Below are 56,884 nucleotides of genomic sequence, written 5' to 3' on the forward strand. Positions count from 1 at the left end.
AGACCTCCATCGAGGAGGAGGGCAACCGGACGGTCATCGTCATCACGGAGCTGCCCTACGAGGTCAACCCGGACAACATGATCCTGTCGATCGCCGAACAGCTGCGTGACGGCAAGATCGCCGGCATCTCGAAGATCGACGACGAGTCCTCGGACCGGGTCGGCCTGCGCATCGTGGTCACACTCAAGCGTGACGCAGTGGCCAAGGTCGTGCTCAACAACCTCTACAAGCACTCGCAGCTGCAGACGTCGTTCGGCGCGAACATGTTGTCGATCGTGGACGGTGTTCCCCGGACCCTGGCCATCAACCACCTCGTGCGGTTGTACGTCACGCACCAGATCGAGGTCATCGTCCGGCGGACCCAGTACCTGCTGGACGAGGCGGAGAAGCGCGCCCACATCCTGCGCGGCCTGGTCAAGGCGCTGGACGCCCTCGACGAGGTCATCGCCCTCATCCGCCGTTCGGAGACCGTCGAGGTCGCGCGCGAGGGTCTCAAGGACCTGCTCGACATCGACGACGACCAGGCGCAGGCCATCCTGGACATGCAGCTACGCCGCCTCGCGGCCCTCGAGCGGCAGAAGATCGTCGACCAGCTCGCTTCGATCGAGCTCGAGATCGCCGACTACAAGGACATCCTCGCCAAGCCCGATCGGCAGCGCGCGATCGTCGCCGACGAACTCCGCGAGATCGTCGAGAAGTACGGGGACGACCGCCGGACCAGGATCATCCCGGCGGACGGGGACGTCACGGACGAGGATCTGATCGCCCGCGAGGACGTCGTCGTCACCATCACGGAGACCGGTTACGCCAAGCGGACCCGCACCGACCTGTACCGCGCCCAGAAGCGCGGGGGCAAGGGTGTGCGCGGCGCGGAGCTCAAGCAGGACGACATCGTCCGGCACTTCTTCGTCTCCTCCACCCACGACTGGCTGCTGTTCTTCACCACCAAGGGCCGCGTCTACCGGATCAAGGCCTATGAGCTGCCCGAGGCGAACCGCACCGCCCGCGGTCAGCACGTGGCCAACCTCCTGGCGTTCCAGCCGGAGGAGCGCATCGCCGGCGTCATCCGGATCAAGGGCTACCAGGACGCGCCGTACCTGGTGCTGGCCACCCGCAACGGGCTGGTCAAGAAGTCCCGGCTCGAGGACTACGACTCGCCGCGCTCCGGCGGTCTGATCGCCGTGAACCTGCGCGACGGCGACGAGCTGGTCGGGGCGGCGCTGGCCGGACCCGACGACGACCTGCTGCTGGTCTCGGAGAAGGGCCAGTCGATCCGGTTCCACGCCAACGACGACACGCTCCGCCCGATGGGCCGAGCGACCTCCGGCGTGATGGGCATGCGGTTCAACGACGGCGACGCCCTGCTGAGCATGTCCGTCGTGCGAGCCGAGTCGTCCGACCAGGAGAAGTACTTCCTCCTGGTGGCCACCGAACGCGGCTACTCCAAGCGCACCGCCCTGAGCGAGTACACGGCCCAGGGCCGGGGCGGCAAGGGCGTGCTCACGCTCATGTTCGACCCCAAGCGCGGGAAGCTCGTCGGTGCGACGATCGTGGAGCTGCAGGACGAGCTCTACGCCATCACCTCCAGCGGCGGTGTCATCCGCACGTTCGCCAAGCAGGTCCGCAAGGCGGGCCGACAGACCAAGGGCGTGCGGCTGATGAACCTCGCCGAGGGCGACTCGCTACTGGCCATCGCCCGCAACGCCGACGAGCCCGACGACGAGGACCGGTCCGCGGCCGAGTCCGCCAAGGAGGAGTAGGCGATGACCGAGCCGACCGATCCAGCCGACCGGACCGACCCGACCGAGACGTCCGACGCGGTCACAGACGGCCCAGCGCACGGGGGGTCGTCCCCGGCGCCCGGTTACGGCGGGTCGGGGGCCGGCACCGGCGACGCCGGCACGTCGGCCACCACCGCCTTCCCGGTGGCCACCCAGCATCGCGCCGAGGGCGCGAACGGGGGCGTCTCCAAGGCGCACTCGGGGGGCGCGGCCGGGCGAGCCGCACCGATCGTCCCGCCCACCGAGCGCCGGGGCCCCATGGAGTCGGTCCTGGTGCTGCGCCGGATCGACCCGTGGTCGGCCTTCACCACCGTGCTGGGGCTGATGTTCGCCCTCTACCTGGTGTGGATGGTGGCCATCGGGGTCACGTACCTGCTGCTGTCCGGGATGGGCGTGTGGGACCGGCTCGGGGGCCTGTTGTCCGGCGTGGCGGGCGACGAGTCGGCAGCCGTGATCGGGCCGTCGACGATCTTCCTCTACAGCGGCGGAGTGGGACTGCTGAACGTGCTCCTGCTGTCGATCCTGGCCACGCTCGCGGTGTTCATCTACAACCTCGCGGCCGGCCTGACCAGCGGCGGCGTGCAGGTCACGCTCGCCGATCCCCGGTACTGACGGTGCCCCCGGCGCCCGGCCGAGGGTGCCGATTTGGGCGGTGGCGCGGACGTCGGGTAGATTGACCTCTCGGTACGAGGGCCTATAGCTCAGGTGGTTAGAGCGCCAAACTGATAATTTGGAGGTCGGAGGTTCAAGTCCTCCTAGGCCCACTCCGCCAGGCAGACGCCGGATCCGCTCGATGCGGTCCGGCGTTTATGCTTGGAGGTACGGGGCCTTAGCTCAGTTGGTAGAGCGCTGCCTTTGCAAGGCAGATGTCAGGGGTTCGAATCCCCTAGGCTCCACTCACCCGCCGCCCGGCGCGCCCGCCCGGCAGGCGCCCTCCCCGGCGGATAGGGAGACCGTGCACCCCACCCCTCGCGCGTCGTGGCCCCCGTTCGTGCTCATGGCCCTCGTAGTGACCGTGGCCCTCGCGTCCAGCGCCACCCCGTCACCGCTGTACGTCGACTACCAGCAGGACTGGGGCGTCGGTGGCACCGCCATCACCGTGGTCTACGCCGTGTACGCCCTCGCGGTCCTCGTCCCCCTGCTGTTCCTCGGGAGGGTCTCCGACGCGATCGGGCGTCGCCCGGTCATCCTGGCGGGCCTGACGCTGCTCGCGGTGAGCATGGGCATGCTCGCCGCCGCCGGATCCGTGGCCTGGCTGATCGCGGCCCGCGTCATCCAGGGTCTGGCGGTGGGTCTCATCACCGGGTCGGCGACCGCCGCACTGATCGAGCTCCATCCGACCCGGGATTCGCGGGTGGGCGCCCTGACCAGCAGCTCCACCACCAACTTCGGCATCGCGGCCGGAGTGCTCCTCGCCGGGGTGGTGGCCACCTCGTCGTCGTCACCCCTCGTCCACCCCTACCTCGTGATCGGGGCCGCCACGGTCGCGTTGCTCATCGGTGTGGCCACGATCGTTCCCGAGACCGCCGGTGGATCGGGGACCCTGCGCGACGCGCTGCGGGTGCGTCCGCCGTCGGTGCCGCCCCAGGTCCGGTCCGTCTTCGCGCTGGCCGCGGTGTGCGTGATCGTCTCGTGGTCCGTCGGCGGGGTGTTCCTCGGTCTCGGCGGCGCGATCGCCCGTGACCTCATGGGTGCGTCCGATTACCTCGTGACCGGCCTGGTGGTGGCGGCCCTGCAGGCGGCGGCCGGGGTCGCGCAGTTGGTGTGGAACCTGCGGTCCGGGCCGTCGCGGTGGCGGCGAGGGGTGGTCCTGGGCGTGCTCGCGCTCGTCGCGGGGCTCGTCTTCGCCTCGGTCTCCCTGGAGGCCCGCACGGTCGTCGGCTTCATCGCCGCCGCGGGGCTCACCGGCCTCGGGATGGGCCTGCTGTTCCTCATGGGCAACACCCTGGTCGCGCAGAGCGCGCCGCAGGCGGTGCGGGGACAGGTGTTCTCGGCCCTGTTCGTGGTGGCCTACATCTCGCTCGGCGTGCCGGCGGTGATCGCGGCGGTCATCGCCGAGGGCATCGGACTGATCCCGGCGTACCACGTGCTGGCGCTCGCGGTCGGCGTGATCGCGGTGGGTGCACTTGTCGCGGTGGCGCGGCCGGGAGCGGGCGGACGGGCCCGGCGGTCGGGGTCCCGCGACTAGTCGCGACTGCTCAGCGCCTGCGCGGCCGCCGCCAGCCCCAGTGCCGCCAGTCCCGTGCGGAGCCGGTCCGTGGCCATCAGCGCCCTGATGCGCGGCCCGGTGACCTGCTCCCGGGCGATCCCCACGTGCAGCGGGACCACTCCGGCGGTGATGGCCGGGACGGCGACGCCCGTGGCGCACGCGAGGAGGGTGGCCCCCAGACCGCTGCGCTCGGCCGAGCGGACCGACCCGTAGGCCGCCCAGGCCGCCGCCCCGAGGCCCGTCGCGTACAGCGTGAGGGCGACGGGGGCGATGCGGCGGGCGTGATCGGCCTGGCGCTCGGCGATGCCGTGGGTGGAACCGTCGAACAGCTGGGGATAGACCACCGAGGTGACCATCGACTGGAACCCCAGGTGGACCGCGGACGTGGTCAGCAGCGCGAGGCGGCCCGCGCGCAGGATCGGGTCCGGTGTGGGGCCCGCGGCCGCGGGGCGTCGGCGGTACATGGCTGCCACGCTACCTCTCGCGGGACCGTCCCAGGAGGGCCCGACCCTCGCCGTCGTCGGTCACGGCGCGCGCGGTGCGCAGCACGACCCGCCACCCGCGGTCCGGCGCGTCCACCCGACCGCGCCGCTCCAGCTCCCACCGACTCGCCGTCACCCGCATCACCGTGTAGCGCCCGGGGCGCGACGAGCGCACCACGAGCTGGGTGTAGCCGGTCGCCACCGCGCGGTCCCCGTCCAGGAGCACCACCGGCAGGCCGGGGACGTGCCCGCACCCGTGCGCGATGAGCCCCTGGTGCGCGTCCCCGTGCACCATCTCCCGCAGACCCTCGTGCCCCTCGAGTACGCCGGTGTCCACGTCGTAGACGCCGTCGTCGGTCCACAGTTCGGCCACGCCGTCGGCGTCGCCGGAGTCGACGCGGGGGGAGTAGGAGGCCAGTAGGCGCAGTACGGCCAGCTCATCGGCCGCGCGGGCCAGCTCGGCCCGTGCGGTGGCGAGACCGGTCTCGGTCGAGGTGAGCCTCGCCTCGAGCGCGTCCAGACGGGCGGTGTCGGAACCATCAATCATGAACCCGACATTAATGCACTAACTGAAACACGTTACAAGTAGTGTGCACACCATGACGGACAAGAGTGCAGACAACCGTCCCGCCGTGATGACGGCGGACGTCATCGTGGTGGGGATGGGAATCGCCGGCGCCTGCGCGGCGATCGAGGCCGCCGAGGCCGGGTCGACGGTCATCGCGCTGGAGGGCGCCTCCGGACCGGGCGGCTCCTCGGCGCAGTCGGGCGGCGAGGTCTACCTGGGGGGCGGCACGGCCACCCAGCAGGCCCTGGGCATCGCCGACACCGAGGAGGACATGCGCGCGTTCCTCCTGGCCGCGCTCGGGCCCAACGCCGACGAGGCGAAGATCGCCGACTACTGCGCGGGGGCCGTCGAGCACCACGACTGGCTGGTCTCGCACGGAGCGGTGTTCAACCGGAAGTTGTGGGACACCCCCACCTGGATGCCGGGCGACGACTCGGGCCTGATGTGGATGGGGGAGCGGGCGGAGCCCTATGCGTCCCTGGCCACCCCGGCAGCGCGCGGTCACCGGCCGCCCGCCCCGAACTTCGCCGGGAACGTGCTCATGGACTCCCTCGTGGCCACGGCGCAGAAGGCCGGCGTCGACCTGCAGTGCGACGTCAAGGCGCGTTCGCTCATCGTCGAGGACGGACGCGTGGTGGGCGTCCGGGCCACGCAGTTCTCCGAGGAACGCGAGTACCGCGCCACCGGCGGCGTCGTGCTGGCGACGGGCGGGTTCGTGGACAACGACCGGATGCTCGAACAGTGGGCGCCGCAGCAGCTGGGCAAGGACAAGGTCTCCGACGGCCGCGACGACGGCTCCGGCATCGAGATGGGCATCGAGGCCGGCGCGGCCGTGCGCCGCATGCACCAGACCGAGACCGCGATGCTCGTCATCCCCCGCCTGGTGGTGGGCGCGATGCTCGTCGACGGCGACGGGCAGCGCTTCATCAACGAGGAGGTCTACCCGGGCCTGTACTGCCACGCGGCCGTGTATCACCGCCGCCCGCCGGTGTGGGTGATCATCGACGAGAAGGGCATCGAGGACGTCCCGGAGTCCGAGCTGTGGGGTATGCAGCCCATGCACGCCGCCGAGATCATCGAGGAGCTCGCCGCCGACTGCGGGTTGCCCGCCGATGCGCTGGCCGACCAGTTGCGCCGCTACAACGCCGGCGCCGAGCGTGGCGAGGACCCGCAGTTCGGCAAGAACGCCCGGTGGGTGCGCCCGCTCGAGCCGCCGTTCGGTGCCTACCCGACGGGTGCCGGGGGGCCGGACACCTTCAACGGCCTGCCCCTCAAGGCGCAGGGGTTCACGCTCGGGGGACTCCACACGGACCTGCAGTCGCGCGTGCTGGACCGCGCGGGCGAGCCCATCGCGGGCCTGTTTGCGGCCGGGCGGTGCACGCACGGTCTGCACGGCGACGGCTACATCTCGGGGACCTCTCTGGGCGACGGCTCGTTCTTCGGCCGGCGCGCGGGCCGCGGTGCGGCCGGGGTCACCGACACGGTGGCGGCCGGCGATGTGACCGGGTCGGCGCCGGCATGAACGACCCGGTGACCGTCGAGCCGGGGACTGTCGAGCCGGTGACCGTCGTGCGGCGCGACCGGCCGACGGTGGATCTGGGGCCGTTGGACCCGGCGCGCGGTACTGGCCGTCCGGTCGACAGGGACGACGACGACGAGGCCGGCCTCTACGCCCTGGTGGAGCAGGTGCGCCGGATCCGCGCGCTCACCACCGGCGGCATGTTCGACACCGACCTGGGCCCGCTGACCGATCGGATCCGCAGGGTGGCCGACGAGCTGGAGGCCGCGTCGGCGAGCCCCGAGCAGCGGCAGGAGGTCAACTGGCGGGAGCGTCGGTACGCCTCCAACTGCCCGATCATCGGCCGGTCCAACGTCCTCGCCCCGCCGGCCGAGTTCGAGTTGCTGGACGACGGGACGCTCAGGGCCGAGATGACGCTCGGGCTGGAGTACCAGGGCCCCCGGGGTGTGTTCACGGCGGTGTCGTGGCCCTGCTGTTCGACGCGGCGCTGGGCCGGGTCAACCACCACGCGGGGACCACCGGGATGACGATGTACCTGGACCTGGACTACCGCAGCCCCACGCCCATCCTCGAGCCGATCGTGGTGACCGCCCGTCAGGTCCGGGTGGACGGCCGGAAGGTGTGGTCGCAGGGCGCGGTCCACGCGGGAGATCGCCTCTGCGCCACCGCCGAGGGGCTGTTCGTCATGCCCGCGGAGTGGGTGGCGGCGTACCGGCAGCACCGGGATGAGGGCGCGGGCGAGGGCTGACGCCGGGGCGCAGAGTAGATTCTGTTGCCGTGACGACCGACTCCGGCCCTTCCGACCCCACCGCCCCGGGCGACCGCCCCCTCGGCACCGCGGACCCCGCCGGTGCGAGCGATGAGGGCACTCCCTTCCTGCGCCAGGACCCCGATGCGTCCGGCGCGACCGAGCTGGCCCGCGAGCTGCGCCGACTCCGCGGCCTGGTCGCCGGGTCCGTCTACGAGGACGTCCACGACGCCGTGGCCACCGTGCGCGGGTTGGTCGAGCACCTCGAGACCGTGGGCACCGTGGTGCGGCCGTCGGAGTACGCCACCTGGGGTGTGCCGGAGCACCTGGCGGCCAACCCGGCGACCGGCAGCCGGAACCCGGTGTCCCCGCCGCTGGAGCCGGTGGTGTTCCCCGATGCGACCGTGCGGGCCGACCTCACCCTGGGTATCGAGTACCAGGGGCCTCCCGGCTGCGTCCACGGCGGGATCGTCGCGCTGATCTTCGACGAGATGCTGGGGCTGGCGAACGCCGCGTCGGAGAGTGTCGGCATGACCGCGGACCTGCGCATCTCGTATAAGTCGCCGACGCCACTGTTCGCCCCGCTGCGGTTCGAGGCGCGGCAGGAACGGGTGGAGGGCCGCAAGATCTGGGCGACCGCGACCCTCCACACCGGCGAGACCCTCTGCGCGACGGCTGAGGCGTTGTTCATCGAGCCGAGGGGTATCCGGGACGCCGACCGCGGCCGGCCCATCGAGGGCTGACAGTGATGATGTGTGTAGTGGTTCTTCGGGCGGGTCTGACTCACGGGCTGACCGTCGCGGTGGCTGACTAGAAGCGGATTTGTCGGCCCGCTCGGGGGATCGCTACGCACGCGACCGGACGGGCGTTTGTGACCTCATAGAAGCTTGGTTCAGAAGCCCCGCCACTGTCTTGTCCGCCCGCCTGGCCGGCGCGTGCTGCCCCACCGGGATCAACGAGAAAGGCAGCAGTGACCATGATGTCCGATCAGCACGTGCATGTCATCGCCGGAGTGGATACGCATGGCCAGACCCATCACGCGGCGGTGATCGACTCCCTCGGGCGGCATCTGGCCGACCGAGAGTTCCCGGCCACGGGTTCCGGGTACCGGCAGCTACTTTCATGGCTCGGCGGCCACGGCACCGTGCAGGCCGTTGGGGTCGAGGGCACCGGAGCCTACGGCGCCGAGCTGTCTCGGGTGCTGGCCCGGGCCGGACTACCGGTGGTCGAAGTCGACCGACCCGACCGCAAGACCCGGCGGATGAAGGGCAAGTCCGACCCGATAGACGCCTATGCCGCTGCTACCGCGGTCGCCTCCGGGCGTGCCACTGGCGTGCCGAAGACCCGCGACGGGATCGTGGAGGCCGTCCGGGCCTTGCGTGTGCCTCGGCGCTCCGCGGTCAAGGCCCGCACCCAAGCGATCAACCAGGCCAGGCAGCTGGTGATCACCGCTCCGGAGGAATTGCGAGCCCAGTTGCGTGGCCTGCCCGCCCGCGAGCTGGCCGTAGTCTGCGCCCGGTTCCGTCCCAGCGACCTCGCTAGTCCCCTCGGCGCGACCAAGGCGGCACTACGCATTCTGAGCCGCCGGATCCTGGCACTGAGTGAGGAGATCGCCGACCTCGACGTCGAGCTAAAAGCCCTGACCGCGCAGACGGCTCCGACCCTGATGAACCGCATGGGCGTGGGACCTGACGTCGCCGGGCAGCTTCTGGCCACCGCGGGCGACAACCCAGACAGGCTGCGCTCCGAAGCGGCGTTCGCGCACCTGTGCGGCGTGGCCCCGATCCCTGCCTCTTCAGGACGACGAGACCGACACCGACTCAACCGCGGTGGCGACCGGGCCGCGAACCACGCCCTGCATACCATCGCACTGAGCCGCATGCGATGGGACGAACGCACCCGCTCATACGTTGACCGACGAACCGCGCAAGGCCTGTCCAAGAAAGACATCATGCGCTGCCTCAAACGCCACATCGCGCGCGAGATCTACCATGCCCTGATCAACGACCTACAGGCTCGCGACCCCGCCACCAAAGCACCGACCACCGCCGACCTCGCCAAAGCCGCTTGACATCCATAGGAGCATCCGCGGCCGGGCACCGACGCGTGCGTCGCGTCGGACTTCAGTTCCCGCGCAGCGCCGTCATCCGCTTGTGGGATCCGGCCACGATCCGTCCCCGGTCGACGCCGGAGGAGAACTCGACGCCCTTGCGGTTGTTCTCGCCGCCGCAGACGTGGATCGGGCCGTTGCCGATGGACGCCAGGACCTCCTCGGCGACCTCGGTGGGCTCACTGACGGTGAAGCCGGGCAGGTCCATGTCCAGGCCGGCGCGGATCATCGCGGGGGTGCGGACGACGCCGAGGATGACCTCGACGACGTCGACGCCGTGCTCCCGCATCTCGAGCCACAGGCCCTCGACGAAGACCCGGCTGAACGCCTTGGCCGCGGAGTACACGCTCATGTCGGCGTGGCCGAGGTAGCCGGCCATCGAGCCCATCACCACGATGCCGCCGCGGCCGCGGGCCTTGAGGGCGGGGCCGAACTGCCGGATGATCTGCATCGGCGAGGTGATGTTGAGGTCGATGACCTTCTGAACCTGGGTCATGTCGGACTCGACGAACTCGGAGCCGTACGTGTTGGCGCCGGCGTTGAGGACGAGCAGCCCCAGGTCGAGGCCCTCGCAGGCCGCGGCGATGCCCTCGGTGGCGCCGGGCTCGGTGAGGTCGACGGACACGACCCGGCACTCGACGCCCTTGGCGCGGACGGCCTCGGCGGTCTCCTCGAGGGGCCCGGCCTTGCGGGCGACGAGCACGGAGGACACGCCCTGATCGGCGAGGCGGAACGCGATCTCGGCGCCCACGCCCTCACTTCCGCCCACGACGAGGGCCCACGGGCCATAGGTAACGGGATCGAACGGCTTCGGATTGACAGGTGTCGACATACTCTAAGAGTATGACCAAACAGAGCGATCGTCCCGGATTCGGTGGAGTACCCCTCCCGGGGTTGGATCCGGACCAGTTCTCCCTCGACGCCGCGCGGAGCCGGTTCGGGGACTCCTTCGACCCGATCCCCGTCCCCGAGCTGCCGCCGGCGGACCCGGAGTTGGACCGCGCGGTGGCCGAACTGCGCAGGTTGCGGGAGGCGACGGCGGCGTTGGCGCACTCCGAGGTCGAGCTCGGGGACATCGCCGACCGCCTGGCCGAAGTCGCTGATCTGCTGGAGCCGCGAGTCCCATCGCCCTCACGTCGGCTGGAGAACATGTGGACGGGTGCCGGGACCCGTCGCTCGAACCCGGTCGGCGGGCAAGAGAACCCGATCGCCCCGCCGGTGCAGTTCCACGGCTGTGACGACGGGTCGGTGATGGCGGAGGTGACCCTCGGTCCCGTCTACCAGGGCCCGCCGGCGTGTGTCCACGGGGGGATCAGCGCGCTCGTCATCGACCACATGATGGGCTTCGCCAACCACTGGGGTGGCCGCTTCGGGATGACGGCGCACTACGAGATCGACTATCGCTCGCCCACGCCGCTGCTCCAGCCGCTGACGTTCCGGGCCTGGGTGCACGAGGTCGACGGCCGCAAGACGTGGACGCACGCCACCATCCACGCCGGCGACCGGCTGTGCGTGGAGGCGCGGGGACTGTTCCTCGAGGCGAGCGTCCCGGTGCCGGGACAGCCGGGTGCGCGGTCGACCATCGCCGACGGCGCGTAGAGCGCCCCGGCCCCGCGGGGCCGGGGGCTCACCCCTGGACGTCGACCTGAATGACCTTCTGGAGGTACGGGGCGATGACCTCGGTGAGGCCCGACGCCAGCTGGTCGGGGTCGTTGGGCGGCAGTGAGATGAAGCTGATGCCGATCCGGGCGATGATCGACGCCGCGAGCCGTGCCTGGGCTTCCTCGATGCGCATCCAGCTGTCGGACAGGGCGGGGGTGAGCACCTCGGTGGCCCGTTCGATGAGCGGCCCGGCCTCGGTCGTGATGAGGCGCAGGAGGTCCGGTTTGATGTCGCCGGTGAGCAGGGCGCGGACCAGCGGGTCGTTCCGGCTCGACAGGAGGAACCCGTTGATCCCCTCGTTCAGCGCGGTGTCGATCTGCCCCGGGTGGCGGATGATCGAGTCGCGGATCTCCCCGGCGAAGGTCTCCGACAGCTGGAGTGCGTACGCCTGGGCCAGTCCCTGACGGTTGCCGAAGGTGCTGTACAGGGTCTGCCGGCTGAGACCGGCGGCCTGGGCCACGTCGGACATGGTCACCGAGGACCAGTCGTGCGAGCCCAGCAGCTCGTGCATGGCCTCGAACACGGTGGAGCGCAGTGACCGACGCTCCCCGCGGGGGTCGCCGGGGGAGCGTCGGTCACTTGTGGGGCGGTGACGGGGCATGGTGTCCATTGTTCCTGATCCCGTGGGCCGGGCGGCGGAGGGCCGATCGGAGCCCCGCACGCGGGGGTCACTTCACGGGCAGGAAGTCCACCTTGTCGCGGACGCCGCAGTCCGAGCACCGCCAGCTGTCGGGGATGGCCGACCACGGGGTCCCGGCGGGGAAACCCTCGCGCGGCAGCCCGGCGGCCTCCGAGTAGTGGTTCCCGCAGTTGGGGCACACGTACTCACCGGTCGGTGAGGTCTGATCGGTCGCGATGTCGGTGTCCGCGACGATCTGCTCGGCGACCGCCGTCGACCCGGCGCCGTGCCGGGCGAGGATCCTCTCGCGCTTGGACGGCTGGATGTTGGCGCGGGTGATGTCGCCGTCGTAGTGGGCCAGGACGCGCTTGTCCATGACCTTGCGCCACAGCGGCGGCACGTAGGCCAGGACCATCATCGTGGCGTAGCCCGAGGGCAGCTGCGGGGCCTGCTCGAAGCTGCGCAGTACCTGGTAGCGACGCATGGGGTTGGCGTGGTGGTCGGAGTGACGCTGCAGGTGGTAGAGGAAGATGTTGGTCACCAGGTGGTCGGAGTTCCACGAGTGCTCCGGGCGGCAGCGCTGATAGCGGCCGGCGGAGGTCTTCTGGCGGAGCAGGCCGTAGTGCTCGAGGTAGTTGACGACCTCCAGCAGCGAGAAGCCGAAGACGGCCTGCACGATGAGCCACGGCGCGATCTCCCAGCCGAACACGGCGATGAGTCCGCCGAAGAGCACGACCGTCATGAGCCAGGCGTTGAGGTTGTCGTTGCGCAGGGTCCACGGGCTCTTGCCCAGCCGCCGGAGCCGCTCGGACTCCAGGTGCCAGGCCGACGTCAGCGACCCGAACACGCTGCGCGGGAGGAAGGCCCAGAACGACTCACCGAAGCGCGAGCTGGCCGGATCCTCCGGAGTGGCGACACGCGCGTGGTGTCCGCGGTTGTGCTCGATGAAGAAGTGTCCGTAGCCGGTGGTGGCCAGGGCGACCTTGGACAGCCACTTCTCGCTGCCGGCGATCTTGTGCCCGAGCTCGTGGGCGGTGTTGATCCCGATCCCGCCGGTGATCGCGACGGTCCAGGCGACGCCGATCGAGGCGGCGATCCCGAGTCCCCCGTCGTAGCCCAGCCACGACAGGTCGTCGGCGGACCAGAGGTAGGCGGCCGCGATGAGGGACGCGTACTGGAAGGGGATGTACAGGTACGTGCACCACCGGTAGAACGGGTCGGCCTCGAGCTTGTCCATGACCTCGTCGGGCGGGTTCTCACCGTCGGCGCCGACGGCGAGGTCCCCGAGGGGGATCGCGACGTAGACGAGGAAGGGGAGGAGGAACCAGGCGACGGTGGCCGCCACGCCCCAGCCGAGGGCGTTGAAGCCGGCGACGATCGGCATCGACACGAACAGACCCATCGCGGGGATGAGTCCGAGCAGCCACAGGTACCGCTTGGCGTCGGTCCACGCGTAGGGCTCGACGGCGGCGTCCGCCTCGTGGTGGGTGTGCGGTGCCCCGTCGGTGGGGCTGATGTACTCGGTGCTGGACATCGCAGACGACCTCCGGGTCAACAGGATGTGGCGTATGCCACTGTGTTGCCCCTGACATTAGACAAATGCCCCCGCCGTGTCTAGACATCACCCCAGATTTTGTCCAAAGACCGGATCGGGACGACGACGACGAGGAACGCCACCGCGGTCGCGGGCCGGAATACGTGGGCCCCGTGCCGGGTTGTACCGAACGGTCGTCGGGGCCCCTCTCCGGCGCGGGAGGAGTACCGCTACGTGACGATGCAGCAGGCCGCCATGCGCACGCTGATGCGGGCCGAGAACAACAACATCGCGTTGGACCGCAGTGTGTTCACCCGCGAGAACTTCCGCAGGATCGGACAGTTCGCCCGCCCGCACACCCGGCGCATCGTCTTCTTCCTGGTGCTCTCCGTCTTCGGGGCCACCCTCGCCGTGGCGACACCGCTGCTCGCCGGCCGCGTGGTCACCGCGATCGTCGAGGCCTCGCCGGTCCGGGTCGTGATCGGCCTCGCGCTCGCCATCGCCGCGATCGGGATCATCGAGGCGATCGTCGCGGTCGTCACCCGGTTGTGGTCCGCACGGATCGGGGAGGGGCTCATCCTCGACCTGCGCCGCGCGGTGTTCGACCACGTCCAGACGATGCCGGTCGCCTTTTTCATGCGCACCCGCACCGGCGCGCTGGTCAGTCGCCTCAACAACGACGTGATGGGTGCCCAGCGGGCGTTCTCGGACACGCTGTCCGGGGTCGTGTCGAACCTGGTGCAGCTCGTACTCACGTTGGCCGTGATGGCCGGTATCAACTGGCAGCTCACCGTCCTGTCCGTCCTGCTGCTGCCGATCTTCCTGTTCCCGGCCCGCTACGTGGGCAAGCGGCTCGCGCGGCTCCGCCGCGAGGCCTCGGATCTCAACGCGTCGATGAACGACCAGATGACCGAGCGGTTCAACGCCGGCGGCGCGACCCTGGTCAAGCTCTTCGGACGTCCGGAGACGGAGTCGGCGGAGTTCTCCGCCCGCGCGGGCCGGGTCCGCGGCATCGGCGTGCGGACCGCGCTGCTCATGAGTGTGTTCATGAATTCGCTGACCCTGGTGTCCACGCTGGCGCTGGCGCTCGTCTACGGGCTCGGCGGGTGGTTCGCACTCAACGGCGCCCTCGACGCGGGGTCCGTCGTGGCCCTCGCGCTGCTTCTCACCCGCCTGTACGGCCCGTTGACCTCCCTGGCCAACGCGCCGATGGACGTCGTCACGGCCATCGTCAGCTTCGAGCGGGTCTTCGAGGTCCTCGACCTGGAACCGCTCATCTCCGACGCCCCCGACGCCGTCGCCATCCCGAAGGGCCCGGCGACCATCGAGTTCGACGACGTCACGTTCTCCTATCCCTCGGCGGACAAGGTCTCCCTCGCCTCGCTCGAGGAGGTCGCGGTCCTCGACACCCGCGGCGGCCAGGAGGTCCTGCACGGGATCTCCTTCCGCGCCGAACCGGGACAGATGATCGCCCTGGTCGGGTCGTCCGGCGCGGGCAAGTCCACGATCGCCTCCCTGCTGCCGCGTCTGTACGACGTCGACTCGGGTGCGGTGCGGGTGTCGGGACTCGACGTGCGTCGGGTCACCTCGTCGTCGCTGCGGCGCACGGTGGGCATGGTCACCCAGGACGGCCACCTCTTCCACGACACGATCCGCTCCAACCTCACCTTCGCGCGGCCGGAGGTCTCCGATGACCTCGTCTGGGACGCGCTGCGCCGGGCCCGGCTCGAGGATCTCGTGCGGTCGCTGCCGGACGGTCTCGACACCGTCATCGGCGATCGCGGCTACCGGCTGTCGGGAGGTGAGCGTCAGCGACTGACCATCGCGCGGCTGCTGATCGCCGCCCCGTCGGTGGTGGTGCTGGACGAGGCCACCAGTGCGTTGGACTCCACCAACGAGTCCGCCGTCCAGGAGGCGCTGAGCGAGGCGATGGCCGATCGCACGTCGTTGGTGATCGCCCACCGGCTGTCGACGGTGCGCGCCGCCGACACGATCCTCGTCCTCGAGGCCGGCCGGGTGGTCGAGTCGGGCACGCACGCCGAGCTCCTCGCCGCCGGCGGTCGCTACGCGGAGCTCTACGAGACGCAGTTCGCCGACCAGGAGTGACCCCCGCCCGCCCCGCCCGCGCTGGCCGCGCCGCCCAGCCCGCCCCGCCCGCGCTGGCCGCGCCGCCCAGCGCTCTTCTCGACGGCGGGGGCTCCGGCGGGTGCCGGGGTGACGGGGTGTCGCGGCGGCGGCCCTTCCTCAGCTCTCCAGGTGCAGGCCCAGCTCGCGGGCGGCGAGCGCGGCGTACTTGGAGGTCTGCTCGAAAGCCGACTCCAGGGGGTTGGCGTCGGTGACGTCCGCGATCTCGTTCCAGCGCTCGGCGACGACCTCGGGGGTGCGCGCGTCGTCGGGGAGGTACACGCCACGAGACTCGACCATCTGGGACACGGCGAACACGCCGGCGCCGGCACCGAGGATGGTCTTGGTGGGGGCGTCGTCGCTGACCATGAACAGGGCGCCGGGAGCGATGGTCTCCGGGCCCATGATGTCGAGCACCCGCTGCGGCAGCAGATCCTCGGTCATCCGCGTGGCCGCGGTGGGGGCGATCGCGTTGACCTTGATGTTCTTCTTGGCACCCTCGATCGCCAGGACGTTCATCAGACCGACGAGTCCGGACTTGGCGGCGCCGTAGTTGGCCTGGCCGAAGTTGCCGTAGATACCGGAGGTGGAGGCGGTCATGAGGATGCGTCCGTAGCCCGCCTCGGCCATGTGCGGCCACACGGCCTTGGTGCAGTTGACCGATCCCATGAGGTGCACCTCGAGGACCTTGCGGAAGTCGTCCATCTCCATCTTGGCGAACGACTTGTCCCGCAGGATGCCGGCGTTGTTGATGAGGACGTCGATGCGGCCCCACTTGTCGATCACCGTCGACACGAGGGAGGCGACGGCGGCCTCGTCGGTGATGTCGTTGCCGTCGACGATGGCCTCGCCACCGGCGGCCGTGATCTCGTCGACGACCTGCTGCGCCAGGGAGGGGGTGCCACCGTCGCCGTGGACGTCGCCGCCCAGGTCGTTGACGACGACCTTGGCGCCACGCTCGGCCAGCGCGAGCGCGTAGGCGCGGCCGAGGCCGCCGCCGGCGCCGGTGATGATCGCGACGCGGTCGGTGAAGTCGATGGTCTTGGTCATAGGGGGGCTCCTGTGATCGAGGGTGTGGAACGGTCGGGGGGGTCTTCGGAGGCGTCAGCCCATCTCACCGCGGATGAAGGACTCGTACGCGGGGAGGTCGAGGAAGCCGTGACCGGAGAGGCCGATCACGATCGACGGTCCGGTGCCGGCCTCACCGGTGTGCTCGCGGGCCTTGGCCATCGCACCGGCGAGGGCGTGGGTCGACTCGGGCGCGGGGACGATGCCCTCCGCCTTGGCGAACTCGACGCCCGCGGCGAACGCCACGTTCTGCTCCACCGCCATGGAATCGAGCAGGCCCAGGTGCTTGACGTGGCTGACCAGCGGCGCCATGCCGTGGTAGCGCAGGCCACCGGAATGGATGGGGTCCGGAACGAAGTCCTGACCGAGGGTGTACATCTTCATCAGCGGGGTCAGGCCGGCGACGTCACCGTGGTCGTACCGGAACTCGCCCTCGGTCAGCGACGGGCACGCCGTGGGCTCGACGGCGATGATCTGCGTCCGCGCGCCGGCGAGGTTCTCGCGGATGAACGGGAAGGCCAACCCGGCGAGGTTGGAGCCGCCACCGGCGCAGCCGTACACGTAGTCGGGGGCGTCCTCGCCGAACATGCCCAGCTGCTTGAGGGCCTCCTCGCCGATGACGGTCTGGTGCAGACACACGTGGTTGAGCACGGACCCCAGTGAGTAGCGGGCCTCGGGGTCGCCGGCGGCCACCTCGACGGCCTCGGAGACCGCCATACCGAGAGAACCGGGGGTGTCGGGGTCCTTGGCGAGGAACGAGCGCCCCGCCTCGGTCAGGTCCGACGGGCTCGGGTGGACCGAGGCGCCGAAGGTCTCCATGAGCATCCGGCGGTACGGCTTGGACTCGAACGAAGCCTTGACCTGCCACACCTCCACCTCGATGCCGAAGGCCTGACCGGCGAACGCCAGAGAGGCGCCCCACTGGCCGGCGCCGGTCTCGGTGGTGAGCTTGGTGATGCCCTCGGCGGCGTTGTAGTAGGCCTGTGCGACCGCGGTGTTGGGCTTGTGTGAGCCGACCGGGCTGGTGCCCTCGTACTTGTAGTAGATCCGCGCCGACGTGCCGAGCGCCTTCTCCAGGCGGCGGGCCCGGATCAGCGGCGACGGGCGCCACAATCGGTAGATCTCCTGCACCGCCTCGGGGATCTCGATGTAGCGCTCCGGGGTGACCTCCTGCTCGATGAGGGACATCGGGAACAGCGGGGCGAGGTCCTCGGGACCGAGCGGCTCCCTGGTCCCCGGGTGCAGGTGCGGTGCCATGGGCTCGGGGAGATCGGCCTGGATGTTGTACCAGTGCGTCGGCATCTCGCTCTCCGGGAGGAGAGCCTTGACCAGCGAGCCGGAGGGAGCGTCAGACGTCATGTGTGTCCTCGGGAGGGATCGAAGGGGGTGAGCCGGGTCTCATCCTAGGAGGTCGCGCCGCATGGGGAGATGGGGGATCCGCCCATCGAGATAGTCCGGCCCGCACCGCGCGAATCCGAACTGCTCGTACCACCTCTCCAGATAGGCCTGGGCTCCGATCTCCACAGGCCGGTCCCGGCACAGCACGAGCCCCCGGCGGATCAGCCGCGCCGCGATGCCCCGACCCCGCCAGGCGGGCGTCGTGCAGACTCGTCCGATGTGCATGACCCCGTCGCCCGCGTCCGATCCGAACACCCGCAGTGTCGCGACGACCGCGCCGTCCGGTGCACGGGCCAGCAGGTGAATCGTGCCGGGATCGGCGTCGACGTCGTCGATCTCGGCGTACGGGCAGTCCTGTTCCGCGACGAAGACGTCCACACGCAGTTTGTACAGCGCGTGGACGTCCAGGGGACCCAGTTCGGGCAGGCTCGACGCGATGGCCTCGAGTGCGGTGTCGTCGAGGGCGGTGTCGTCGGCTGTGGAGTCGTCGGGGATCGGGTCCCGGTCGATCACTTGTCGGTCGCGGTCCCGTCCGTGGACGCCTCGCCGACCGGCTGGTCGTCCGAGGGCTGCGGTGCGGACCCGGCCGCCGGACCGGGTACCGCGCTGCCCGCGGCGGGGGAGGTGTCGGCGGACTGGTCCGAGGGCCCCTCGGGATCGGCGGACTCGATCGTCAGGTCCTCACCGGTCTCTGAACCCACGGGGTCACCCGTCACGCCGGGGCCGGTCGTGGCCGCGGGCGCCGAGCCGGTCGTCTGGTCGCGCCCCTCGGCGGCCGCCTCTGCCGGGGTGGGTGTCCGCGGCGGGGCGGGGGTCGGGGTGGGCGCCGACGGCGAGGTGGGCGAGCCCTGGCCACGAAGGAAATAGGCCGTGGCACCCGCGACGGCGGCGCCGCCGGCGAGGCCCACGATCCACAGCGGCGCGAAGCGGCGCAGCGGGTTGCGCTTCTGGGGCGGCGTGGCCAGAGCCGACGTCTGCTCGCGCAGCGCGGAGGCGTGCTGCCTCGCGTCCGCGGCGAGATCGCCCAGGAGCTCGGCCTGCTCGGCGCGACGATCCCGGATCACCTGGATACCGCGGCTGGCACCGAAGAGGGCCAGGCCGACCGGTCCACGGGTGGCGGCGACTGCTGCCTCACCCAGGAAGCGGGGGTCCTTGAGGTCGAACGCCTTCCGGGCGGCGGTGCCGGCCTTGTCCAGGTCCTTTTGCGCCTGCTTGACGGCCTTACGCTCGTCGGCGCGATCGCTTCGTTTGCTCATGGGTAGATGGTGGCACAGCGGCCCGACACCGACCACCACCTCGCCGACATCGGTCCCTGCGGCGTGGCAGGATGGGTGGCGTGAGCATCGCAACGCAGAAGGCAACCATCCACACCAACCGTGGTGACATCGTCATCGAGCTGTACGGCAACCACGCCCCGGAGACGGTCTCGAACTTCGTCGGTCTCGCCGACGGCTCCAAGGACTACTCCCAGGCCAACGCCAAGGGTGAGAAGAGCGGACCGTTCTATGACGGCTCGATCTTCCACCGCGTCATCTCCGGGTTCATGATCCAGGGCGGCGACCCCACCGGCACCGGCCGGGGCGGACCGGGCTACCAGTTCAAGGACGAGTTCCACCCGGAGCTGCAGTTCTCCGAGCCCTACCTGCTGGCCATGGCCAACGCCGGCCCGGGCACCAACGGTTCGCAGTTCTTCATCACCGTCGGCGCCACGCCGCACCTGAACAACCGCCACACGATCTTCGGCAAGGTCGCCGACGAGGAGTCGCGCAAGGTCGTCGACGCCATCGCGACCACCAAGACCGGTGCGATGGACCGGCCGACCGACGACGTCGTCATCGAGTCGATCGAGATCTCCTGACCGAGCGGTCCCGGTCGACCGGCGGCGCGGGTTCCGGATTCCCGGACCCGCGCCGCCGGTCTGTCCGCAGCGCGGCAGGGCCGGCACGCGGCGGGGACAGGGCGGGGACGGGACACCGCACGGACGAGAAGCAGCACGAACGAGACGCAGCACGGATAACCGGGAGACATGAGCACCCAGACCCGACGCGGTGGCGCGGTCGCGAGATTCTTCCGCCTCCAGCCGGTCACGGCGTGGATCATCACCGCCAACCTGGCCGTCTACGCCGCCACCGTCGTGCAGGCGCGCAGCTTCCTGACCAACAACGCGTCGCCGTTGTTCGAGGCCACGGCGCTCTTCCCGCCGCTGGTGGCGGCCCGGGACGAGTGGTGGCGTCTGCTCACCTCGGCGTTCCAGCACTTCGGCCCGATGCACCTGCTGCTCAACATGTACATGTTGTGGATCCTCGGACTGGGGATCGAGCGCAGCATCGGGCACGTCCGCTTCCTCGCCCTCTACCTGGGCTCGGCGCTGGGCGGGTCGGTGGCCGTGATGTTCTACGGCCAGGGCGCCCTCACGGCCGGCGCTTCCGGGGCGATCTTCGGCCTGATGGGCGCGTACGCGATCGTGGCGATGTCGATGCGCCTCGACGTCAGGGGGATCGGGGTGTTGCTCGTCCTCAACGTCGGCGTGAGCTTCCTCGTGCCCGGCATCTCGCTCGCGGCCCATCTGGGCGGGCTCGCGGCCGGCGCCGTCGCCGCGTTCGCTCTGGTGGTGGTGCCACGCCGGATGCCGCGGCGTGTGGGCCGCACGGGCCGCGAGGTCGTCTCGTGGGCCGGCTTCCTCGTCGTGGTCGGGTCGGTCGGTGCCGCCGGGTGGTTCGCGGCCGACACCATGACGTTCGGGTTCCTCGTCACCCGCTGATTCCCACCGGCGTCTGACCCCGCGTCGGTCGACCCCCACATCGTCCGACCCCCGCGTCGTCCGCCGGGAGCGGTCTGACCCTCACCGGCCGTGGCCGACCGCCCCGAATCCCAGACGGTGCAGCGCGTCGACCACGTCCCGTGGATCCGCCCCCAGATCGAGCCGGGTGAACACGTCCAGTCGTTCGCGACCCCGCTCGTCCGTGTACTCGAGTCGCAGCAGGTGCTGCCGCGCCCCCCATCGGGAGACCCCCAGCAGGCGAACCTCCACCACCTCGGACCGCGGGACGAAGTCCACGCGGCGGAGCCTCTTGATCGCCAACTGCCCGTCCACCACCTCGAGTCGGGGCCGCCGGACCAGGTGGGACACACCCGACAGGGTGAGGAACAGCGCCGCCGGGCCGGTGAGCAGCAGTGCGAGCGGATCCTGCCGCTGCAGGCCGATCACCACCAGGGCCACCCCGAGCAGGATCTGCACGCCCGGCCACAGGGCCCCGGGTGACCACGACGCCGCCCGCGGCCCGGCTCCCGACACGGTGTCACCACTCATGCCGCACATCCTCCCCTATCCACAGGCGTTATCCACACTGTGGATGAATAACACGGGTGGAGTTCGACTGCCGTTCGAGTCGACGCGGTCCCGACCTGCGGCGTCGTCGGCATCGTCAACACACAGGCGTTATCCCCAGTGTGGAGGAAGTTCTCCACAGCGTGTGAGGGGTGTGGATCAGGCCGGTCGGGTCCCCTCATTGGGCGCCGCCGCCCCTGTGACCTGCATAGATGCACCGTTCTCAGAGAAAATGCAGGTCACCCCCCGCGTCGGGCGGGGGGTAACCTGTGGATAAACCTGTGGAACAGGCGGAACGTGCCCGGGGAGAGCGGCCGGGCGGGCCGGCTAGCGCCAGTTCATGGTCATGAGGAGTCCCACGACCGCGAGACCGAAACCGATCGCGAAGTTCTGCCACGTCTCGAGCGAGGCCATGAACGGGATCCGCTCACCGGCGATGTAGTACGTCACCAGCCAGAGCAGGCCCAGGATCATCAGCGCGAGCATGAGCACCAGGTACCACCGCGCGGTCGGGGTCCCCTTGACCTTGACGGGGGTGCGGCTGACGGCCGCGTCGGTGTACTCGGTCTTGGACCGGACCTTTGACTTGGGCATGGAGTCCTCGAACTGGTGGGGGATGTCAGGGCCACTCTACCAAGCCCGCCCCCGACGCTCACCCGTGCGACGGCAGTACGCTGCGTCTATGCGCATCCTCGTCGTCGACAACTACGACAGCTTCGTCTACAACCTCGTCCAGTACCTGGGCCAGTTGGGCGCGGAGTGCGACGTGTGGCGGAACGACGACCCCAGGCTCGCCGGCCCGGACGGCCGCTATGACGTGGCCGGGCTGGAGAGCGTGGTCAGCGGGTACGACGGAGTCCTGCTCAGCCCGGGTCCCGGAACGCCGGACAGGGCGGGGGCCACGATCCCGCTGATCGGGGTCTGTGGACGCGCGGGCGTCCCGGTGCTGGGAGTGTGCCTGGGCCACCAGGCGATCGGGGAGGCCTTCGGCGCGACGGTCGACCGGGCCGCCGAGCTCATGCACGGGAAGACCAGTCAGGTCACGCACGACGACTCGGGAGTCCTCGCCGGTATCCCCAGCCCGTTCACGGCGACGCGCTACCACTCGTTGACGGTCCTGCCGGAGACGATCCCGCACGAACTGGTTCCCACCGCGTGGACCGGTTCGGGTCTGGTCATGGCGATGCGTCACCGCGAGATGCCCGTCCACGGGGTGCAGTTCCACCCCGAATCGGTGATGAGCGACGGGGGGCACCGGATGCTCGCGAACTGGCTGGGAATGTGCGGCGAGCGGCCCTCGGAGACGCTGGTCGTGCGGCTGGAATCCGAGCTCGACCGGACCCGCGGCGCCGCCCTGGCCTGACCGGCTGGGCAGCTCGCCCGGTCAGCCCGGGCCGGGCACCAGCCCGAACCGGATTACCCGGACGACGACCTGGTCGTTGACGCCGGCTTCGCCCACGGGCGGCTGCTGCGACCAGATCTGGCCCACCCGGCTGAGGTCGGGGTCGTTCTGCGGGAGCTCCACCAGCTGCCCGCGGTCGCCCCGCCAGCCGGCCCGTTCGAGCTTGCCGAGGGCCTCCTCCACGGTGTCGCCGACGAGGTTGGGCATGACGAACCGGTTCCCGGCGGAGACCTGGAGCGTGATGGTCGCGCCCTTGAGCTGGGTCTGACCCGCGGCCGTGGACTGGCCCACGACCTGGCCCTCGGGCGCGGTGCCGTCGACCCGCTGGGTGTCCACGCGGAAGCCGGCGGCCTCGAGGGTCGCGCGGGCGGGGTCGGCGGACTGCCCCACGACATCGGGCACGGCGAGCTGTTCGGGGCCGGAGCCCACCGTCAGCCGGACCGGCCGGTCGGAGGGTACCTGTGCACCCGGTCCGGGCTCGGTGTCGACGACCTTGTCCTGGTCCTCGGGTGTCGACGGCCGGGCCTCGTTCTCCTGGACCACCTGGAACCCGGCCTCCTCGAGGGCCAGTCGGGCATCGGCGGGGGACATCCCCATCACGTTGGGCACCGAGAGGATGGGCTTGCCGGTCGAGACCACGAGGCTGATCTCGGAGCCCACCGCGAGACGCTTGCCGGCGATGGGGTCGGACGAGATGACGTGCCCCTCGGGGATCTGGGGGTGCGGCGCCGGGGTCTGCACGGGTTCGAGCCCGATCGAGGTGAGTTCCTCGACCACCTCGGCGACCGGCCGCTGGGCGACCTCGGGGACGGTGACCTCCTGCTGCTGCGCGACACCGCCGCGGTCGCCCGAGGTCGCCAGGATCGACACCGTCGCGATCCCTCCCAGCACCAGCAGGGCGGCGAGCGCGATGGCCACCCCGCGTGGCCCGCGACGAGCGTCGTCGGGTCGGGCGTCGCGGCGTCGGGCGTCTCCGCGATGGGAGGCGGGACGCGCGGCACCGGCACCGGCACCGGCACCGGCACCGGCACCGGCTGCGCCAGCAGGAGCACCCGCGCCGGCGGCACGACCGGCCAGCTCCGGCAGGTCGTGTGCCTCGGTGGGCGCATCACCGGGTGACCAGCGGGACGCGCCGGTTCCGTATCCCGCGCCGGTGAACCCGTGGGGGGCGTCGGGGCGCTGGTCGTCGTCGAGCTCGTCGTCGGTCAGCACCAGGGGCGCCGCCGGGCGGCCGCCGGTGAGCACCGTGAGCAGGTCGGTGCGCATCTCCCCCGCGGAGGTGTACCTGTTCTCGGGGTTCTTGGCCATCGCCTGCATGACCACCGCGTCGACGTAGCGGCTCACCTCCGGGTTGACCGCGGACGGCGGCGCGGGGGATTCGCGGACGTGCTGATAGGCCACCGCCACGGGGGACTCGCCGGTGAACGGCGGTACGCCGGCGACCATCTCGTACAGCACGCAGCCCGCGGAGTACAGATCGGAGCGGGCGTCCACGGTCTCGCCGCGCGCCTGCTCGGGGCTGAGGTACTGGGCGGTGCCGAGGACCGACGAGGTGTTGGTGAGGGTCGAGCTGGAGTCACTGAGGGCGCGCGCGATGCCGAAGTCCATGACCTTGACCGCGCCGTCGCGCGAGATCATGATGTTCGCCGGCTTGACGTCCCGGTGGACGATGCCCTTCTTGTGGGAGAAGTCCAGCGCACCGCAGACATCGGCCATCACGCCGAGGGCACGCTCGACCTCCATGGGGCCGTCCATCCTGACGATGTCGCGGAGGGTGTCGCCCTCGACCACCTCCATCACGATGTAGGGCAGCGAACCGTCGGCGGTGTGCTCCTCCCCCTGGTCGTAGATCGCCACGATCGACGGATGGTTGAGCGATGCCGAGTTCTGGGCCTCCCGGCGGAAGCGCTGGTAGAAGGTCTCGTCGCGGGCCAGTTCCGGCCGCATGATCTTGACGGCCACGTCCCGGCCGAGGACAGTGTCGCGCCCGCGACGGACCTCGGACATGCCGCCGTATCCGAGGGGCTCACCGATCTCGTAGCGCCCGGCCAGGACGGATGGTGTGGTCATCCGTCGACACCTGCCCACCGGGCGGGAACGGGCACGGCGTCACCGGCCGCGCCCCGGGCCTGGCCCTGCGCCTGGTCCTGGCCTCGGCCCCGTCCCTGCCCCTCGTCCTGGCCCTGCGCCTCGTCCTGACCTCGCCCCTCGCCCCGACCGGGCTGCCCCTCGGGCGGGATCAGCGAGCTGAACTCCGAGGTGAGGGAGTCCAGCATGTCCTGCAGGTCGGGGGCCGGGGGGACCCCGGTCGGTGACGGTGCGGGCTCGGGGGTCGGCGTCGGGGTCGGCGGCGGCTCGGGTGCCGGGGCGGGCGCCTGCGTGGTGGTGGTCGTCACCGGGGCGGTGGACGGCGGCGTCGTGGGGGTGGTCCGGCCGAAGATCCCGCCCGGGCCGAAGACCCCGGCGTTGGACAGGGCGATGACGGCCGCGACCGCGAGCGCCGCCACCAGGACGAACACCACGAGGAACCAGCCCACGCAGCCGGAGCCGCCGCGGCCGCGGTGCGGGGGTCGCGAGGTGACCGGCGGGGCGGGCTGACGCCGGGTCGCGGCGGGCGCGGGCTGCGGTCGGGGCGGATGCGCCGGGCGTGCCGGCCGCGCTCCCTCGGTGCGCGGCTGTCCGGCGGCGCCCGGGTGGGTGCGGGTGTAGGCGCGCGTCGGGTCGGGCGAACCCCCGTTCCGGTACACGCCGCCCGGGTCCTCATCGGGCAGGACCGTGGTCGCGGCGGTGGCGCCGGCGGCCGCTGCGGCAGCCCCCGCGGCGGCGCCGGCGGCCATGAACGCGCCCGGGAGACGCGGGTCGCGTCCGGCCCGGAGGTCGGCGATCGCCTCGGCGAAGGCCTCGCCGTCCGGGTAGCGCCGACCGGGGTCCTTGGCCATGGCCTCGGCGAGGACGCGTCGGACCGGTCCGGGCACCGAGTTCGGGAGCGGCGGCGGGGTGTCGCGGACGTGCATCATCGCCACCGAGACCGGCGAGTCGGCGACGAACGGCCGTCGACCGGCCAGGCACTCGTAACCCACCACGCCGAGCGAGTAGACGTCCCCGGCCGGGGACGTCTCGTTGCCCATGGCCTGCTCGGGCGCGATGTACTGGGCGGTGCCCACGACCATCCCGGTCTGCGTGACGGCGGACGCGCCCATCGACTTGGCGATCCCGAAGTCGGTGAGCTTCACCTGCCCGGCGGGCGTGATGAGGATGTTGCCCGGCTTGACGTCGCGGTGGACCAGACCGATGGCGTGGGCGGCGTTGAGGGCGCGGCCGGTCTGCTCGAGCATGTCGAGGGTGTGCCGCATCGGCAGCGTGCCCTCGCGGGCCAGGACGTCCGAGAGCGGCTCGCCCACCACGAGTTCCATGACAAGGTAGGACAGCGGGTTCCCGGAGGCGGGGTCGTCGATCTGGCCGTAGTCGTAGACGGTGGCGATACCGGGGTGGGAGATCCTCGCGGTGACCTTGGCCTCGGACCGGAAGCGCTCGACGAACTCGGGGTCGGATGAGTACTCGGCCTTGAGCACCTTCACGGCGACGTGGCGGTCGAGGACGCCGTCGTCGGCCTCCCACACCTGCCCCATACCGCCGGTGGCGATGAGGCGCAGGAGGCGGTAGCGGCCGGACAGGACCGCGCCGGAGTTCAGACTCACGGCGTCCCTCCCAGCAGCGCGCCCAGGACCTCGCGACCGATGGGTGCGGCGTAGGTGGACCCGACGGTGCTGCGATCGACCCCGGGCCCGGACTCGATCGCCACTGCCACCGCCACGTCACGGCCGGGGACGAACGCGATATACCAGGTGTAGGGGATGGACTCGGAGGAGTCCACGCCGTGCTCGGCGGTGCCGGTCTTGGAGGCCACGGTGACCCCGGGCAGACCGCCCCCGGCGCCCTGTTCGGCGGCGACCATCATCTCGGTGAGTGTGCCGGCCTGCTCGTCGGTGAGGGCGCGGGCGGCGTCGCGGGGCGTGAAGCCCTGGACGACGGAGAGGTCGGGCGCCGTCAGGGTCTTGATGAGTTGCGGTTTCATGCGGACCCCGCCGTTGGAGACGGTCGCGGCCACCATGGCGTTCTGCAGGGTCGTCATCCGGACGTCGCTCTGCCCGATGGAACTCATCGCCAGCTGGGCGTCGTCCTCCATCTGCCCCAGGCCCGACGGTGCGACCGGGATGCCGAAGTCATCCGGGGCGGTGCCGTCGACGCCGAACTTCTCCGCCATCTCGGTGAAGGCCTCCGCGCCGATCTCCTGGCTCAGCTCGACGAAGGGCACGTTGCAGGACCTCTCGAGGGCCGTGCGCAGGGTGACGGTGCTGCCGCCACAGGTCTGGCCGGCGTAGTTCTCCAGGTAGGTGGACGTGCCCGGCAGCAGGGTGCGGTCGGCGCCGGAGACGGGGGTCTCGGGCCCCATGCCCTGCTCGAGCGCGGCGGCGGTGGTGATGACCTTCATCGTGGAGCCGGGCGGGAGGGACTGCTGGGTGGCGTGGTTGAGCAGCGGCCGGTCCGGGCTCTGCTCGATGCGCGCCATCTCCTGCGCGCGGACCTCCGGGTCCAGGCTGGACAGGGCGCCCGGGTCGAAGGACGGGCTGGAGGCCAGTGCGAGCACCTCACCGGTGGAGGGGCGGACGGCGGCGACGGAGCCCACGAACGGCCCCTGGCCCGCGCCGCGCCGCAGGGCCTCGTAGGCGACCTCCTGGCCTGTGGGGTCCAGGGTGAGCTCCACCGAGCCGCCCTGCGGGGTGCGGCCCGAGATCAGACCGGTGATCCGTTGGGACAGCAGTCTCGGGTCGGAGCCGTTGAGGAAGGCGTCCTGGGTCTGCTCGACCCCGGCGGTGGCGAACTGCAGCGAGTAGTAGCCGACGGTGGGGCCGAAGACGACAGGGTCGGTGGGGTAGGTGCGCTGGAACTCGAAGCGTCCCTCCGACGGCAGGGACATGGCCAGCACCCGTCCGCCGGCGGTGATCTGGCCGCGCTGGCGGGAGTACTCGTCGAGGAGCATCCGCGTGTTGCGGGGGTCGGCACGGAGCTCGTCGGCGCGGAAGACCTGGACCCAGGTCAGTTGCAGCAGCAGCGCCACCACCATGACCATGGCGGCGATCGCGACCCGTCGGATGGCGGTGTTCACGCGGCGCTCACCCGTTCCTCCGGCCCGGCGCGCGCAGCTTGGGCGCCCGCATCATGCCGGTGGCGGCCTCTGCCAGCGCCGGTGCCTGACGTGGGGTGGGCAGCGGCCGGCGCGCGTCGTGGGACAGGCGCAGCAGGATGGCGACCAGTGCGTAGTTGGCCAACAGGCTGGAGCCTCCGTAGGCCATGAACGGCAGAGTCAGGCCGGTGAGGGGGATGAGGGTGGAGACGCCGCCGACCACGACGAACATCTGGATGGCCATGGTGGACGCCAGGCCCACGGCGACGAGCTTGCCGAAGCTGTCGCGGATGGTCAGGCCGACCCGGATGCCGCGGAGGATGAGGATCGCGTAGACCATCAGCACCGCGGCGAGGCCGATCAGGCCCAGTTCCTCGCCGATGGTGGAGGTGATGAAGTCGGTGTTCGCGAACGGCACCTGGTCGGGTCGGCCGTTGCCGAGCCCGGTGCCGCCCATGCCGCCGGAGGCGAGGCCGAACAGGGCCTGCGAACTCTGGTAGCCGCCGGTGTCGAAGAACGCGAAGGGATCCTGCCAGATCTGGAACCGCACACGAACGTGCCCGAACAGGGCGTAGGCCAGCACGCCGCCCACGGCGACCAGGACCACGCCGATGAGCAGCCAGCTCACCCGCTCGGTGGCCACGTACAGCAGCGTGAGCACGGTGGCGAACAGCAGGAGCGCCATGCCGAGGTCGGTGTTGAACACCAGCACGCCCAGGGACAGGAACCAGGCCACGATGATCGGCCCGAGGTCGCGGGCGCGCGGCAGGTCCACGCCCAGCACGCGCTTGCCGGCGGTGGTGAACAGCTCGCGCTTCTCCACCAGGATCGAGGCGAAGAAGATGATGAGCAGGATCTTGGCGAACTCGCCGGGCTGGATGGTGAACCCGGGCAGGATGATCCAGTTCTTGGCGCCGTTGATCTCGGAGAACCGGGAGGGGAGCAGAGCCGGGATCGCCAGCAGTGCGAGGCCGGCGAACCCCATCGTGTAGCCGTACCGGGCCAGGACGCGGTGGTCGCGCAGGAAGTACAGCACGACCGCCATCACGGCCAGGCCGAGGAACGTCCACAGCAGCTGCCGGGTGACGTCCATGCCGGGCGGGTCGTTCCCGGCCGCCGCGGCGTTGGCCGCGTACGACAGGTCGAGCCGGTAGATGAGCACCAGCCCCAGCCCGTTGAGCAGCGCGACGCCCGGTAGCAACACCGGGTCGGCGTAGGGGGCGAGCCAGCGGATGAGCAGGTGGGCGCCGCCGGCGAGGCCGAGGAACGCCAGGGTGATCCACAGCAGCGCCAGGGACAGCTCCTGCTCCTGGGCGAGTTGGACCAGCAGCAGCGAGAACCCGACGATCACCGCGGCGGCGACGAGCAGGACTAGTTCCTTGCCCCGGCGCGGGCTGTCGGGCACCGCCTGGCCGCGGGGATCGGATGCGGGTGAGGCCGACGATGGTGAGGCTGATGCGGGGGAGGACATGAATCAGCTCACCGCCCGGCAGGTCTCCCCGGGCACAGGTGCGGGGGTCGTGGGGGAGGGGGGAGTCGCCGGTTCGTCCGTGGGGGCGGGCTCGCCGGGCGACGGCGACCCGGTGGGTAAGGGGGAACCCGTGGGAGAGGGCGTCTCGGTGGGAGAGGGGGACCCGGTGGGAGAGGACGACGACGAGGTCTGCTCGCGCGGGCGCTCCTGCTGCTCACGGGGTTCGCACGGCGGCAGGAGGTTGTCCTCCGTGAGCCGGGAGACCTGGGCGCCCGCCTCGGCGAGGCTGCCCGACGGCAGTCCGGCGCGGACCGTCTCCCGGGCGGGTTCGCGGAGATCCCCGAGGGTGAACACGTCGCACCCGGCGGGGATGGCATCGGGGGAGTGCATGGTCAGGTCGCCCTCGCGGGTCAGGCACCCCACCTGGATGACCGAGGCCAACGAGATGCCGAAGACCTCCCCGGAGATGCCCCTCTTCACCACGACCTGGCTGTCCGATTCGGTGACGAAGTAGTTGCTGCGGACGAGCAGCGCGGACACGCCCACGATCCCCGCCAGCAGTACGAGCACCCCGACGACGCTCAGGGCGAAACGCCATCTGCTGCCGCGCGGTGGGGCGGCGTCGACCTCGTCGTCGTCGGATCCGTTCCCACGCCCGTCACCCGACGCGCCGGCTGCCCCGGACGTGCCGGCGGCTCCCCCGCGTGAGGCGACCTGGGCGCGCGAGAACGCGGCGGCCTTACCGGCCGCGGTGTCGGAGTAGGGGTCGGCGGCGGGGTCGATCTGGCCCGGCTCGTCGCCCGACGCCGCGCCCACCACCACCGGGATGACCGGCGCGTCGCGCGGGGAGTCCAGGACGTCGGCCAGGACGACCGTGATGTTGTCCGGCCCGCCCGAGCGCAACGCCAGCTGGACCAGCCGGTCCGCGGCCTCCTCGACGGTGCCGGTGGCCAGCGTCTCGGCGATCGTCTCGGTGCTCACCGGGTCGGACAGGCCGTCGGAGCAGAGCAGGTAGCGGTCGCCGACCCGCGCCTCGCGGATGACGGCGGTCGGCTCCACCGGCTCCCCGGTCAGCGCCTTGAGGATGAGCGAGCGCCGCGGATGGGTGTGGGCCTCGTCGGCGGAGAGCTCCCCGCGGTCGACGAGGGACTGGACGAAGGTGTCGTCCTTGGTGATCTGGGTCAGCGTCCCGTCACGCAGCAGGTAGGCCCGGGAATCACCCACGTGGAGCAGGCCCATGCGGCGGCCGTCGAACAGCAGCGCGGTGGCCGTGCACCCCATGCCGTCGGTCTCCGGGTACGCCTCGACGTGGGAGGCGATCGCCTCGTTGCCGACCGTCAGCGCGCGGGTCAGGGCCCCGGTGAGATCCTGCCCCGGTTCGTCCTCGTCGAGCCGCGCCAGCGCCGCCACGACGAACTGGCTGGCGATCTCACCCGCGGCGTGGCCGCCCATGCCGTCGGCGAGGGCCAACAGCCGGGGTCCGGCGTAGGCCGAGTCCTCGTTGTTCTCCCGCACCATGCCCAGATGTGAGCGCGCGGTGTAGACGAGCGCCGGGGTCACGTGCGCAGCTCGATCACGGTCTTGCCGATCCGGATCGGCGTGCCGGCGTCCACCTTGACCGGGGTCGTCACCCGCGATCTGTCCAGATAGGTGCCGTTGGTCGAGCCGAGGTCCTCGAGGAACCAGTCGGGGCCGTGCGGGGACAGGCGGGCGTGCTGGTTGGAGGCGTAGTCGTCGTCGATCACCAGGGTGCACGAGTCGGCCCGGCCCACCAGGACCGGCTGCTCGGACAGGGTGATCCGGGTACCTGCGAGCGCGCCCTGGGTGACCACGAGATGCCGGATCGCCCGGGAACCGCGGCCGAACATCCCGCCCCGACGCTCGCCGCGGCCGGACGACCGCATCCCCACGTTGCCGAAGACGTCGGTCTTCAGCGCCCGCAGGGTGAGGTAGATGAACAGCCACAACAGCGCCAGCAACAGGCCGCGCGAGAGCTGCAGAACGAGTCCCTGCACTGGTGCCGTCCTCCCCTCGCCCGCCGATTCACCTCGGACAACGTGTGGCCGCCCCCGGTGGTTCCGGGGGTCATCCGTGTCGAGGCTAGTCGAACCGGACGGTGATCTCCGAGTGTCCGACCCTGATGACGTCGCCGTCGGCGAGTTGCCAGTCCTGGATCGGCCCGTCGTTCACCGTGGTGCCGTTGGTCGAGCCGAGGTCGGTGAGAACCGCTTCCCGACCATCGAAATGGATGTCCGCGTGCTGGCGTGACACCCCGGTGTCGGGAAGGCGGAACGCGGCGTCCTGCCCGCGTCCGAGCAGGTTAGAGCCCCGCTGGAGGCGGAACGTGCGCCCCGAGCCGTCCTCGAGGTGCAGCGTGACCGTCAGCGAGGCCCGGCCCTGGGTGATCTGGGTCGGGGCGTCCGACGGGCCACCCCAGCCCGCGCCCCGGGCTCCGGGGCCGGTCGAGACCGGGTAGTTGGAAGCGGGTGCCTGCATGTCGCTGTTCTCCTTGCTCGCACTCGGCTCGTCCACGCCCCGTCGGTCCCCACCCGGCGACGACGGCGCCGGATGATCCGGCGCCGGCGCCGGTGCGGCGGCCGAGATGTGGAACGGGACGGCGTCGGGGTCCACGACCCCGTCGATACGCATCTGTCCGGTGTGGAGGTCATCGCGCTCCACGAAGGTCACGGTGACCGGGCCGTAGGTCTCCCAGCCCTGCTCGGAGATGTGGTCCGACAGGTGGCGGGAGAAGGTCTTGACGGCCAGGGCCTCGTCCTCGGTGAAGGAGGCGTAGTCCGACCGGGCCAGGGTGATGGTGTAGCTGTTGGACACCAACAGGTGCCCGTCGACCACCTTGAGGGAGGCCTCCGCCTGCTTGCGGAGCTGCGACTCCACCTCGGCCGCCACGACTCTCCCGCCGAAGAGGCGGGCGAACGCGTCGCCGACCGCGCCCTGCAGAGTGCGCTCGAACTTTCCGACGATCCCCACGCCTCGCCTCCTTCCTCGTGGTGGGCCCGGCCATCTTGCCGGCCTGGCTGTCCTCGCGCCGCCCGCGGCGGCATCCGGTCGATCATAGAGGCGGTGGCGGTGGGAAGCACGCTTCCAGCCGCAGGGAAGCCCTCACCAGCCGATTAGTGCGGTCGGAACGCCGCGTGTTAACGTATTCGGGCGTTACTCGGGCGAGTGGCGGAATGGCAGACGCGCTGGCTTCAGGTGCCAGTGTCCTTCGGGACGTGGGGGTTCAAGTCCCCCTTCGCCCACACATCGGGAGCACCCCGGATCGTCTCTGACGGTCCGGGGTGCTTTTTATTGCGCACCAACTTCACGCCACTAAGCATCCGGGGCCTATGGCATGTGTCACAAGGTCCCCGAAAACGATCCCACCGGCTCGTTCGCGGTCCACTGTGTCCCGTAGGCTCTGCCGGAAGTTCTTCCGGTGGACGTGGCGCCACCCTGCCCGCGCCGGAGGACGACGCCGTAACGGTGGACGAAGCAGGGGTAACCATCCCACCCCGAGCCGCTTCGTGAGCTCTGATCTCGGATCGGTGACTGGAGCGCACCCCGGGCACACACGTGCCGGGCCTGTGGAGAATACGTAGAACACGCCAAAACTCGAGACGTCAGAGCCGGCGCACACGCGTCGGCTCGCTCACAACGCAGTAAAAGGATGCCCTATGGCTTCGAGCCTTGAAGAGATCCCTGATATGAAGCCGGACTCCGATGTCCGGGATGCCGGTGTCGCGCCGTCGGTGATCGGTGTGGTCGCCGAGTCCAACCCGGCGGAGAACCGGGTGGCGGCGACGCCCGAGACGGTGGCGAAGCTGATCGACCTGGGCTACCGGGTCGTGGTGGAGCACGACGCCGGTACGCGCGCGGAGTTCGCGGATGCCGCGTACGCGGAGGCCGGTGCCGAGCTGGCCGATGGTGACGCCGCGTGGTCGGCGGACGTGGTGATGAAGGTCGCCGTGCCCACTGAGGCCGAGGTGGCGCGGGTCCGGTCGGGCGCGACGCTGGTGGGGCTGTTGGCGCCGGCGCAGAACGAACATCTCCTCGGTCTGCTCGCCGAGCGCGGCGTGACCGCGCTGGCGATGGATGCGGTCCCGCGTATCTCGCGGGCGCAGTCGATGGACGTGCTGTCGTCGATGGCGAACATCGCCGGCTACCGCGCGGTGATCGAGGCCGCTCATCACTTCGGACGGTTCTTCACCGGCCAGGTCACCGCGGCGGGCAAGGTCCCGCCGGCCAAGGTCCTGGTCGCGGGTGCCGGCGTGGCGGGTCTCGCCGCGATCGGGGCAGCCTCGAGCCTGGGCGCCATCGTCCGCGCGACCGATCCGCGCCCCGAGGTGGCCGACCAGGTCAAATCCATCGGTGGCGAGTACCTGCCCGTGGAGGTGCCCGAGGAGGAGAAGGTCGTCTCCACTGACGGGTATGCCAAGGCCACCAGTGAGGCCTACGATCGGGCCGCGGCGAACCTCTACTCGGAGCAGGCAGCCGACGTGGACATCATCATCACCACCGCGCTGATCCCGGGTCGGCAGGCACCGCGCCTGATCACGGCCGCCGACATCGCGACAATGAAGCGCGGCTCGGTCATCGTCGACATGGCGGCCGCGCAGGGCGGCAACGTCGAGGGCAGTGTGGCCGACGAGGTCGTCGTCACCGAGGGCGGTGTCACGATCATCGGTTACACCGACCTGGCCGGGCGGCTGCCCGCGCAGGCTTCGCAGCTGTACGGCACCAACCTGGTCAACCTGACCAAGCTGGTCACCCCGGACAAGGACGGGGCGTGGGCGCTGGACATGGACGACGTGGTCCAGCGCGGTGTGACGGTGACACGGGGCGGCGAGATCATGTGGCCGCCCCCGCCGGTGCAGGTCAGTGCCGCCCCCGCGGCGGCCGCTGCCCCCGAACCGGTCGAGCCCAAGCCTGAGAAGAAGAAGATGTCGGCCGGCGCGAAGCTCGGCCTGATCGCCGCCGGCATGGCGTTGCTGCTGCTGCTCACCGCGGTCGCGCCGGGGGACATCCCGCGCCACATCACGGTGTTCGTGCTGGCGATCGTGATCGGCTACTACGTCATCGGCAACGTGCACCACGCGCTGCACACCCCGTTGATGTCCGTGACCAACGCGATCTCCGGAGTGATCGTCGTGGGTGCGTTGCTGCAGGTCGGGATCGACAACACCCTCGGCCTGGCGCTCGCCGCCATCGCGATCCTCGTCGCGTCCATCAACGTCTTCGGCGGTTTCGCCGTGACGCGTCGCATGCTCGGCATGTTCTCGAAGGGAGCCTGAGCAGATGTCTGTTGAGACCGCCGCCAATGCGGCCTACCTGGTCGCCGCACTGCTGTTCATCCTGTCGCTCGCCGGGCTGTCCAAGCACGAGACCGCCCGCCGGGGCCTGACCTTCGGCATCGCCGGCATGGCGCTGGCCCTGGTCGCCACCGTCGCGCTGGTCATCGACCACCAGCCGGCCACCATCGGCATCGTGTTGATGGTGGTGGCCGTCGCCATCGGCGCCGTCATCGGCCTGATGCGCGCGCGTAGCGTGCAGATGACCGAGATGCCCGAACTCATCGCCCTGCTGCACTCGTTCGTCGGCCTGGCCGCCGTGCTGGTCGGGTGGAACGGTTACCTCGAGCCCGAGCTGCACGGTGAGCTCACCGGTTCGCTGCTCGGCATCCACCACGCCGAGGTGTTCATCGGCGTGTTCATCGGTGCCGTCACCTTCACCGGTTCGATCGTCGCCTACCTCAAGCTGTCGGGGAAGATGAAGTCCGCACCGCTGGTGCTGCCGGGCAAGAACCTGATCAACCTCGGCATCCTCGTGGCGTTCGTCGCGCTGACCGTGTGGTTCGTCATCTCCCCCGCGCTGTGGATGCTCATCGTGGTCACCGCCCTGGCGCTGGCCCTGGGCTGGCACCTGGTCGCCAGCATCGGTGGCGGCGACATGCCGGTCGTGGTGTCGATGCTCAACTCGTACTCCGGCTGGGCCGCCGCGGCCACGGGCTTCCTGTTGGGCAACGATCTGCTCATCGTGACCGGCGCGCTGGTCGGCTCCTCCGGTGCGTACCTGTCCTACATCATGTGCAAGGCGATGAACCGCTCGTTCTTCTCCGTCATCATGGGCGGCTTCGGTATCGAGGCCTCGTCGGGCGAGGGCAAGGACCACGGCGAGCACACCGAGATCGATGTCGCCGGTGCGGCCGAGATGCTGGCGGATGCCTCGAGGGTGATCATCGCCCCCGGTTACGGCATGGCCGTGGCACAGGCGCAGTATCCGGTCGCCGACCTCACGCGCACCCTGCGTGAGCGCGGTGTCGATGTGCGCTTCGCCGTCCACCCGGTCGCCGGCCGCCTGCCCGGCCACATGAACGTCCTGTTGGCCGAGGCCAAGGTGCCCTACGACATCGTGCTCGAGCTCGACGAGATCAACGACGACTTCGCGGACACCGACGTGGTGCTGGTCATCGGTGCCAACGACACGGTCAACCCGGATGCCGCCGAGGACCCGGGTAGCCCGATCGCGGGTATGCCCGTGCTCCACGTCTGGGAGGCCGAGAACGTCATCGTGTTCAAGCGGTCGATGGCCGCCGGTTACGCCGGCGTCCAGAACCCGCTGTTCTTCCGCGACAACACCCAGATGCTGTTCGGCGACGCCAAGGACCGCGTCGACGACATCCTGGCCGCGGTCAAGGATCAGCAGGGCGCCAGGGCCTGACGCGCCGAACCGCCCGTTCGACCGTTCGCCCGTTCGACCACATCCGCTACCCGTCCTACGGATCCGCTATTCCGATTGGAGTAGCGGATCCCGAGGGGGAGTAGCGGATGTGGTCGTCTGTCGTCCGCGTGGCGGCCGTCGGGCGGCGGGGTGAGGGACTCGGGTTACGGCTCCGAGGCCGGTCCCCAGGCCATGGAGTGCTATCTCAACACCCGGTCGATCGCGATTCGGAACGTCTGACCGAGGTCGGGGACGACCAACGCCGGGGCCTGCAGCGGAGTCGGATAGAACCGGCGGCAGACCCCCGGGCCGCCCCGCCTGGTCACTGCTTCTTCAGCGCGTCCGTACACCGCAGACGGAGCTTCTCCAGTTCGCGTCCGTGCTGCTCCGCACGCTCGACCAGCTTCTCCAGCGTGGGCCGGGGAAGCCGGGGGTCGTCGATGTCTAGCAGAGCCTTGAAGCCGAGCGTCTTGCCCGTCACGGCGAGGGTCAGCGCCTCGAGCTCGACCAGATCGCTCAGCGGGGAGCGCTCGGCGGCCCGCCGGTTGGGCTTGAGCTGGCCGAACTTCTCGGCGGCCTTGGCTGGCAGGTCCTTGAGCATCGAGGGTGACGTCCCCACCAGCGTCATGAGTTCCTCGAGGATCTTCAGATCGTCCACGGTCTCGTCGCCGATGCGGGCGACGATCTCCCTCGTCTCCGGATCCTCGTGGTCTTCGGCCACGCGGCGGAACAGGTCGATCCCGGCGGCGGCACCGGCGTGGTGGTCCTGCATGTACGTGTGCAACATCTCGGTGGCCATGTACTGACGGTACGAGAGCGGGCGCGGGAGGCAACCGATCGGACGGCCCAGAACCTCAGCGCGCGAGGAGTCCCTTCGCGATGTGGGTCACCTGGATCTCGTTGCTGCCCGCGTAGATCATGAGCGACTTGGCGTCGCGGGCGAGCTGCTCGACGCGGTACTCGGCCATGTATCCGTTGCCGCCGAACAACTGCACGGCCTCCATCGCCACCTCGGTGGCCGCCTCGGACGAGTACAGCTTCATCGCCGACGCCTCGGCGAGCGAGAGCGGCTTGCCGGCACGCGCGCGCTCGATGGAGTTGAAGACCATGTTGCGCACGTTCATCCGCGCCACCTCCATCTTCGCCAGCTTGAGCTGGATCAGCTGGAAGCGCCCGATCTCCTGGCCCCACAGGGTGCGCTCGCGGGAGTAGTCGACGCACAGCCGGTGGCACTCTTCGATGATGCCCAGCGCCATGGTGGCCACCCCGATCCGCTCGGCGGTGAAGCTCGACCGCGCCGACTCGCGGCCGTCGCCCCCGCGACCGGACTCGGACTCGCCGAGCAGCCGGTCCCTGCCGAGGCGGACGTTGTCGAAGAACAGCTCCCCGGTCGGGGAACTGTGCAGGCCCATCTTCTTGAACGGAGCACCCTGCGTGAGGCCCTCCATGCCCTTGTCCAGTACGAACGTCAGGACCTTGCGGTCGCGCTTGTCGGCATCCGTGGCCGGACCCGTGCTGCCCGCTCCACCCGACCCCTCGTCGAGCTTGGCGTAGACGATCATCACGTCCGCGTACGGCCCGTTGGTGATGAAGGTCTTCTGGCCGTTGAGGATGTAGTCCTCGCCGTCGCGCCGCACGTAGGTCCGCATGCCGCCGAAGGCGTCGGAACCGGAGTCCGGCTCGGTGATCGCCCATGACGCGACCTTCTCCATGGTCACGATCCCCGGCAGCCAGCGTTCCTTCTGCGCCAGCGTGCCGCGGGACATGATCGTGGTCGCGCCCAGCCCGAGGCTCACGCCGAGCGCGGAGACCAGCCCCATGCACGCGCCGGCCAGTTCGCTGGTCACCACGGCCATCATGGAATCCCGGCTGGCGAGGTCGCCGCCGGAATCGCCGCCCTCGTCGTCGTCCCCCCGCCCGCCGACACCGCGCGGCGCGTCACCGGATGCAGCCCCGCCGCCCGCCGCCCCGCCGCCCGCGGTCCCGCCCCCGGCGGCCGCGCCTACGGTCTCGCGCGCCCGCTCCTTCGCCAGCATCTTCTCGACCCCGTCCCGGGCCATGGCGTCGATGCCGAACTCGGCGAACAGCTTCCGGATGATCGGGTAGGGCGGGATCTCACCGCTCTCCAGGGCGTCGAGCTGGGGGCGGATCTCCTTGGCGATGAAGCCGCGCACGGCGTCGCGGATCATCAGGTCGGTCTCGGACCACTCGTACATCGGCGTCTCGTCTCCTCGGTGCCCGGGGGTGTGCCGCGTGTCACTGCAACACGTGTCAGCTCAGTGTGTCGCGACCGGGTCGACGGCCGCGGCCGTTTGCGGCGAATGGCCGGCCCGGCGACGACGGGGTCGGGCACACTCGGGGACATGAGTGCCCTCCAGGACAGTGCATCCCACCGAACCCGCCACCGCCCCGCAGGTCGCGAGCAGCTCGGCCGGATCGGCCTGTGGACCGGCTCGCTGGAGGGACTGACGCCGGCGGCGATCCCCGACGTGCTCGGTGAACTCGACGACCAGGGCTGGGGCTCGCTGTGGTTCGGCGAGGCCGTCGGCCGGGAGGCCTTCACCGCCGCGCAGCTGTACCTGGGCGCCACGCGCCGGATGGCGATCGGCACCGGCATCGCCAACATCTACGGCCGCGACGCCTCGGCGGCGGGGGCGGCCGCCCGCACGATCGAGGCGATGCACCCGGGCCGGTTCGTCCTGGGCCTCGGCGTCTCGCACGCGCCGCTGGTCGAGCGCCACCGCGGCCACCACTACGGCCGGCCGCTGTCGGCGATGCGCGAGTACCTCGACGCGCTCGACCGGACTCAGCCCATGGCGGCGGGCGAGGACACCATGCCGCCGGTCGTGCTCGCCGCGCTCGGCCCCAAGATGCTCGAGTTGTCGCGCGACCGCACCGCCGGCGCCCGCCCCTTACCTGACCCTGCCCGAGCACACCGCGCGGGCGCGCGAGATCCTCGGCGGGACCGCCGACGACGGGCCGGCCCTGGTCGTGGAGCACGCCGCGGTGGTGGCCGAGGGGGTCGACGACAACGAGGTGTGGCGGTCGCGGGCCCACGATCACCTCAACGTCTATACGGGCCTGCCGAACTATCGGAACTCGTGGACCCGGCAGGGGTTCGACGAGTCGGACTACGTGCGCGGGGGCAGCGATCGGCTCAAGCATGCGATGGTCACCCGCGGGGTCGAGGCGACGCGGGCGCGGGTGCAGGAGCACCTGGACGCAGGGGCCTCGACCGTGCTGGTGCAGGTGCTCGGCGAGAACGTGCTGACGCCGCCGGTGGAGGACTGGCGGATCGCGGCCGAGGGGCTGCTCGGCTGACGCCTGGCCCGACAGGTTTTGCCGACTGGAGACGCGTCGGTTGCCAGAGGGGCTTGTCAGTCTCTGTTTTTTGGAGAGCCGGTTGATCCTCGCCACTGACCGCTGGCGACGCTCGTAGATCTCCCCAGTACTCCTTAGCAGCAATGTGGTTTGTCGAGTACACCCCAGGGGGACGAGCACGAGTCCGCCATCGTCGCTGTGTCACAAGGTGGTTTCTAGAGTTATGAAACGCCGTCCCTTCGGGTCTAGTGTGTAGTGGTACAGATTCCGGACGAAAGGCTCTTTCGATGGCTGATCGAATCGGGATGTTGCTCAATCGCTCGGGTGACGGTGGCGAGGAGGTGCTCATCGTCAGCCGCGGGAGCGTGCGTACCAGGTTCCGTCGCCGGGACGAGCTGGACTGGTCAATCCGAGTCGAGTCCACGGACTCGGAGAATATCGTCGAGGGAGAATCGGGGCCGGCCCGGAAGCCGGCTCGCCGGTCCTCGCGGCCTCGTGGGCAGCGGGTGGCGTACGTGCGGGTGTCGGCCGCGGATCAGAATGAGGCGCGTCAGCTCGAGGCGGTTGGGGAGTGCGATCAGGTCTATATAGAAAAGCAGTCCGCACGCTCTCGCGCGGACCGGGTGAAGCTCGCTGAGTGCATCAGGTACCTGCGGGACGGTGACGAGCTCGTCGTTGCATCGATGGACCGACTCGCTCGCTCCCTCGTGGATCTTAAGCAGATCGTTGGCGAGATCACCGCCAAAGGCGCGAGCGTGGAGTTCGTCCACGAACGCGCCACTTACGCCGCCGGCGCCCAGGATCCACGAGCAGACCTGATGCTTTCGCTGCTCGGGGCGTTCGCCGAGTTCGAGCGGGCCATCATCCGTGAACGCCAAGCCGAGGGCATTGCCATCGCCAAAGCGAAAGGCAAATACAGGGGACGCAAACGCGTGCTGACCGACGAACAGATCGGTAAAGCCCGAGCCCGCGTGGAGGCAGGGGAGGGGCCGTCAGCGATCGCTCGAGATCTCGGGGTAGGCCGCTCCACCCTGTATCGCGCCCTCCAGCGCCGCGCACCGTGACAGCGCCGCGCACCGTGACCGCTGATGGTCGGCCCGTTGCGCTGTTCAAGGGCGTGCCGCTTGAGGGGTAGCCGATACTGGACTTGTGACCGAAGTTCATCTGAAGGGTCGATTGGTGTGTCGCGACGAACGCGAAGCCGCTCTTGTCGACACCCACTTGCCATGTCATGTTGAGTTGACGCGAGCTGAGCAGGGCTGCAGGTCATTCTCGGTGACCCGGACCGAGGATCGTCTGGTGTGGGGCGTCGAGGAGGTCTTCGACGACGCCGCTTCGTTCCGCAGGCATCAGGAGCGGGTTCGCGGCAGTGAGTGGGGGATAGTGACAGCAGGTATTGAGCGCGACTACTGCATCACGGGGCTCTGACTCGGCATGACTACTTTCGCCGCAGACAGTGCGGATGCAGTGATTCCGCTGGCCTTTGACGTCGTATGGCTCCTCGCCGGCCTGGTGTGGTTGCTGATCCCGGTCGCGATCGTCGTCGCTGAACGGCGCCGCGCAGCGCCGTGGCCCGAGACGTTCCTATGGTTCATGGTGGCGTTCCTCCTGCCCGTCGTGGGGCTGATCATCTGGGCCCTCCACCGGGCAGTCGACGCCAGGCGGGCGACCTCGCGGTGAGCAGCGCGACGCCGGCTGTCCTGCGTAAGTACGAATCGGCGCTCACTGGCGCGCGGTCGACCGGAGGGGGATTACCGGCGTGACCGGATGGGTGCCATGCGGAGTCGAGGGGCGCATCGCAGCGTTGCTCGAGGCGCGGACCGTGAGCGCGGTTCGAGAACTCTTTCCGCACGGGGTGCGGATCCTGTGTCCGATCACGCTCCGTGCGGGCCGTGACGTGGCCGGTTGGTGTTCATGGCGTGAGGTTGCTGAGTGGGTGGGTGCGCAGTATCCGCCCCGCCGCGGATTGACGGCGATGATCGACAGCGCCACCTCCCCGGAGCAAGCGACGGATGTGGATCGTTTCGTCGGGTGCAGCGCGGGCCCTGCCATCGAGATCGTGCAGCGCTTTTCTCGCACCGCGTCTTGTCAGGAGTGGAAGGCGGCGATCTGGACGGTGTGGGGTGATCCAATCGGAGACCCCGAGGACACGCGCATCATCAAAATCGTGGACGACAGCGCTTATGGCAGCGACTACGACTACCAGCTGGTATCGGCCTCGACCGCCGCTCTTACGGACCCGTTCCTCTACCCCGAACCATCCTTCTTGTGGTCCGACGACGAGACGCTGTTCCTCGAGGTTCAACCGGAGACAGGATGGATTGAGGTCTACTCGACTAGGCCGGATCTGGTCGAGGAGGTGCGAAGCGACATCCAGTGGGAAGTAGTCCCGCTGATCCGCGACCTCCCGCAGTCCTAGCTGTGGCGACGCTGGGATTTTCGCTCGCGGTAGGTGCTGCAGCATGACACCGGGCTGCCAGTCAGTCCTGGCAGAACCCCGCCACTGAGCGCCGCAATCGAGGGGTCTTGCGATGGGGAACTCGTCGGCAGCCACCGACTGACACGCGTACCTGTCCCGATCCCGCACAGTGCGACAACTAGGAGGTACCCGTGGAGGCATTCCTGATTCCGCTACTGCCTCCGGTAGCCCTGTCGCTTGCGATCTGGATTTTCACCGTCTGGGTTTCCTTCAAGGCGACCGGGCGAGGTGCCAGACGAAGTGCAGCCGCTGTCTCTGCAGTGCTGTCGATTTGCGGAGCGATCGCGTTCCTCGGCTTCGCCGGCAGTGACGACTACAACGACTACCCCGGCTATACCTGCGCCCTTCGCGACGGTCACGTGCCGGACGGCTTTCCTCCCGAACGGCTTCCCCCGCAGGAACAGGTCAGCACATTTCACACCAACCTCAACTGGTCCCATGGGTACGAACTGCTCCCCGCCGGGGTTCGCTGCACCTACTGGACCAGGGACGACCCCCGCGTCAGCATGGTTACCCACAGCCCGTGGTCGTACTCCGTGTGGATCTACGGACTACTGGGCATCGCTCTGATTCAAGCGGTCCGCGTCATCAACCCGGACCTTCTCTCTCGGCGGCGCACCTGGTCTTCGTGAACAAGCACGATGTGTAGCGCGTTGCGACTCACAAACCGAAACTGCGGGTCGACAGTCTCCGTCCCACAACCAAGGAACTGGGACGGCCTACGCAGTTCTTAGGAATCGGGGGCGGGGGAGAGAGAGGAGACGCCCGCCGGTGGAGATGTTGGGGGCACGGCTCTCTTCGAGAAGTGCACGTTGGCGCGGCTACGCTCGGCGCATGTCCGATGCTCCACTTTCCCGAGTCAGCGTCCGGTTCGTGGCCGAGGACGGCCACGTCACGACTCTGGTGGTGGGCGACGCCATCGAGTGGCACCTACGCTTTCAGGCCTGAGGCGGTGCAACTGGCCATCCGACCGGTCACCGGTTCACCTGGATGGGTGCACCCTCAAGTTCCCAGTAGCGCTGAGCGCCTGAGAACGCCAGCTTGCTCCGTTGTTAACGCATACGACTTCTGCGACGATAACCGGGTTGAGACCGTCCCTCCCAGCAAGGAATTGATTATGCGCCGCACCCTTGCCACGCTCGCCGCCGTCACATTGGCCACTGCATCAATGCTTGTCGGTGTGGGACAAGCGAACGCTCAGGACGCCTGGCCCGTTGATCCCGGGCAGGGATCTCCCGTCCGGCCAGTCGACGTGACCAGCTTTGCGCTCACCCCTGACCGTCTGGAGTTCTACAATCCCTTCATCGGCCTGCCGAGAATCATCTCGCCGTTTGGCACGACCACGAAGATCGTGTGTACCGGGTTCCGCGGGTACGACAACTGCTGGCAGGCCGACCAAGCCGGGAACCCACACAAGCTGCGCCCCATTCTGGGCCTTGGATCGTCTACTCCAGCGTCCAACGTCTTCCTGTACCCGGGCATGATCCCCGGACTCTAACGAGATTCACCTCCTTCGTGAACTAATCGTTCAGTTTCGTGTCGTACCCGCATGGCACGGTGGATGTGAACGACGCAAACTGACGTTGCTCACTTCGTCGCCAAGGCGACTTCTCGACACAGGAGGCATGACGATGGCACGACTGGTCAAAGAGCTGACAGGCCCGAACGAAACTGGGCGTTGGGGCGCCTCAGCAACCGATCTCGGGTTCCCGGCGATCACCAACCACGGGTACACGATCACGATCTTCGGCGACACCTTCGTCGACCACGTCGGCGGCAGCGGCTGGAGGTCTCCAGTCGGGTTTCGCCAGTCCAACCCAGACATTGAGAACGGCATCCGGTGGGACAACGCCATCGGCGGCGCCTACGCCAAAGAGATGATCAACTATCAGCACCGCGGAACGGTCCATGCTGGCGAGCTCCCGGACGGCTTCACCAACATTCCGAACGACCTGATCCACCTGCCCGACGGCCGGTACATGATGACAACTTTCGCGATCCGGTCCTGGGATCCGATCTCGCCCGGCGGGAGCTGGGCGACCTTCCACTCGCGCATGTGGACCTCGACCGAAGCCCACGCCGAGAACTGGGAACGCACGTGGGATCTGGAGGTCAATCGCGAGAACTTCGACTTCCCTAACGTGGGGGAGTGGAGTCACTTCCAGAACAACACGATGCTCATGCTCCCCGGCGAACCTTGGGTTTACATCTACGGCACCAACGAGGGCCGTTGGAACGGCGGCGGCATCCATCTCGTGCGCGTGGACTGGCGCAGCATGTGGAACCGTTCAACCTATGAGTTCTGGGGTCGAGACGGCGGCGGAACATGGGCATGGCGCCGCGGTGGTTTCACGACCCCGATCCTCACCCCCACGGTTCCTAACAACGCCATCGGCGAGCTCTCCGCTCAAGTCATCGACGGACGAGTCGTGCTCTCGTACTGCGACGGCATCCTTGGCGCCGTCACCCGGACCGCTCCTCGCCCGGAAGGCCTATGGACGATGCCCGCCATTCAGGTCACCGGAGTCGAGCAGCCAGCCCTTTACGCGCCGGCGATCCATCCGTACAGCAACTTGGGCCGTGCGCAAATGCTGCTGTCAGCGTGGCCGCAGGTGAATGGCCAGACGCTCTACTACGGCACGAGGCAATGGGAGGTCAGCCTCTTCGGTGGAGGGTCCGGCTCCCTGAGTTCCTCTCCGACGGCGCGGGCAGCGACCGAGAACCTGTCCTCCGAGTCCAGTCACGTGACCGAGGAGTACACGGGGGACCTGGCGCCTGACGTCTCTCAGCTCCCCGTGGCCGAGCAGGTCGCGGTTCTCGCGGACGCAGTCGACGCCGAGGTCGATCATGATTGGCTCCGCTCTGCCTTACAAGGAGAACTCGAGGACGATCGCACAACCCCGGCCGATCACGAAAACTATGACCCGATGACCGCGGAGTAGGCCCTTCTCGAGCGGACTCCTCGGCGGTGCGCCCCTTGGCCCGGGCGTCCCGGGCGGTGTCGCTTTTCCGCAATGTCTGTCGGATCAATTAGTGGCCGCCCAGAACGGGTGCAGTTCTGGGCGGCAGCAATGCCAGCGTTGCGTCCGTCGTCACCGCACTCAGATCCACAGCATCCGGGAACAGGAAACGTTACGTGTTTCCGGCGTTCCCCGACCCAAGTCCGAACGGATGGGGGAGTCGCCGTCGGCGAGCACGCTCCAGCCGCCACGCAGCCAACCAAGTAGGGGAGCCGTTATTCCTCGGGCTCCTGCGCTGGCGCCGCGACGTCGTTGGCCTCGCGGGCTTCGCCCTGAACGGCCACGGCGCATACCCAGACGCCCTCGCCGAACTGCCCACCAACTGCCCTGAATAGCGTACACAGAACGGTTAACTATCTGTCCACCCTAAACCAGTAGGTGCCGTCCACGATTTCTGAATTTGCCAAGTTGATGCCCGGCTCTCCAATTGTGAAAGCTGCAAGTTCGCTTGCATACCTCGCTAAGTGGTCGGTGTGCGCCTTGATAACGGAGGCGTCAATTCGAAGAGCAATAGCAAATTTCAATTCGCCAAAACTATATTTGATCCATGCGCTGCCATCGCCAAGTACTCCAGCGTCGCGTACGCCTACGCACCAGCATTCGGTTAATGTGTTAGTGCGAATCTCGTTCAGCAAGTAACAAAGGAAGCGCGACGGCATATCTCGGTTGGCGTCGTCGCAGTACCGCGACTGCAATTCGCGATGGCATTGGGTGATGAATGGAAAAGCCCGCGAGTGCTCATTTTCTGAAAACGTGTCAGTCCAGTGGTTCTCGGTTGGCCCGTCTTGGTTCATAACTTTGCCGCTCTAATGTAATGGTAACTTTAGGATTCAATATCTGTCGCACAAAAGCGTAACCTGGGCAACGCCGGTGTCGGGGCATCGCTCAACTGCGATGCCCCGACGGGTTACCTAGTTAGTTGTACGGTGGCGGAGTATCGTCAGGATGTGGAGGGACTGCGTAGCCTACCCAAATCGGACACAGTTGGTCGCTAGGCGGCGTATTCTCACAGTAGATACTGAGATTGCCTAGCATCTCGCTGCCAGGCGGGGTGTTCTGGGTGGTTGATCGCACTTCGATAGAGCGAACCCGCTTACTTTCCCATTGACTGCAATCGACGGGAATTGAGTTAATGACACGACATGTCAAGCGGTCGAACCAGTTTGTGAATACTCCAGCGGTGGGATTCGACTGAGACTCGTTACAGCCCCCCGCGTTTCCTACCGTCGCCTTCCATATGTTTCTGTTCCATACCCAGTGCTTACCCCGTGCCTTATCGTAGCCAAACGGTTGGTCTCCCGTTGCCCCATCGAACCAGTACCCTCGTCGGAGAATACTGGATGAGTATGTTCCACCTTGGGGCGTTTTCCAAGTGTCACACCTAGCAATTCGGCTCGTGGCCATTTGCGGGACTGTACTTTCAACGGTGTAACTCCGATCTAGGAGGTACACGATGAGTAAGCAGGTTGAGCCGGCGCTGGCGCCGGTCGCGACGGAGGTCAAGGAGCAGCCGGTGTCGACGACGGCGGGTGAGCAGTCACCGGTGGTGGACAAGGAGCTGGTGGCGCAGTTGGTAGGCCAGGCCCAGCGGCAGGGACTGTCCGTGGAGGGCGAGGACGGTCTGCTCGGGCAGCTGACCAAGCTGGTCCTGGAGTCGGCCCTGGAGGGCGAGATCACCGCTCACCTGGGCTACGACAAGCACGAGCGGTCCAAGGGCGTGGACGAAGGCAACGCTCGCAACGGTACGAGGTCCAAGACGGTGTTGACCAAGGCCGGACCGGTGGAGGTCGATGTGCCGCGGGATCGTGCTGGCTCGTTCGAGCCGGTGGTCGTGCGCAAGCGGCAGCGCCGGCTCGGGTCGATCGAGGACATCGTGCTCTCACTGTCGGCCCGTGGGATGACACATGGTGACATCTCGGCGCACCTGGCCGACGTGTACGGCTCGGAGGTGTCGAAGACGACCATCAGCACCATCACCGACAAGGTCCTGGACGGGATGGCCGAGTGGCAGAACCGCCCTCTGGACCCGGTGTATCCGGTGGTGTTCGTCGATTGCATCAACGTCAAGGTCCGCGACGGGCAGGTCGCTAACCGGCCCATTTATATCGCGTTGGCCGTGACCGTGGACGGTAACCGCGACATCCTCGGACTGTGGGCCGGCGACGGCGGCGAGGGCGCCAAGTACTGGCTGCAGGTGCTGACCGAGATCAAGAACCGCGGCGTCGAGGACGTCCTCATGCTCGTCTGCGACGGGCTCAAGGGTCTGCCTGACGCGGTGAACACCGTCTGGTCGGACACGATCGTGCAAACCTGCATCGTGCACCTGATGCGCAATAGCTTCCGCTACTCCGCCCGCCAGGACTGGGACGCGATCTCCCGCGCTCTCAAGCCCGTCTACCAGGCCGCGACCGTTGACGAGGCCGAGGAACGCTTCCTGGAATTCCAGGAGGAATGGGGGCAGAAGTATCCGGCGATCGTCCGACTCTGGTCGAACAGCTGGGCCGAGTTCGTGCCCTTCCTACAGTTTGACCGCGAGATCCGGCGGATCGTGTGCACCACAAACGCCATCGAGTCGGTCAACGCCCGCATACGCAAGGCCGTCAGGGCCCGGGGCCACTTCCCCAACGAGCAGGCCGCGCTCAAGTGCGTCTACCTCGCCGTGATGGCACTGGACCCCACTGGCAAGGGCCGAGCCCGGTGGACCCAACGCTGGAAGCAAGCACTCAACGCGTTCGACATCGCCTTCGACGGCCGACTCTCAGCCCACCGCAACTAACCCACTACACAAGCAGAGATACACCGTTAAGTTGACAGACCCCGGTCAGGCGTGGACACCCTCGTTCTGGATAATCAACCCAACCCGGGTGGGGGCTGGTTACACGTCTGGCCGTCCCTGCGCCTGTTCTCCACCGCTGAGTTCTCCAATCTGCCGGGCTGGCCGATGCCCCCTTATGACGGGTTTCCACCGGCCTGCCATGTCGTGGACTATCTCGCTGCCTATGAACGGCGCTACCGGATTCCGGTCCAGCGTCCCGTCACGGTCAACGAGGTGATCTACGAGAAGGGCACCTACCACGTCTGGGCGGGCACGAAGTCGTGGACGACCGAGAACGTGGTCGCGGCCACCGGGACGTGGTCCGCCCCCTTTGTTCCCTCCCACCCAGGAACCTTCGCCGGCACGCAGTGGCATTCCGCCAACTACCCCGGTACAACTCCCTTTCGAAGTACCACAGTCGCGGTCGTGGGCGGCGCGAACTCCGGCGCCCAGATCGCCGCAGAACTCACGAGCGTCGCCGAGGTGACCTGGTACACCCGTCAGCCACCACGCTGGATGCCCGACGAGGTCGACGGACGGGTGCTGTTCCGCCGCAACCGACTACGTGCCCTTGCCCTGCAGCGCGGCGAGCCCGACCCCGGGACAGACTCAGCCTTAGGAGACATCGTCGTCCTGCCAGAGGTGCGCCGCGCTCGGGACACCGGACGGCTGCAGGCCACGCCGATGTTCACCTCACTGGATGAGATCGACGCCGATCACCTGATTTGGTGCACGGGTTTTCGCTCCGCGATCGGGCCGATACGCCGGTTGCTCGACCACGGTCGACCAAAGCATCCGGGCCTCCATGTGGTCGGCTACGGCGACTGGACCGGTCCCGGAGCGGCAACGATCACCGGTGTGGGGCCCTATGCCAAACAGGCTGCCCGGAGAATCGCCGCATCAGTTGGCAGAACCGTGAAATAGGCGCAGCCACCACCAGAGTGATCTCCCTCGGGGGTGAGGGGAGTGCGAGCTATGCCGCCAGTTCGGCGGGGCTCGGATCCCTCCCGTTGGTTATTACGCGCCCTGGGCTGGTGTCGGTCCCCACAGGGCCTGTGCGGACATCAGGGCGGGTTGCCCTTGGGAGCTGGCGAAGTTGTTAGGGAGCGGGCTCCAGGGTGGTGTGGAATGAGGCGGGGTATGAGCCGGACGTAGGTGACCATGCCGACGAGTTCGACGAGGGTTTGGGTGACCACGACGACCGCGACCAGGGCAAATGGGTCGGGCAGGGCCAGGGCGAGGGGCAGTATGACCAGCGAGTTGCGGGTCGCCCCGGAGAAGACCAACGCCCGTGTCGACGGGGCATCCTGGCTGAAGACCCGGCCGGTGAGGATTCCCAAGGGGATCATCACGACGAGGAAGCCGACATAGACCGGGATGACCCGCAGCAGTGAGGACAGATCCGTCCGGACGGCGTCGACTTGCGAGGCAATCACGACGGCGAGGGTGGCCATCATCAGCGGCACCATCAGTGACTCCATCGCGTCCATGAGCTTCCGGGCGGAGGCGGACCGTGCGGCCAGGTACTGCGTGATGGCCGCCAGAACCAAGGGTGTGACGATCAATAACAGGAAGGCCTCAAGGAACGGGGCGACGTCCAAGACCTCGAACAGGCTGGGGCCCATAAATAGGCCCAGGTAGGCAGGCAGCAACAGCATCTGCACGAGCATCAGCAGCGGGGCCGCGGCCAGTAGCCGGTCGTGCGCGGAGCCAGCTAACCCGGAGAAGACGATGACGTAGTCGATGCACGGGGCAAGCAGCACCAGCAATACACCCAGCAGCAGGGCCTGGTCGTCAGCGACGAACCGGGAGAGCCCGTAGACCACGACCGGAACGATGGCGAAATTCAGCACCAACAGCCCGGCCAGGAACCGGCCGTCACGCAGCGCGCGACCGAGCCGGGTCAGCGGCACGCCCAGGAATGTGGCGTACAGCAGCACCATCAGTACCGGGTTGATTGCCTGCTCCAGACCCGGGGCGGCGGAAGGGGTGGCCAGCCCGAACACGGCACCGACCCCCAGGGCCACCAGGTACAGGGGTATCTGCCACCGCTCCAGCCACGTGATCATTGTTCGTCCTCCTCGGGACAGGGCCTTGCCTTCGGCCTCACGTCGCTGACGATCCTGGTCGGCAGTGGCAGTGAGAGTGGGCGGCGGGAGGGCCGGCCGTGATTAGAGTCCGAAGGCTCCGCCGCTGACCAGGATAAAGATGCCCAGGCCGATCAGGACAATGGGGAACAAGATGTGTTCCCAGCGTTCTAAAGCCTCGGCGACTGGCCGACGGGTGGCCACGAACTTGGCCAGGCCCACCAGGACCGAGACCAGAACCAGGAACACGACGCAGTAGGCCACCACGGCTCCCGGGCCGACGCTGAGGAAGACTGGGACGTAGACGCCGATGTTGTCCCCGCCGTTGGCGAAGGTCACCGCGGCCACGGTCCACACGGTCACGTTCTTACCTTCGATTTTGGCGTCGTCGTCGTCATCGTCCCCACGCCAGGCCTGCCACGCGGCCCATAGTCCCAGGCCTAATGGGATCAGCCCGAAGTACGGGATGGCCTCCGAGGGCAAAAACGTCCCGGCGCCCAAGGCCACGAGCACAGCGGCGCCGAGGATGCCTAGGAATCCAAGGTACTGGCCGACCAGGATGCGTGCGGTGGTGCCGCGTTGGCCTGCGCCGCGGGCGAAGAACAGTGAGAGGACGATGATGTCGTCGATATTGGTGGCGATGAACAGACCGATCGCCTGCAGGGCTGAGGACAGGATCACCCCTGCACCTCCGTGGCGTAACAACCCGGCACCGAACAGGCCGGGTCCAGGCAGGAGGCGTTTTCATTGACTGCGAGGGTGACCTCGACCAGGGAGGCCAACGCCCGCGCCAGGTGCGGATCAGCGATCTCGTACCGGGTCTGGCGGCCTTCGGGCACGGCGACCGCGATGCCACAGTCGCGCAGGCACGCTAGATGGTTCGACACGTTCGAACGCGTCAGTTCCAGATCGCGGGCCAGCTCCGCCGGGTAGGCCGTCCGCTCCAGCAGGGTCAGCAGTATCCGCGACCGGGTGGGGTCGGCCATCGCCCGCCCCAACCGGTTCATCACATCCACACAAGACGATATAGTCAGCATTCACTGAACTGTACAGTAGGCGCTGAACTGACTGGGCGTCTGAACAGGTTAGACATTTCTGGGCTCTGTGACTCGGGCGCTACCGCCCCGGAAGGGCCGCGCAGAAGGTTAAATCGGCAGCGTCGTGCCGGTGATTGCGAAGTCCCGTAGCCAACTGATGAACAGTGCCCACACGCCACTGAACAGTGCTATGCCCACTGCGATGAGTAGGAGGCCGCCGATGATCTGGATTCGTCGAGTGTTGCGTTGTAGCCAGCCGACGGTTCGGATTGCCCAGGTGGAGCTCCAGGCGACGAGGATGAATGGCAGCCCCAGCCCGAGGCAGTAGGCGACGATGAGCATGACACCGCGCGTGCCGCTGAAGCCGCTTCCGGCGGCGACGGACAGTGCGGCGGCGAGCGTTGGTCCGAGGCAGGGTGTCCAGCCGAGGGCGAACACTCCGCCCAGGAGAGGCGCGCCGACCCAGGTAGAGACAGCCTTCGGCTGGAATCGGGTATCTCGTTGCAGCACCGGTACGAAGCCGATGAAGACCAAACCCATGAGGATGGTGATGACCCCGCCGATGCGCTGGAGCAACTCCTCGTGTGGTGCGAGGTATTGAACCGTTCCGAGGACCATTGCGCTAAGCGAGACGAACACAACGGTGAACCCGCCAACGAAGAGCAGAGATGCCCCGACGACCCGGTAGCGCGAGCGTTGTCTGGCCTTCTTTTCCTCGAGAGTGATCGTTCGCGACTCGCTGTGGCGCTGTTCGGCCTGCGCCACGGTGACCGGTGGTCGCTCGGCGCCGACGACGCTAGCGAGGTAGGCGAGATAGCCGGGGATGAGCGGGACCACACATGGCGAGGCGAACGAGACCAGACCGGCTAGTAGGCAGGCGCCGAGGGCGAGCAGAAGGGGTCCGCTGGCCGCTGTCTGTTGGAACGCCGAACCGATACCCTGCGCGAGCACCAGGCCGTCCATCGGCGGCATGGCACCGGCGAAGACGAGGTCGGCAACATTCGTCACGGCGTGGCACTCTCCTCGTCGGCCACCAATTCGGCGATGACGTCCCGAAGTTGGTAATCGGTGACCGCCGCCAAATACACGGCGGCCACCCGGTGTTGCCGGTCAAGCACGAGGGTTGTCGGCACGATCGAGGTGGGAAAGCCGCGAAGTGCACCTACGGCCGCGTTGGACGGGTCCCAGATCGACGGGTAGGTAAGGCCGTTGTCGCGCACGAAGTCGACCGGCTTATCGCGATTGGGATCACGCACGTTGATCCCGAGCACGGTGGCGCCCTGGGATTCGAACTCCTCCTGAAGGCGCTGAAGATCGTCGACCTCGGTGCGGCAAGGCCCACACCATTGGCCCCACGTATTGAGGATCACCACCTCGCCCTTGTAGTCAGCGAGCCCGATGGTCTGGTCTGGGTCAAGCAGATCCGGCCCGGCGAGTTCGGCAACCGGTTTCCGTTCTTCCTCGGGGTAGTGGATCTCCAGCTGTCCATCTGGACTGACGAACTCAAACGTGCCGCCCTGCGCGACCGCATCGGTGCCACTCCCACAACCGGAGAGGACAAAGGCGCCCGCACACAGGGCCGCCCGGAGGCGCGCGCGGAAACCGATTGCTCGGATACTGCCCATGCTTTTCACTCCGGTCTGCGACGGGTCATTGCCCCCTCGGCTCCGAACCGGCGGTGCCGCACGGGGTGGCTCTCTCGAACACCAGTGACGTGACCGGCACTGGCGAGATGTTCCCGCTGTCCGATCGTGCCATAGCCACTATCCGCCCTGTTAAACGCCCCAGAACGGCGCGGCAAGCGGGTGGGTTCCGGGGGTAGGCCAGGTACACCTGTGCCCATTGACTGTGTTGGCCTTGCGGTTTCGTCGTCTTTAGATGCGTGGTCACACCGCCAGGGACAGTTCACTGAGTCCTGTACTATTCAGTGCATGCTGACTGTTGCTTCGCGTCAAGGTGTGATGAACCGACTCGGTCGTGCGATGGCCGACCCGACTCGTTCTCGAATTCTCATGAGGCTGCTGGATGGGCCCGTGTATCCCGCCGAGATTGCCCAGGAGCTGGGGTTGACGCGTTCAAATGTGTCGAATCATCTCGCCTGTCTCAGGGATTGCGGGATCGTCGTGGTTGAACTCGAGGGTCGGCAGAATCGGTACGAGATCGTCGATGCCCATCTGGCACGTGCGTTGAACGCCTTGGTCGAGACGACTCTTGCCGTTGACGAGAACGCGCCCTGTCTGGACATGCAGTGTCCGGTCGAGGGTTGCTGCAGTTCGGAAGGGGGTCGGCGGTGACAACGTCCGCGTGTGGTTGTGAGCCGGCCGGGCCAGTGGCCGGCCCTGACGAGTCCGCTTCGTGGTGGCGCAACGGTGCCGTCCTCATCCCGGTGTTCTCTGGCCTGACGCTCCTGCTGGGTGTGATCCTCGAGTGGCTCGCCAACGGCCCCGGGGCGGAGACTGCAGCGGCGTGGCTGTTCTGGACCGCTCTCCTTCTGGGCGCCTCGCAGTTTGTTCCAGGCGCGGTGCGGGGTCTGCTCGTCCGGGGTCGGTTGAGTATCGGGCTGCTGATGACGATCAGCGCCGCCGGTGCGGTCGGGCTCGGGTTCATCGAGGAGGCCGCCGCTCTGGCCTTCTTGTACTCCATCGTCGAGGCGCTGGAGGATCGGGCGATGGACAAGGCCCGCTCGGGCTTGCGGGCCCTGTTGGCGCTGATTCCCTCCAGTGCCACCGTCCTCGGCGCCACCGGGGGCACCCGCACCGTGCCCGTTGAGTCTCTGGAACGCGGCGATGTGCTGCGTCTGGTCGCCGGCGAACGTTTGGCCACCGACGGGATCGTTCGTGTCGGGCAGAGCAGCCTGGATGTCTCGGCGATCACGGGTGAATCCATTCCCGTCGAGGTCGGGCCCGGTGACGCGGTGTTGGCCGGCTCGATCAACACCTCCGGCGTCCTGGAGGTCGAGGCCACCGCCGCAGGGACAGACAATTCCTTGACCACAGTGGTCGAACTGGTTGAGCAGGCACAGACAGAGAAGGGGGAGCGGGCACGTATCGCCGACCGCCTGGCCCGCCCGCTGGTGCCGGGTGTTCTCATCCTGGCTGCTCTGGTCGCCCTGATCGGCTCGATCTTCGGAGATTCCGGACTGTGGATCGAGCGAGCACTGGTGGTACTGGTCGCCGCTTCGCCGTGCGCACTGGCGATCTCGGTGCCGATTACGGTCGTCTCCGCGATCGGTGCGGCCAGCAAGTTCGGGGTGATCATCAAATCCGGTGCCGCGTTCGAGCGCATGGGCTACCTCCGGCATGTGGCAGTGGACAAGACCGGCACCTTGACCCGAAACCAGCCCACCGTCACGCAGGTCCTCACCACTGGCAACGCTGCCCAGGACGAGGTCCTGAGCTGGGCGGCCGCTCTGGAAACCCACAGCACCCACCCGCTGGCCGCAGCGATCACCGCCGCAGCTACCGAGGTCCCCGCCGCATCGGCGGTCACCGAGTCCGCGGGCGCGGGAATCGCCGGCCTTATCGATGGCGCGCACATCGCCGTCGGCAGCCCGCGCTGGCTCGACCCAGGTCCTCTGGCAGATCACGTTCACGCGATGGAGGCCCGCGGCATCACCGTGGTGGTCGTCCACCGCGACGACCACCCGGTCGGGGCCATCGGGGTGCGCGACGAGCTGCGTCCAGAGGCCGGCGAGGCCATGACGTCGCTGGCGTCGAGGGGTATGGGCGTGACGATGCTTACCGGCGACAACGCCCGCACCGCTGATGCACTGGCCGTCGAGGCGGGGATCACCGACGTGCGTGCCGAGCTGCGTCCGCAGGACAAGGCGCAGGCAATCGCCGAGTTGCGTGCCGACGGCCGGGGGCCAGTGGCGATGATCGGCGACGGTGTCAACGACGCCCCCGCGCTCGCCTCGGCGGACATCGGAATCGCCATGGGGGCCACCGGCTCCGACGCAGCGGTCGAGTCGGCGGATGTCGCATTCACCGGCGATGACTTGCGACTGATCCCGCGCGCCATAGACCACGCCCGCCGCGGTCGTCGCGTCATCAATCAGAACATCATCCTGTCCTTGGCGATCATCATCGTTCTGCTTCCACTGGCGATCACCGGAATTCTGGGACTCGCAGCGGTCGTCCTGGTCCACGAGGTCGCCGAAGTCTTCGTGATACTCAATGGCCTGCGTGCCGCACGCACCAGGCAGCTCGAGCGACCCTCGAGCCCAAGAACTGCCGACCGCGACGACAGCCGGCACATGCACCAGCTGGCACCGCTCCCTCATTGACACTGTGCCCGCGTGCCCCGCACCGCACACCGCCGGAAAAAAACGACGGCAACCATCACAACACTCGGTATCGACCGGACGGCCTTGCGCTGCGCCCCGGCATCGACGGGAGGGCATCAGCTGCCAGGCACGACTGAGCAAGAACAATGCGTACACCGATGGCCGAGACCCACCCGAACTTATCGACGGTTCGTGCTAACATCGCTCTATGGCGATCAATTATGGGGTGCCCGATTCAGTGACGTTCGAGGATCGAAACACCTATGCAGCGTTGTTCCATGCTCTGGCAGAACCAACTCGACTGGCGTTGTTGGAGCATCTGGTCAGTGGTGAGCATCGGGTTCGGGATCTGGTCGATCACATGCATCTGGCACAGTCCACGGTGAGCAAGCACCTGGCTTGCCTGCGGGATTGCGGGTTAGTCAGAATGCGGATCGAGGGGCGCTCCTCGTGGTTCTCGCTGGCTGAGCCGGCCCGGCTGGCGGACCTGGTGGAAGCCGCCGATGCGCTGTTGAGTGCGTCCGGGGTGTCGCCGTCGCTGCGCGATCACCAGGACCACCCCGACCTTGACCTCGGGCAGGAGTGAGTCGAGATGGGGCATAGCCACGGTCACGACCATGGAAGTACTTCTCCCCAGGCCGATCGCGGGACGCGTCGTCGGCTGCTGATCGCGTTCTGCATCACCGCGATCATCGTGGTGGCCCAAGCGGTGGGCAGCGTGGTCACTGGCAGTCTCGCGTTGTTGACCGACACCGCTCATGCATTGGCTGATGCGTCGGGATTGTTGGTTGCGGTCATAGCCGCGACGATGATGCTGCGTCCACCGAGCAGTAAACGGACCTGGGGATTCGCCCGGATCGAAGTCATCGCCGCACTAGGGCAAGCTGTCCTGCTGATCGTCGTCGGTAGCTATGCCGCGATCGAAGGCGTCCGCAGACTCTTCGAGCCGGCGGACGTGCCCGGTACCGAACTGCTGGTGTTCGGCGTGATCGGCCTGATCGCCAATATCGCCGCCATTGTGGTGCTGGCCTCCAGGCGAGGCGACAACTTCAACATGCGGGCGGCATTTCTGGAGGTGCTCAACGACGCTTTGGGGTCGGTGGGGGTGATCGTTGCGGCGATCGTCATCAACACCACCGGTTTCCAGCGAGCCGACACCATTGCCGCGCTGTTCATCGCCGCCTTGATCATCCCGCGCGCGTTCACGCTTCTGCGGCAGACGGTTCGGGTGCTGATGGAGTACGCGCCTACGGGGCTCGATCTGGATGAGGTTCGGGATCACATACTGGAGCTGGACCATGTTCGGGACGTGCACGACTTGCACGCATCCATGATTGGGACCGGCCTGCCGGTCATCTCCGCGCATGTCGTGATCGATGATCAGTGCTTCGAATCCGGTCACGCCCCGCAGATCCTGGAGGAGATCCTCACCTGCGTCAAGGAGCATTTCCCCGTCTCCATTGACCATGCCACCATTCAACTGGAGACTGCCGCCGTGCGTGACCGTGAATCTCCCGCAGTCCGACACGCTTGACCCGCTACGAGCCGGAGATGAACGGTTCACATTTCTGCACGATGGGTAGTGCGGGTCCGGCCAGCGGACTTGCTCGGCGCGGCGGCAGGAAAGGGATCGGCGGGCGCGGAGACGGCCACCAATGCGGGTGAAGGTACGACCCTGAAGGCCTCGGCAGGCTGGCCGACCCACGCGATCACCGCCCGAACCCGAGACTGTCTGATCAGCTGAGGCCCGGAGTCCGAGAGAGCGGCGGCCGAGTGGGCGCATGCGAGCAGGCCCGGTAGTCCGCCGGCAGGTGGACGGCCCGCATGAAACGTCGCCGGTCACGGGGGTGCGCAGAGCAGGCGCGAATCGGACCCCGGGATACCCGCTTCCTACGATAGGGATCATGTCGCCGTC

General features: G+C 68.6%; 54 protein-coding genes, 3 tRNA genes and 2 pseudogenes (2 of these 59 only partly in view). 34 read left to right on the plus strand and 25 right to left on the minus strand.

Features of this window, described 5'->3' with window-relative positions; genetic code table 11:
- From gyrA to NR111_RS09225, 5 genes are all read left to right on the plus strand, one after another.
- Positions 1–1,760, plus strand: the 3' portion of a protein-coding gene (gyrA, locus tag NR111_RS09205; RefSeq protein ID WP_256820639.1) for a DNA gyrase subunit A. 769 nt of this gene lie to the left of the window's left edge; the window shows 1,760 of its 2,529 coding nt (coding positions 770–2,529); its start codon lies off the left edge, out of view; the stop codon is at positions 1,758–1,760.
- Between the two features lie 3 nt (positions 1,761–1,763).
- Complete coding sequence (locus NR111_RS09210; protein WP_119193000.1) at positions 1,764–2,393, plus strand: DUF3566 domain-containing protein; 630 nt, start codon at positions 1,764–1,766, stop codon at positions 2,391–2,393.
- A gap of 78 nt (positions 2,394–2,471) precedes the next feature.
- Positions 2,472–2,545 (plus strand) — tRNA-Ile (locus tag NR111_RS09215).
- Positions 2,546–2,604: 59 nt separating this feature from the next.
- A tRNA-Ala gene (locus NR111_RS09220) sits at positions 2,605–2,677 on the plus strand.
- A gap of 59 nt (positions 2,678–2,736) precedes the next feature.
- A complete protein-coding gene (locus tag NR111_RS09225) occupies positions 2,737–3,969 on the plus strand; it encodes an MFS transporter (protein ID WP_119192999.1) in 1,233 nt (410 codons plus the stop codon).
- Here NR111_RS09225 and NR111_RS09230 read toward each other — a convergent pair.
- Together NR111_RS09230 and NR111_RS09235 are read right to left on the minus strand one after the other, a co-directional pair.
- A complete protein-coding gene (locus NR111_RS09230; RefSeq protein ID WP_119192998.1) occupies positions 3,966–4,454 on the minus strand; it encodes a hypothetical protein in 489 nt (162 codons plus the stop codon). The genes NR111_RS09225 and NR111_RS09230 overlap by 4 nt on opposite strands.
- A 10-nt stretch (positions 4,455–4,464) precedes the next feature.
- Complete coding sequence (locus NR111_RS09235; protein ID WP_132063472.1) at positions 4,465–5,019, minus strand: nuclear transport factor 2 family protein; 555 nt, start codon at positions 5,017–5,019, stop codon at positions 4,465–4,467.
- Positions 5,020–5,071: 52 nt separating this feature from the next.
- Between NR111_RS09235 and NR111_RS09240 the strand changes: the two genes are divergently transcribed.
- From NR111_RS09240 to NR111_RS09260, 5 genes are all read left to right on the plus strand, one after another.
- The gene (locus tag NR111_RS09240) at positions 5,072–6,562 is read left to right on the plus strand and encodes an FAD-dependent oxidoreductase (RefSeq protein ID WP_067720258.1); all 1,491 of its coding nucleotides are present in this window, start codon (positions 5,072–5,074) and stop codon (positions 6,560–6,562) included.
- A complete protein-coding gene (locus NR111_RS09245) occupies positions 6,559–7,086 on the plus strand; it encodes a hypothetical protein (protein ID WP_227022303.1) in 528 nt (175 codons plus the stop codon). Before NR111_RS09240 ends, NR111_RS09245 begins: the two co-directional genes overlap by 4 nt.
- On the plus strand, positions 7,023–7,307 hold the full coding sequence (locus NR111_RS09250) for a hypothetical protein (RefSeq protein ID WP_363425887.1): 285 nt from the start codon (positions 7,023–7,025) through the stop codon (positions 7,305–7,307). The genes NR111_RS09245 and NR111_RS09250 overlap by 64 nt, the downstream gene beginning before the upstream one ends.
- Before the next feature lie 29 nt (positions 7,308–7,336).
- Positions 7,337–8,050: a PaaI family thioesterase gene (locus tag NR111_RS09255; protein WP_067720214.1), complete on the plus strand. Its 714-nt coding sequence runs from the start codon at positions 7,337–7,339 to the stop codon at positions 8,048–8,050.
- Between the two features lie 236 nt (positions 8,051–8,286).
- Entirely contained in the window at positions 8,287–9,378 is a 1,092-nt protein-coding gene (locus tag NR111_RS09260; RefSeq protein ID WP_216824158.1) for an IS110 family transposase, read from the plus strand.
- 52 nt (positions 9,379–9,430) lie between these two features.
- Here the strand turns inward: NR111_RS09260 and NR111_RS09265 are convergent, their stop codons facing one another.
- Entirely contained in the window at positions 9,431–10,249 is an 819-nt protein-coding gene (locus NR111_RS09265; protein WP_067719997.1) for an SDR family oxidoreductase, read from the minus strand.
- 11 nt (positions 10,250–10,260) lie between these two features.
- On the opposite strand from NR111_RS09265, the gene NR111_RS09270 reads away from it, so the two are divergent.
- On the plus strand, positions 10,261–11,016 hold the full coding sequence (locus NR111_RS09270) for a PaaI family thioesterase (protein ID WP_067716530.1): 756 nt from the start codon (positions 10,261–10,263) through the stop codon (positions 11,014–11,016).
- A gap of 28 nt (positions 11,017–11,044) precedes the next feature.
- On the opposite strand, the gene NR111_RS09275 is transcribed toward NR111_RS09270, so the two are convergent.
- Both NR111_RS09275 and NR111_RS18500 read right to left on the minus strand, forming a co-directional pair.
- Positions 11,045–11,680, minus strand: coding sequence for a TetR/AcrR family transcriptional regulator (locus tag NR111_RS09275; RefSeq protein WP_253702050.1), 636 nt, complete (start codon positions 11,678–11,680; stop codon positions 11,045–11,047).
- A gap of 67 nt (positions 11,681–11,747) precedes the next feature.
- A complete protein-coding gene (locus NR111_RS18500; RefSeq protein ID WP_067716525.1) occupies positions 11,748–13,232 on the minus strand; it encodes a fatty acid desaturase in 1,485 nt (494 codons plus the stop codon).
- Positions 13,233–13,472: 240 nt separating this feature from the next.
- On the opposite strand from NR111_RS18500, the gene NR111_RS09290 reads away from it, so the two are divergent.
- The gene (locus NR111_RS09290) at positions 13,473–15,338 is read left to right on the plus strand and encodes an ABC transporter ATP-binding protein (protein WP_206473978.1); all 1,866 of its coding nucleotides are present in this window, start codon (positions 13,473–13,475) and stop codon (positions 15,336–15,338) included.
- Positions 15,339–15,476: 138 nt separating this feature from the next.
- Here NR111_RS09290 and NR111_RS09295 read toward each other — a convergent pair whose 3' ends face one another.
- The 4 genes from NR111_RS09295 to NR111_RS09310 are packed head-to-tail and all read right to left on the minus strand — an operon-like array spanning position 15,477 to position 19,078.
- On the minus strand, positions 15,477–16,406 hold the full coding sequence (locus tag NR111_RS09295) for an SDR family oxidoreductase (protein WP_256820640.1): 930 nt from the start codon (positions 16,404–16,406) through the stop codon (positions 15,477–15,479).
- A gap of 54 nt (positions 16,407–16,460) precedes the next feature.
- Positions 16,461–17,783, minus strand: coding sequence for a TrpB-like pyridoxal phosphate-dependent enzyme (locus NR111_RS09300; protein ID WP_163376739.1), 1,323 nt, complete (start codon positions 17,781–17,783; stop codon positions 16,461–16,463).
- A gap of 39 nt (positions 17,784–17,822) precedes the next feature.
- The gene (locus NR111_RS09305) at positions 17,823–18,335 is read right to left on the minus strand and encodes a GNAT family N-acetyltransferase (protein ID WP_256820641.1); all 513 of its coding nucleotides are present in this window, start codon (positions 18,333–18,335) and stop codon (positions 17,823–17,825) included.
- Entirely contained in the window at positions 18,332–19,078 is a 747-nt protein-coding gene (locus NR111_RS09310; protein ID WP_154830882.1) for a hypothetical protein, read from the minus strand. The genes NR111_RS09305 and NR111_RS09310 overlap by 4 nt, the downstream gene beginning before the upstream one ends.
- A gap of 71 nt (positions 19,079–19,149) precedes the next feature.
- Here NR111_RS09310 and NR111_RS09315 point away from each other — a divergent pair, with 71 nt between their 5' ends.
- Entirely contained in the window at positions 19,150–19,680 is a 531-nt protein-coding gene (locus tag NR111_RS09315; RefSeq protein WP_167457879.1) for a peptidylprolyl isomerase, read from the plus strand.
- A 168-nt stretch (positions 19,681–19,848) separates the two neighbouring features.
- Positions 19,849–20,583, plus strand: a complete 735-nt coding sequence (locus NR111_RS09320) for a rhomboid family intramembrane serine protease (protein WP_154830883.1) — start codon at positions 19,849–19,851, stop codon at positions 20,581–20,583.
- Between the two features lie 81 nt (positions 20,584–20,664).
- Here the strand turns inward: NR111_RS09320 and NR111_RS09325 are convergent, their stop codons facing one another.
- Both NR111_RS09325 and crgA read right to left on the minus strand, forming a co-directional pair.
- Complete coding sequence (locus NR111_RS09325) at positions 20,665–21,132, minus strand: PH domain-containing protein (RefSeq protein WP_256820642.1); 468 nt, start codon at positions 21,130–21,132, stop codon at positions 20,665–20,667.
- A 345-nt stretch (positions 21,133–21,477) separates the two neighbouring features.
- On the minus strand, positions 21,478–21,744 hold the full coding sequence (gene crgA, locus NR111_RS09330; RefSeq protein WP_067716511.1) for a cell division protein CrgA: 267 nt from the start codon (positions 21,742–21,744) through the stop codon (positions 21,478–21,480).
- An 88-nt stretch (positions 21,745–21,832) separates the two neighbouring features.
- On the opposite strand from crgA, the gene NR111_RS09335 reads away from it, so the two are divergent.
- Positions 21,833–22,513: an aminodeoxychorismate/anthranilate synthase component II gene (locus tag NR111_RS09335; RefSeq protein WP_154830884.1), complete on the plus strand. Its 681-nt coding sequence runs from the start codon at positions 21,833–21,835 to the stop codon at positions 22,511–22,513.
- A gap of 21 nt (positions 22,514–22,534) precedes the next feature.
- Here NR111_RS09335 and pknB read toward each other — a convergent pair whose 3' ends face one another.
- The 7 genes from pknB to NR111_RS09370 form a co-directional block, all read right to left on the minus strand.
- Entirely contained in the window at positions 22,535–24,622 is a 2,088-nt protein-coding gene (gene pknB / locus NR111_RS09340) for a Stk1 family PASTA domain-containing Ser/Thr kinase (protein ID WP_256820643.1), read from the minus strand.
- The gene (locus NR111_RS09345; RefSeq protein WP_256820644.1) at positions 24,619–26,250 is read right to left on the minus strand and encodes a serine/threonine-protein kinase; all 1,632 of its coding nucleotides are present in this window, start codon (positions 26,248–26,250) and stop codon (positions 24,619–24,621) included. Before NR111_RS09345 ends, pknB begins: the two co-directional genes overlap by 4 nt.
- Positions 26,247–27,719 carry a penicillin-binding transpeptidase domain-containing protein gene (locus NR111_RS09350; protein ID WP_206473881.1) on the minus strand — a complete coding sequence of 491 codons (1,473 nt, stop codon included), beginning with the start codon at positions 27,717–27,719 and terminating at the stop codon, positions 26,247–26,249. Before NR111_RS09350 ends, NR111_RS09345 begins: the two co-directional genes overlap by 4 nt.
- Before the next feature lie 7 nt (positions 27,720–27,726).
- Positions 27,727–29,208: an FtsW/RodA/SpoVE family cell cycle protein gene (locus NR111_RS09355; protein ID WP_241261320.1), complete on the minus strand. Its 1,482-nt coding sequence runs from the start codon at positions 29,206–29,208 to the stop codon at positions 27,727–27,729.
- A gap of 3 nt (positions 29,209–29,211) precedes the next feature.
- A complete protein-coding gene (locus tag NR111_RS09360) occupies positions 29,212–30,768 on the minus strand; it encodes a PP2C family serine/threonine-protein phosphatase (RefSeq protein WP_256820645.1) in 1,557 nt (518 codons plus the stop codon).
- Positions 30,765–31,223 carry an FHA domain-containing protein gene (locus tag NR111_RS09365; RefSeq protein WP_206473879.1) on the minus strand — a complete coding sequence of 153 codons (459 nt, stop codon included), beginning with the start codon at positions 31,221–31,223 and terminating at the stop codon, positions 30,765–30,767. The genes NR111_RS09360 and NR111_RS09365 overlap by 4 nt, the downstream gene beginning before the upstream one ends.
- A gap of 85 nt (positions 31,224–31,308) precedes the next feature.
- Complete coding sequence (locus NR111_RS09370; protein WP_206473878.1) at positions 31,309–32,196, minus strand: DUF3662 and FHA domain-containing protein; 888 nt, start codon at positions 32,194–32,196, stop codon at positions 31,309–31,311.
- 189 nt (positions 32,197–32,385) lie between these two features.
- Here NR111_RS09370 and NR111_RS09375 point away from each other — a divergent pair.
- The 3 genes from NR111_RS09375 to pntB all read left to right on the plus strand — a co-directional run bounded on the left by NR111_RS09375 (position 32,386) and on the right by pntB (position 35,925).
- Positions 32,386–32,468, plus strand: a tRNA-Leu gene (locus NR111_RS09375).
- A gap of 444 nt (positions 32,469–32,912) precedes the next feature.
- Positions 32,913–34,499 carry a Re/Si-specific NAD(P)(+) transhydrogenase subunit alpha gene (locus NR111_RS09380; protein ID WP_256820662.1) on the plus strand — a complete coding sequence of 529 codons (1,587 nt, stop codon included), beginning with the start codon at positions 32,913–32,915 and terminating at the stop codon, positions 34,497–34,499.
- Between the two features lie 4 nt (positions 34,500–34,503).
- A complete protein-coding gene (gene pntB / locus NR111_RS09385) occupies positions 34,504–35,925 on the plus strand; it encodes a Re/Si-specific NAD(P)(+) transhydrogenase subunit beta (protein ID WP_067716483.1) in 1,422 nt (473 codons plus the stop codon).
- Between the two features lie 322 nt (positions 35,926–36,247).
- Here the strand turns inward: pntB and NR111_RS09390 are convergent, their stop codons facing one another.
- On the minus strand, positions 36,248–36,724 hold the full coding sequence (locus NR111_RS09390) for a hypothetical protein (protein ID WP_132064063.1): 477 nt from the start codon (positions 36,722–36,724) through the stop codon (positions 36,248–36,250).
- A gap of 55 nt (positions 36,725–36,779) precedes the next feature.
- A complete protein-coding gene (locus tag NR111_RS09395) occupies positions 36,780–38,141 on the minus strand; it encodes an acyl-CoA dehydrogenase family protein (protein WP_256820647.1) in 1,362 nt (453 codons plus the stop codon).
- A 147-nt stretch (positions 38,142–38,288) separates the two neighbouring features.
- On the opposite strand from NR111_RS09395, the pseudogene NR111_RS18700 reads away from it, so the two are divergent.
- The 11 genes and pseudogenes from NR111_RS18700 to NR111_RS09450 all read left to right on the plus strand — a co-directional run.
- Positions 38,289–38,783 (plus strand): annotated as a pseudogene (locus NR111_RS18700) (LLM class flavin-dependent oxidoreductase); the annotation flags it as partial.
- Between the two features lie 133 nt (positions 38,784–38,916).
- A complete protein-coding gene (locus NR111_RS18705) occupies positions 38,917–39,246 on the plus strand; it encodes a hypothetical protein (protein ID WP_256820666.1) in 330 nt (109 codons plus the stop codon).
- A 287-nt stretch (positions 39,247–39,533) separates the two neighbouring features.
- Positions 39,534–40,310 (plus strand): recombinase family protein, encoded by a 777-nt coding sequence (locus tag NR111_RS09410; protein ID WP_082923922.1) that lies wholly within the window; start codon positions 39,534–39,536, stop codon positions 40,308–40,310.
- A 115-nt stretch (positions 40,311–40,425) separates the two neighbouring features.
- Positions 40,426–40,674 (plus strand): putative quinol monooxygenase, encoded by a 249-nt coding sequence (locus tag NR111_RS09415; RefSeq protein ID WP_253702053.1) that lies wholly within the window; start codon positions 40,426–40,428, stop codon positions 40,672–40,674.
- 6 nt (positions 40,675–40,680) lie between these two features.
- Positions 40,681–40,926 (plus strand): hypothetical protein, encoded by a 246-nt coding sequence (locus NR111_RS09420; RefSeq protein ID WP_156523582.1) that lies wholly within the window; start codon positions 40,681–40,683, stop codon positions 40,924–40,926.
- A 79-nt stretch (positions 40,927–41,005) separates the two neighbouring features.
- Positions 41,006–41,665: a hypothetical protein gene (locus NR111_RS09425; protein WP_156523581.1), complete on the plus strand. Its 660-nt coding sequence runs from the start codon at positions 41,006–41,008 to the stop codon at positions 41,663–41,665.
- 191 nt (positions 41,666–41,856) lie between these two features.
- Positions 41,857–42,357 carry a hypothetical protein gene (locus NR111_RS09430; protein ID WP_156523580.1) on the plus strand — a complete coding sequence of 167 codons (501 nt, stop codon included), beginning with the start codon at positions 41,857–41,859 and terminating at the stop codon, positions 42,355–42,357.
- A 485-nt stretch (positions 42,358–42,842) separates the two neighbouring features.
- Positions 42,843–43,223 carry a hypothetical protein gene (locus NR111_RS09435; RefSeq protein WP_017838560.1) on the plus strand — a complete coding sequence of 127 codons (381 nt, stop codon included), beginning with the start codon at positions 42,843–42,845 and terminating at the stop codon, positions 43,221–43,223.
- A gap of 127 nt (positions 43,224–43,350) precedes the next feature.
- A complete protein-coding gene (locus tag NR111_RS09440; protein ID WP_017838561.1) occupies positions 43,351–44,667 on the plus strand; it encodes a DUF4185 domain-containing protein in 1,317 nt (438 codons plus the stop codon).
- Positions 44,668–46,198: 1,531 nt separating this feature from the next.
- A complete protein-coding gene (locus NR111_RS09445; protein ID WP_067717354.1) occupies positions 46,199–47,521 on the plus strand; it encodes an IS256 family transposase in 1,323 nt (440 codons plus the stop codon).
- Between the two features lie 42 nt (positions 47,522–47,563).
- Positions 47,564–48,484, plus strand: a pseudogene (locus NR111_RS09450) (NAD(P)-binding domain-containing protein); the annotation flags it as partial.
- 140 nt (positions 48,485–48,624) lie between these two features.
- Here NR111_RS09450 and NR111_RS09455 read toward each other — a convergent pair.
- The 5 genes from NR111_RS09455 to NR111_RS09475 form a co-directional block, all read right to left on the minus strand.
- Entirely contained in the window at positions 48,625–49,629 is a 1,005-nt protein-coding gene (locus NR111_RS09455) for an arsenic resistance protein (RefSeq protein WP_017838569.1), read from the minus strand.
- 102 nt (positions 49,630–49,731) lie between these two features.
- A complete protein-coding gene (locus NR111_RS09460) occupies positions 49,732–50,328 on the minus strand; it encodes a cadmium resistance transporter (RefSeq protein ID WP_017838570.1) in 597 nt (198 codons plus the stop codon).
- Entirely contained in the window at positions 50,325–50,684 is a 360-nt protein-coding gene (locus NR111_RS09465; RefSeq protein ID WP_031265411.1) for a helix-turn-helix transcriptional regulator, read from the minus strand. Before NR111_RS09465 ends, NR111_RS09460 begins: the two co-directional genes overlap by 4 nt.
- A 108-nt stretch (positions 50,685–50,792) precedes the next feature.
- The gene (locus NR111_RS09470) at positions 50,793–51,647 is read right to left on the minus strand and encodes a cytochrome c biogenesis CcdA family protein (RefSeq protein WP_371517683.1); all 855 of its coding nucleotides are present in this window, start codon (positions 51,645–51,647) and stop codon (positions 50,793–50,795) included.
- Positions 51,648–51,688: 41 nt separating this feature from the next.
- On the minus strand, positions 51,689–52,309 hold the full coding sequence (locus NR111_RS09475) for a TlpA disulfide reductase family protein (RefSeq protein WP_067717362.1): 621 nt from the start codon (positions 52,307–52,309) through the stop codon (positions 51,689–51,691).
- Between the two features lie 306 nt (positions 52,310–52,615).
- Here NR111_RS09475 and NR111_RS09480 point away from each other — a divergent pair, with 306 nt between their 5' ends.
- The 5 genes from NR111_RS09480 to NR111_RS09500 all read left to right on the plus strand — a co-directional run.
- Positions 52,616–52,978, plus strand: coding sequence for a helix-turn-helix transcriptional regulator (locus NR111_RS09480; RefSeq protein WP_063973160.1), 363 nt, complete (start codon positions 52,616–52,618; stop codon positions 52,976–52,978).
- Between the two features lie 35 nt (positions 52,979–53,013).
- The gene (locus NR111_RS09485; protein WP_017838576.1) at positions 53,014–54,969 is read left to right on the plus strand and encodes a cation-translocating P-type ATPase; all 1,956 of its coding nucleotides are present in this window, start codon (positions 53,014–53,016) and stop codon (positions 54,967–54,969) included.
- Between the two features lie 208 nt (positions 54,970–55,177).
- Positions 55,178–55,555 (plus strand): helix-turn-helix transcriptional regulator, encoded by a 378-nt coding sequence (locus NR111_RS09490; RefSeq protein ID WP_042330374.1) that lies wholly within the window; start codon positions 55,178–55,180, stop codon positions 55,553–55,555.
- A 6-nt stretch (positions 55,556–55,561) separates the two neighbouring features.
- Positions 55,562–56,503 (plus strand): cation diffusion facilitator family transporter, encoded by a 942-nt coding sequence (locus NR111_RS09495; RefSeq protein ID WP_017838579.1) that lies wholly within the window; start codon positions 55,562–55,564, stop codon positions 56,501–56,503.
- 370 nt (positions 56,504–56,873) lie between these two features.
- On the plus strand, positions 56,874–56,884 hold the start of the coding sequence (locus tag NR111_RS09500; RefSeq protein ID WP_256820648.1) for a cytochrome c oxidase assembly protein. It continues 2,032 nt past the right edge of the window; only the first 11 of its 2,043 coding nucleotides appear in the window; the start codon lies at positions 56,874–56,876; the stop codon falls past the right edge of the window.

It is taken from the genome of Dietzia sp. Die43 (genome assembly GCF_024519835.1).
In the GTDB taxonomy this organism is placed as follows: Bacteria; Actinomycetota; Actinomycetes; order Mycobacteriales; family Mycobacteriaceae; genus Dietzia; species Dietzia kunjamensis.

Bases quoted from the DNA above. Each gene is read 5' to 3' on its own strand.
- NR111_RS09210 (WP_119193000.1), top strand. From the start codon at position 1,764: ATGACCGAGCCGACCGATCCAGCCGACCGGACCGACCCGACCGAGACG.
- NR111_RS09230 (WP_119192998.1), bottom strand. From the start codon at position 4,454: ATGTACCGCCGACGCCCCGCGGCCGCGGGCCCCACACCGGACCCGATC.
- NR111_RS09235 (WP_132063472.1), bottom strand. From the start codon at position 5,019: ATGATTGATGGTTCCGACACCGCCCGTCTGGACGCGCTCGAGGCGAGG.
- NR111_RS09240 (WP_067720258.1), top strand. From the start codon at position 5,072: ATGACGGACAAGAGTGCAGACAACCGTCCCGCCGTGATGACGGCGGAC.
- NR111_RS09245 (WP_227022303.1), top strand. From the start codon at position 6,559: ATGAACGACCCGGTGACCGTCGAGCCGGGGACTGTCGAGCCGGTGACC.
- NR111_RS09260 (WP_216824158.1), top strand. From the start codon at position 8,287: ATGTCCGATCAGCACGTGCATGTCATCGCCGGAGTGGATACGCATGGC.
- NR111_RS09265 (WP_067719997.1), bottom strand. From the start codon at position 10,249: ATGTCGACACCTGTCAATCCGAAGCCGTTCGATCCCGTTACCTATGGC.
- NR111_RS09270 (WP_067716530.1), top strand. From the start codon at position 10,261: ATGACCAAACAGAGCGATCGTCCCGGATTCGGTGGAGTACCCCTCCCG.
- NR111_RS09275 (WP_253702050.1), bottom strand. From the start codon at position 11,680: ATGCCCCGTCACCGCCCCACAAGTGACCGACGCTCCCCCGGCGACCCC.
- NR111_RS18500 (WP_067716525.1), bottom strand. From the start codon at position 13,232: ATGTCCAGCACCGAGTACATCAGCCCCACCGACGGGGCACCGCACACC.
- NR111_RS09290 (WP_206473978.1), top strand. From the start codon at position 13,473: ATGCAGCAGGCCGCCATGCGCACGCTGATGCGGGCCGAGAACAACAAC.
- NR111_RS09295 (WP_256820640.1), bottom strand. From the start codon at position 16,406: ATGACCAAGACCATCGACTTCACCGACCGCGTCGCGATCATCACCGGC.
- NR111_RS09300 (WP_163376739.1), bottom strand. From the start codon at position 17,783: ATGACGTCTGACGCTCCCTCCGGCTCGCTGGTCAAGGCTCTCCTCCCG.
- NR111_RS09310 (WP_154830882.1), bottom strand. From the start codon at position 19,078: ATGAGCAAACGAAGCGATCGCGCCGACGAGCGTAAGGCCGTCAAGCAG.
- NR111_RS09315 (WP_167457879.1), top strand. From the start codon at position 19,150: ATGGGTGGCGTGAGCATCGCAACGCAGAAGGCAACCATCCACACCAAC.
- NR111_RS09320 (WP_154830883.1), top strand. From the start codon at position 19,849: ATGAGCACCCAGACCCGACGCGGTGGCGCGGTCGCGAGATTCTTCCGC.
- NR111_RS09325 (WP_256820642.1), bottom strand. From the start codon at position 21,132: ATGAGTGGTGACACCGTGTCGGGAGCCGGGCCGCGGGCGGCGTCGTGG.
- crgA (WP_067716511.1), bottom strand. From the start codon at position 21,744: ATGCCCAAGTCAAAGGTCCGGTCCAAGACCGAGTACACCGACGCGGCC.
- NR111_RS09335 (WP_154830884.1), top strand. From the start codon at position 21,833: ATGCGCATCCTCGTCGTCGACAACTACGACAGCTTCGTCTACAACCTC.
- pknB (WP_256820643.1), bottom strand. From the start codon at position 24,622: ATGACCACACCATCCGTCCTGGCCGGGCGCTACGAGATCGGTGAGCCC.
- NR111_RS09355 (WP_241261320.1), bottom strand. From the start codon at position 29,208: ATGTCCTCCCCCGCATCAGCCTCACCATCGTCGGCCTCACCCGCATCC.
- NR111_RS09380 (WP_256820662.1), top strand. From the start codon at position 32,913: ATGAAGCCGGACTCCGATGTCCGGGATGCCGGTGTCGCGCCGTCGGTG.
- pntB (WP_067716483.1), top strand. From the start codon at position 34,504: ATGTCTGTTGAGACCGCCGCCAATGCGGCCTACCTGGTCGCCGCACTG.
- NR111_RS09390 (WP_132064063.1), bottom strand. From the start codon at position 36,724: ATGGCCACCGAGATGTTGCACACGTACATGCAGGACCACCACGCCGGT.
- NR111_RS09395 (WP_256820647.1), bottom strand. From the start codon at position 38,141: ATGTACGAGTGGTCCGAGACCGACCTGATGATCCGCGACGCCGTGCGC.
- NR111_RS09410 (WP_082923922.1), top strand. From the start codon at position 39,534: ATGGCTGATCGAATCGGGATGTTGCTCAATCGCTCGGGTGACGGTGGC.
- NR111_RS09420 (WP_156523582.1), top strand. From the start codon at position 40,681: ATGACTACTTTCGCCGCAGACAGTGCGGATGCAGTGATTCCGCTGGCC.
- NR111_RS09435 (WP_017838560.1), top strand. From the start codon at position 42,843: ATGCGCCGCACCCTTGCCACGCTCGCCGCCGTCACATTGGCCACTGCA.
- NR111_RS09440 (WP_017838561.1), top strand. From the start codon at position 43,351: ATGACGATGGCACGACTGGTCAAAGAGCTGACAGGCCCGAACGAAACT.
- NR111_RS09445 (WP_067717354.1), top strand. From the start codon at position 46,199: ATGAGTAAGCAGGTTGAGCCGGCGCTGGCGCCGGTCGCGACGGAGGTC.
- NR111_RS09455 (WP_017838569.1), bottom strand. From the start codon at position 49,629: ATGATCACGTGGCTGGAGCGGTGGCAGATACCCCTGTACCTGGTGGCC.
- NR111_RS09465 (WP_031265411.1), bottom strand. From the start codon at position 50,684: ATGCTGACTATATCGTCTTGTGTGGATGTGATGAACCGGTTGGGGCGG.
- NR111_RS09470 (WP_371517683.1), bottom strand. From the start codon at position 51,647: ATGGACGGCCTGGTGCTCGCGCAGGGTATCGGTTCGGCGTTCCAACAG.
- NR111_RS09475 (WP_067717362.1), bottom strand. From the start codon at position 52,309: ATGGGCAGTATCCGAGCAATCGGTTTCCGCGCGCGCCTCCGGGCGGCC.
- NR111_RS09480 (WP_063973160.1), top strand. From the start codon at position 52,616: ATGCTGACTGTTGCTTCGCGTCAAGGTGTGATGAACCGACTCGGTCGT.
- NR111_RS09490 (WP_042330374.1), top strand. From the start codon at position 55,178: ATGGCGATCAATTATGGGGTGCCCGATTCAGTGACGTTCGAGGATCGA.
- NR111_RS09495 (WP_017838579.1), top strand. From the start codon at position 55,562: ATGGGGCATAGCCACGGTCACGACCATGGAAGTACTTCTCCCCAGGCC.